The sequence below is a fragment of the Pseudomonas sp. RIT-PI-AD genome, from assembly GCF_025642785.1.
Classification (GTDB): domain Bacteria; phylum Pseudomonadota; class Gammaproteobacteria; order Pseudomonadales; family Pseudomonadaceae; genus Pseudomonas_T.
In genome coordinates, this window is the sequence record NZ_JANZKU010000012.1 from 1 (window position 1) to 56,076 (window position 56,076).

Annotated in this window: 52 protein-coding genes, 1 other RNA gene and 1 pseudogene (1 of these 54 only partly in view); 27 read left to right on the forward strand and 27 right to left on the reverse strand. The window is 68.5% G+C overall.

Features of this window, described 5'->3' with window-relative positions:
• The 4 genes and pseudogenes from OGL92_RS12155 to OGL92_RS12170 form a co-directional block, all read left to right on the forward strand.
• The coding region (locus OGL92_RS12155; protein ID WP_263143877.1) for a hypothetical protein at positions 1-271 on the forward strand (271 nt) is incomplete at its 5' end.
• A 153-nt stretch (positions 272-424) separates the two neighbouring features.
• The gene (locus OGL92_RS12160; RefSeq protein WP_263143878.1) at positions 425-2,209 is read left to right on the forward strand and encodes a GspE/PulE family protein; all 1,785 of its coding nucleotides are present in this window, start codon (positions 425-427) and stop codon (positions 2,207-2,209) included.
• 253 nt (positions 2,210-2,462) lie between these two features.
• Positions 2,463-2,696, forward strand: a pseudogene (locus OGL92_RS12165) (NfeD family protein); the annotation flags it as partial.
• A gap of 129 nt (positions 2,697-2,825) precedes the next feature.
• Entirely contained in the window at positions 2,826-3,143 is a 318-nt protein-coding gene (locus OGL92_RS12170; protein ID WP_263143879.1) for a DUF2388 domain-containing protein, read from the forward strand.
• A gap of 56 nt (positions 3,144-3,199) precedes the next feature.
• On the opposite strand, the gene OGL92_RS12175 is transcribed toward OGL92_RS12170, so the two are convergent.
• From OGL92_RS12175 to OGL92_RS12240, 14 genes are all read right to left on the reverse strand, one after another.
• A complete protein-coding gene (locus OGL92_RS12175; protein ID WP_263143880.1) occupies positions 3,200-4,201 on the reverse strand; it encodes a hypothetical protein in 1,002 nt (333 codons plus the stop codon).
• The gene (locus OGL92_RS12180; RefSeq protein WP_263143881.1) at positions 4,188-5,732 is read right to left on the reverse strand and encodes an MBOAT family O-acyltransferase; all 1,545 of its coding nucleotides are present in this window, start codon (positions 5,730-5,732) and stop codon (positions 4,188-4,190) included. Before OGL92_RS12180 ends, OGL92_RS12175 begins: the two co-directional genes overlap by 14 nt.
• Positions 5,719-7,422 carry a carbamoyltransferase C-terminal domain-containing protein gene (locus tag OGL92_RS12185; protein WP_263143882.1) on the reverse strand — a complete coding sequence of 568 codons (1,704 nt, stop codon included), beginning with the start codon at positions 7,420-7,422 and terminating at the stop codon, positions 5,719-5,721. The genes OGL92_RS12180 and OGL92_RS12185 overlap by 14 nt, the downstream gene beginning before the upstream one ends.
• Entirely contained in the window at positions 7,419-7,670 is a 252-nt protein-coding gene (locus OGL92_RS12190) for an acyl carrier protein (RefSeq protein ID WP_263143883.1), read from the reverse strand. The genes OGL92_RS12185 and OGL92_RS12190 overlap by 4 nt, the downstream gene beginning before the upstream one ends.
• 11 nt (positions 7,671-7,681) lie before the next feature.
• A complete protein-coding gene (locus OGL92_RS22215; RefSeq protein ID WP_263143884.1) occupies positions 7,682-8,800 on the reverse strand; it encodes a cytochrome P450 in 1,119 nt (372 codons plus the stop codon).
• Entirely contained in the window at positions 8,797-10,476 is a 1,680-nt protein-coding gene (locus tag OGL92_RS12200; protein ID WP_263143885.1) for a fatty acyl-AMP ligase, read from the reverse strand. The genes OGL92_RS22215 and OGL92_RS12200 overlap by 4 nt, the downstream gene beginning before the upstream one ends.
• Before the next feature lie 375 nt (positions 10,477-10,851).
• Positions 10,852-11,241 carry a glycine cleavage system protein GcvH gene (gene gcvH, locus OGL92_RS12205; protein WP_263143886.1) on the reverse strand — a complete coding sequence of 130 codons (390 nt, stop codon included), beginning with the start codon at positions 11,239-11,241 and terminating at the stop codon, positions 10,852-10,854.
• Positions 11,242-11,311: 70 nt separating this feature from the next.
• Positions 11,312-12,394 (reverse strand): glycine cleavage system aminomethyltransferase GcvT, encoded by a 1,083-nt coding sequence (gcvT, locus tag OGL92_RS12210; protein WP_263143887.1) that lies wholly within the window; start codon positions 12,392-12,394, stop codon positions 11,312-11,314.
• Positions 12,395-12,810: 416 nt separating this feature from the next.
• Positions 12,811-14,043 (reverse strand): 2-octaprenyl-3-methyl-6-methoxy-1,4-benzoquinol hydroxylase, encoded by a 1,233-nt coding sequence (locus OGL92_RS12215; RefSeq protein ID WP_263143888.1) that lies wholly within the window; start codon positions 14,041-14,043, stop codon positions 12,811-12,813.
• A gap of 12 nt (positions 14,044-14,055) precedes the next feature.
• Positions 14,056-14,544 (reverse strand): DUF4442 domain-containing protein, encoded by a 489-nt coding sequence (locus OGL92_RS12220; protein ID WP_263143889.1) that lies wholly within the window; start codon positions 14,542-14,544, stop codon positions 14,056-14,058.
• A complete protein-coding gene (locus OGL92_RS12225) occupies positions 14,541-14,978 on the reverse strand; it encodes a GFA family protein (protein ID WP_263143890.1) in 438 nt (145 codons plus the stop codon). Before OGL92_RS12225 ends, OGL92_RS12220 begins: the two co-directional genes overlap by 4 nt.
• Before the next feature lie 10 nt (positions 14,979-14,988).
• A complete protein-coding gene (ubiH, locus tag OGL92_RS12230; RefSeq protein WP_263143891.1) occupies positions 14,989-16,170 on the reverse strand; it encodes a 2-octaprenyl-6-methoxyphenyl hydroxylase in 1,182 nt (393 codons plus the stop codon).
• Positions 16,171-17,505 carry a Xaa-Pro aminopeptidase gene (gene pepP, locus OGL92_RS12235; RefSeq protein WP_263143892.1) on the reverse strand — a complete coding sequence of 445 codons (1,335 nt, stop codon included), beginning with the start codon at positions 17,503-17,505 and terminating at the stop codon, positions 16,171-16,173.
• Positions 17,506-17,520: 15 nt separating this feature from the next.
• Positions 17,521-18,078 carry a YecA family protein gene (locus OGL92_RS12240; RefSeq protein WP_263143893.1) on the reverse strand — a complete coding sequence of 186 codons (558 nt, stop codon included), beginning with the start codon at positions 18,076-18,078 and terminating at the stop codon, positions 17,521-17,523.
• Positions 18,079-18,247: 169 nt separating this feature from the next.
• Here OGL92_RS12240 and OGL92_RS12245 point away from each other — a divergent pair, with 169 nt between their 5' ends.
• The 4 genes from OGL92_RS12245 (at position 18,248) to OGL92_RS12260 (ending at position 19,615) form a co-directional block, all read left to right on the forward strand.
• Complete coding sequence (locus OGL92_RS12245) at positions 18,248-18,457, forward strand: TIGR02449 family protein (RefSeq protein ID WP_263143894.1); 210 nt, start codon at positions 18,248-18,250, stop codon at positions 18,455-18,457.
• The gene (locus OGL92_RS12250; protein ID WP_263143895.1) at positions 18,454-18,768 is read left to right on the forward strand and encodes a cell division protein ZapA; all 315 of its coding nucleotides are present in this window, start codon (positions 18,454-18,456) and stop codon (positions 18,766-18,768) included. Before OGL92_RS12245 ends, OGL92_RS12250 begins: the two co-directional genes overlap by 4 nt.
• Before the next feature lie 32 nt (positions 18,769-18,800).
• Positions 18,801-18,980, forward strand: a non-coding RNA gene (ssrS, locus tag OGL92_RS12255) — 6S RNA.
• A gap of 20 nt (positions 18,981-19,000) precedes the next feature.
• Entirely contained in the window at positions 19,001-19,615 is a 615-nt protein-coding gene (locus tag OGL92_RS12260) for a 5-formyltetrahydrofolate cyclo-ligase (protein WP_263144022.1), read from the forward strand.
• Positions 19,616-19,647: 32 nt separating this feature from the next.
• Here the strand turns inward: OGL92_RS12260 and OGL92_RS12265 are convergent, their stop codons facing one another.
• Positions 19,648-19,788: a hypothetical protein gene (locus OGL92_RS12265; protein WP_263143896.1), complete on the reverse strand. Its 141-nt coding sequence runs from the start codon at positions 19,786-19,788 to the stop codon at positions 19,648-19,650.
• A 198-nt stretch (positions 19,789-19,986) separates the two neighbouring features.
• On the opposite strand from OGL92_RS12265, the gene OGL92_RS12270 reads away from it, so the two are divergent.
• A complete protein-coding gene (locus OGL92_RS12270; protein ID WP_263143897.1) occupies positions 19,987-20,436 on the forward strand; it encodes an EVE domain-containing protein in 450 nt (149 codons plus the stop codon).
• 7 nt (positions 20,437-20,443) lie between these two features.
• On the opposite strand, the gene OGL92_RS12275 is transcribed toward OGL92_RS12270, so the two are convergent.
• Entirely contained in the window at positions 20,444-20,857 is a 414-nt protein-coding gene (locus OGL92_RS12275; RefSeq protein ID WP_263143898.1) for a flagellar basal body-associated FliL family protein, read from the reverse strand.
• Between the two features lie 274 nt (positions 20,858-21,131).
• Between OGL92_RS12275 and OGL92_RS12280 the strand changes: the two genes are divergently transcribed.
• Positions 21,132-22,112 (forward strand): NADPH:quinone oxidoreductase family protein, encoded by a 981-nt coding sequence (locus tag OGL92_RS12280; protein WP_263143899.1) that lies wholly within the window; start codon positions 21,132-21,134, stop codon positions 22,110-22,112.
• Positions 22,113-22,308: 196 nt separating this feature from the next.
• On the opposite strand, the gene OGL92_RS12285 is transcribed toward OGL92_RS12280, so the two are convergent.
• The 4 genes from OGL92_RS12285 to trxA form a co-directional block, all read right to left on the reverse strand.
• Positions 22,309-23,277 carry a CDP-6-deoxy-delta-3,4-glucoseen reductase gene (locus tag OGL92_RS12285; protein ID WP_263143900.1) on the reverse strand — a complete coding sequence of 323 codons (969 nt, stop codon included), beginning with the start codon at positions 23,275-23,277 and terminating at the stop codon, positions 22,309-22,311.
• Positions 23,277-24,743 (reverse strand): 4-hydroxy-3-polyprenylbenzoate decarboxylase, encoded by a 1,467-nt coding sequence (gene ubiD / locus OGL92_RS12290; RefSeq protein WP_263143901.1) that lies wholly within the window; start codon positions 24,741-24,743, stop codon positions 23,277-23,279. The genes OGL92_RS12285 and ubiD overlap by 1 nt, the downstream gene beginning before the upstream one ends.
• A gap of 68 nt (positions 24,744-24,811) precedes the next feature.
• Positions 24,812-26,071 (reverse strand): transcription termination factor Rho, encoded by a 1,260-nt coding sequence (gene rho / locus OGL92_RS12295; RefSeq protein WP_263143902.1) that lies wholly within the window; start codon positions 26,069-26,071, stop codon positions 24,812-24,814.
• A 224-nt stretch (positions 26,072-26,295) separates the two neighbouring features.
• Positions 26,296-26,622 (reverse strand): thioredoxin TrxA, encoded by a 327-nt coding sequence (gene trxA / locus OGL92_RS12300; protein WP_143487939.1) that lies wholly within the window; start codon positions 26,620-26,622, stop codon positions 26,296-26,298.
• Between the two features lie 238 nt (positions 26,623-26,860).
• On the opposite strand from trxA, the gene ppx reads away from it, so the two are divergent.
• A complete protein-coding gene (gene ppx, locus OGL92_RS12305; RefSeq protein WP_263143903.1) occupies positions 26,861-28,363 on the forward strand; it encodes an exopolyphosphatase in 1,503 nt (500 codons plus the stop codon).
• Between the two features lie 104 nt (positions 28,364-28,467).
• Here ppx and ppk1 read toward each other — a convergent pair whose 3' ends face one another.
• Both ppk1 and hemB read right to left on the reverse strand, forming a co-directional pair.
• Positions 28,468-30,651, reverse strand: a complete 2,184-nt coding sequence (gene ppk1 / locus OGL92_RS12310; RefSeq protein WP_263143904.1) for a polyphosphate kinase 1 — start codon at positions 30,649-30,651, stop codon at positions 28,468-28,470.
• Between the two features lie 55 nt (positions 30,652-30,706).
• A complete protein-coding gene (gene hemB / locus OGL92_RS12315) occupies positions 30,707-31,720 on the reverse strand; it encodes a porphobilinogen synthase (RefSeq protein WP_263143905.1) in 1,014 nt (337 codons plus the stop codon).
• A gap of 225 nt (positions 31,721-31,945) precedes the next feature.
• Here hemB and OGL92_RS12320 point away from each other — a divergent pair, with 225 nt between their 5' ends.
• On the forward strand, positions 31,946-32,527 hold the full coding sequence (locus OGL92_RS12320; protein WP_263143906.1) for a DedA family protein: 582 nt from the start codon (positions 31,946-31,948) through the stop codon (positions 32,525-32,527).
• 245 nt (positions 32,528-32,772) lie between these two features.
• The gene (gene elbB, locus OGL92_RS12325; RefSeq protein ID WP_263143907.1) at positions 32,773-33,438 is read left to right on the forward strand and encodes an isoprenoid biosynthesis glyoxalase ElbB; all 666 of its coding nucleotides are present in this window, start codon (positions 32,773-32,775) and stop codon (positions 33,436-33,438) included.
• A 10-nt stretch (positions 33,439-33,448) separates the two neighbouring features.
• Here elbB and OGL92_RS12330 read toward each other — a convergent pair whose 3' ends face one another.
• Positions 33,449-33,913: a YaiI/YqxD family protein gene (locus tag OGL92_RS12330; RefSeq protein WP_263143908.1), complete on the reverse strand. Its 465-nt coding sequence runs from the start codon at positions 33,911-33,913 to the stop codon at positions 33,449-33,451.
• A 512-nt stretch (positions 33,914-34,425) separates the two neighbouring features.
• Between OGL92_RS12330 and OGL92_RS12335 the strand changes: the two genes are divergently transcribed.
• The 6 genes from OGL92_RS12335 (at position 34,426) to OGL92_RS12360 (ending at position 44,652) form a co-directional block, all read left to right on the forward strand.
• Positions 34,426-36,672: a TonB-dependent receptor gene (locus tag OGL92_RS12335; RefSeq protein WP_263143909.1), complete on the forward strand. Its 2,247-nt coding sequence runs from the start codon at positions 34,426-34,428 to the stop codon at positions 36,670-36,672.
• A 53-nt stretch (positions 36,673-36,725) separates the two neighbouring features.
• Positions 36,726-37,805 carry an ABC transporter substrate-binding protein gene (locus tag OGL92_RS12340; protein WP_263143910.1) on the forward strand — a complete coding sequence of 360 codons (1,080 nt, stop codon included), beginning with the start codon at positions 36,726-36,728 and terminating at the stop codon, positions 37,803-37,805.
• Positions 37,806-38,125: 320 nt separating this feature from the next.
• Positions 38,126-40,363 carry a TonB-dependent receptor gene (locus OGL92_RS12345; protein WP_263143911.1) on the forward strand — a complete coding sequence of 746 codons (2,238 nt, stop codon included), beginning with the start codon at positions 38,126-38,128 and terminating at the stop codon, positions 40,361-40,363.
• Positions 40,364-40,411: 48 nt separating this feature from the next.
• Positions 40,412-42,004: a GMC oxidoreductase gene (locus OGL92_RS12350; protein WP_263143912.1), complete on the forward strand. Its 1,593-nt coding sequence runs from the start codon at positions 40,412-40,414 to the stop codon at positions 42,002-42,004.
• 11 nt (positions 42,005-42,015) lie between these two features.
• Entirely contained in the window at positions 42,016-43,425 is a 1,410-nt protein-coding gene (locus OGL92_RS12355) for an aldehyde dehydrogenase family protein (protein WP_263143913.1), read from the forward strand.
• 33 nt (positions 43,426-43,458) lie between these two features.
• Positions 43,459-44,652 (forward strand): MFS transporter, encoded by a 1,194-nt coding sequence (locus OGL92_RS12360; protein WP_263143914.1) that lies wholly within the window; start codon positions 43,459-43,461, stop codon positions 44,650-44,652.
• A gap of 59 nt (positions 44,653-44,711) precedes the next feature.
• Here the strand turns inward: OGL92_RS12360 and OGL92_RS12365 are convergent, their stop codons facing one another.
• Positions 44,712-45,446, reverse strand: coding sequence for a class II aldolase/adducin family protein (locus tag OGL92_RS12365; RefSeq protein WP_263143915.1), 735 nt, complete (start codon positions 45,444-45,446; stop codon positions 44,712-44,714).
• 340 nt (positions 45,447-45,786) lie between these two features.
• Here OGL92_RS12365 and OGL92_RS12370 point away from each other — a divergent pair, with 340 nt between their 5' ends.
• The 7 genes from OGL92_RS12370 to OGL92_RS12400 all read left to right on the forward strand — a co-directional run bounded on the left by OGL92_RS12370 (position 45,787) and on the right by OGL92_RS12400 (position 52,672).
• A complete protein-coding gene (locus OGL92_RS12370; RefSeq protein WP_263143916.1) occupies positions 45,787-46,953 on the forward strand; it encodes an LLM class flavin-dependent oxidoreductase in 1,167 nt (388 codons plus the stop codon).
• A 22-nt stretch (positions 46,954-46,975) separates the two neighbouring features.
• The gene (locus tag OGL92_RS12375; protein WP_263143917.1) at positions 46,976-48,028 is read left to right on the forward strand and encodes an ABC transporter substrate-binding protein; all 1,053 of its coding nucleotides are present in this window, start codon (positions 46,976-46,978) and stop codon (positions 48,026-48,028) included.
• Positions 48,029-48,104: 76 nt separating this feature from the next.
• Positions 48,105-49,160, forward strand: coding sequence for an ABC transporter substrate-binding protein (locus OGL92_RS12380; protein WP_263143918.1), 1,056 nt, complete (start codon positions 48,105-48,107; stop codon positions 49,158-49,160).
• On the forward strand, positions 49,147-50,337 hold the full coding sequence (locus OGL92_RS12385; RefSeq protein ID WP_263143919.1) for an MFS transporter: 1,191 nt from the start codon (positions 49,147-49,149) through the stop codon (positions 50,335-50,337). Before OGL92_RS12380 ends, OGL92_RS12385 begins: the two co-directional genes overlap by 14 nt.
• A 2-nt stretch (positions 50,338-50,339) precedes the next feature.
• Complete coding sequence (locus tag OGL92_RS12390) at positions 50,340-51,098, forward strand: ABC transporter permease (protein ID WP_263143920.1); 759 nt, start codon at positions 50,340-50,342, stop codon at positions 51,096-51,098.
• Positions 51,095-51,868, forward strand: coding sequence for an ABC transporter permease (locus OGL92_RS12395; protein WP_263143921.1), 774 nt, complete (start codon positions 51,095-51,097; stop codon positions 51,866-51,868). The genes OGL92_RS12390 and OGL92_RS12395 overlap by 4 nt, the downstream gene beginning before the upstream one ends.
• Positions 51,869-51,877: 9 nt before the next feature.
• Positions 51,878-52,672 carry an ABC transporter ATP-binding protein gene (locus OGL92_RS12400; protein WP_263143922.1) on the forward strand — a complete coding sequence of 265 codons (795 nt, stop codon included), beginning with the start codon at positions 51,878-51,880 and terminating at the stop codon, positions 52,670-52,672.
• Positions 52,673-52,749: 77 nt separating this feature from the next.
• Here the strand turns inward: OGL92_RS12400 and OGL92_RS12405 are convergent, their stop codons facing one another.
• The 3 genes from OGL92_RS12405 to OGL92_RS12415 all read right to left on the reverse strand — a co-directional run bounded on the left by OGL92_RS12405 (position 52,750) and on the right by OGL92_RS12415 (position 55,784).
• Positions 52,750-53,079, reverse strand: coding sequence for a hypothetical protein (locus tag OGL92_RS12405; protein ID WP_263143923.1), 330 nt, complete (start codon positions 53,077-53,079; stop codon positions 52,750-52,752).
• 252 nt (positions 53,080-53,331) lie between these two features.
• Entirely contained in the window at positions 53,332-53,874 is a 543-nt protein-coding gene (locus OGL92_RS12410; protein WP_263143924.1) for a mechanosensitive ion channel family protein, read from the reverse strand.
• A complete protein-coding gene (locus OGL92_RS12415) occupies positions 53,874-55,784 on the reverse strand; it encodes an ATP-binding cassette domain-containing protein (protein WP_263143925.1) in 1,911 nt (636 codons plus the stop codon). The genes OGL92_RS12410 and OGL92_RS12415 overlap by 1 nt, the downstream gene beginning before the upstream one ends.
• 46 nt (positions 55,785-55,830) lie before the next feature.
• Between OGL92_RS12415 and OGL92_RS12420 the strand changes: the two genes are divergently transcribed.
• Positions 55,831-56,076, forward strand: partial view of a TIGR02444 family protein gene (locus OGL92_RS12420; RefSeq protein ID WP_263143926.1) — the 5' portion only. The gene runs 219 nt beyond the window's last position; 246 of the gene's 465 nt are visible here — the first part of the coding sequence; its start codon is at positions 55,831-55,833; its stop codon lies off the right edge, out of view.

Here is a 56,076-nt window from a genome sequence, read left to right on the forward strand (position 1 = left end):
CTGGGCACCGGTCGGCCCCGGCGCCCCTGCGCAGGTGCTGTGCTTCGCCATCGAGGCCGAAGCCGAACCGGAGATCCTCTGCCGCCTGCTCGGGCTGTTCGCCCTGCACCGGGTTCTGCCCCTCGACCTGCAGGTCCGCCGCCAGGCCGATCGCTTGCAGGTCCGCCTGCTGCAGGACGACCTCAGCCGCCACCGCGCCGAGGTGATCGCCGAGAAGATCCGCTCCCTGGTGAACGTCCACGGGGTCGCCGTGCAGGCGTGCGACCGCTGAGGCGCGCCGATCCGGGCATTCGCTGCGGAGCTGGGCGCTGGTTCACGCATTGGGATTTCGACCCGGCGGGCGAATCGGGCATGCTAGGCCCTTTTCGACGCATCGCCACGAGCGGCTAGGCTTCGTCGAACCATGCCGCTCCGAGGAACCCGCATGTCCGCATCCGCTTCACCCACCCAGGACCGCTGGCTGGACCTGAACGACGTCCTGCGCGAACTGGTCGCGCAGAACCGGCTGGCCCAGGAAACCGCCGAACAATGCCTGATGGTCCGCCGCAGCGCGGCCAACGCGCAGATGCATCCGCTCGAATTCCTCGCCGCGCAGCAACTGGACGACCTGCAACGGCCGGGCAAGAAGTTCGACCTGGAGAGCCTCACCCAGTGGCTGGCCGACCTGGCCGGCCAGCCTTACCTGCGCATCGACCCGCTGAAGATCGACGTCGCCGCGATCACTCCCTTGATGTCCTATGCCTTCGCCCAGCGCCACAAGATCCTCGCGGTGGCGATCGACGCCGAACGGGTGACCATCGCCAGCGCACAGCCCTTCGTACACAGCTGGGAAGCCAACCTGACCCACGTCTTGAAGCGCCCGATCAAGCGCGTGGTGGCCAACCCGGTGGACCTGCAACGCTTCACGTTGGAGTTCTACCGGCTGGCCAAGTCGGTCAGCGGCGCCACCGCGGCGGACCAGAAGATCACCGGCGGCGGCAATTTCGAACAGTTGCTCAGCCTCGGTGCGCAGGACCAGGAGCCGGACGCCAACGACGCGCACATCGTCAACATCGTCGACTGGCTGTTCCAGTACGCCTACCAACAGCGCGCCAGCGACATCCACATCGAGCCGCGCCGCGAACAGGGCAGCGTGCGCTTTCGCATCGACGGCGTGTTGCACACCGTCTACCAGTTCCCGCCGCAGGTCACCATGGCCATCGTCAGCCGGCTGAAGAGCCTGGGCCGGATGAACGTGGCGGAAAAACGCAAACCCCAGGACGGCCGGATCAAGACCAAGACCCCCGAGGGCGGCGAAGTGGAACTGCGCCTGTCGACCCTGCCCACCGCCTTCGGCGAGAAGATGGTGATGCGGATCTTCGACCCCGAGGTGCTGCTCAAGAGCTTCGATCAACTGGGCTTCTCGGCCGACGACCTGCGCCGCTGGCAGGCCATGACCGGGCAGCCCAACGGCATCATCCTGGTCACCGGGCCCACCGGCTCGGGCAAGACCACCACGCTGTACACCACGCTCAAGCAACTGGCCACCAGCGAAGTGAACCTGTGCACCATCGAAGACCCGATCGAGATGATCGAGCCGGCCTTCAACCAGATGCAGGTGCAGCACAACATCGACCTGACCTTCGCCAGCGGCGTGCGCGCGCTGATGCGGCAGGACCCGGACATCATCATGGTCGGCGAGATCCGCGACCTGGAAACCGCCGAGATGGCGATCCAGGCCGCGCTCACCGGGCACCTGGTGCTGACCACCCTGCACACCAACGACGCGCCCAGCGCCATCACCCGCCTGCTGGAGCTCGGCGTGCCTTACTACCTGCTGCGCGCCACCCTGCTCGGGGTCATGGCGCAGCGCTTGGTGCGCACCCTGTGTCCCCATTGCAAGGCGCCGCTGCAACTGGCGGAGGAAGACTGGCTCAACCTCACCAAGCCCTGGAACGCGCCCCTGCCGACCGGCGCGCAACGCGCCGTCGGTTGCCTGGAGTGCCGCGACACCGGCTACCGCGGGCGTGCCGGGGTGTACGAAATTATGGTGCTGTCCGAACAGGTGAAGGCGCACATCAGCGCCGACACCGACCTGGGGGCGCTGCGCCGGCAGGCGTTCAAGGAGGGCATGCGCAGCCTGCGCCTGTCCGGCGCGCAGAAGGTCGCCAGCGGACTCACCACCATCGAGGAAGTGCTGCGGGTGACGCCCCAGAGCGAGCAGAAGTGAGTCGGCGCGCCTGACCGGCCGGCCCGACGGCGACCGGGCAGTGAGCAAATCTGGCGATCACAGCACGGACCGTCGCCTCGTGCGCGGCTAAAATCGCCGCCGCCCGCGCGTCCGGCCCACGAAAAGTCGCACGCCGGGCCGCCGGGCGGGCCCAGGCCGTCCACCCGCGACAACAAGAACCGCTATTCCGCAGCCTGCCGGCGCATTCGTGCAAGCGCCGGCGCTTCGTCGGTAAAAGGAAGAACTGAACATCATGTGGGAGTATCTGCATCACCTGTCCTTCTGGGACTGGCTCGCCTTCGGCACCCTGCTGCTGATCCTGGAAGTCTTCGGCGCCGGCGGTTACCTGCTGTGGAGCGGCGTGGCGGCCGCGGTGGTCGGCCTGTTCGCCCATCTGACGCCGGGCCTGCACTGGAGCCTGCAATTCATCCTGTTCGCCGCGCTGAGCCTGGCGACGGCCATCTGGTGGCGCCGCCGGCACCGCGCCGGCGCCTCGCGAAACGGCGAGCGCTAGAGCGCCGCCCCGACGACGCCCAGGGTCGTTCCGCCTCCAGGCATTGAACTCAGACGACGCCCGCGCTTTCTACTGGCATATCCCTCCCTCGGAGTAACCACCATGCGCTTGAAATACGCCGTCGCCAGTTTCACCCTGTTGTGCCTGCCCGTTGGCTCGGCCATGGCCGACAGTTTTTGGCGCGACATCATCTCCTCGGGCGCCACCACCGCGTCCACCTACGTCACCTTCAAGGATCACAAGCTGATCCTCGCCGCCCAGGACGACGCCGGCAGCTTCATCGCCAGCGACGGCGCCATTCGCGGCCCTTACCTGGAAGCGGCGATGGACCGCGTGCGCCACGACAACCCCGGCCTCGACGTCAGCGACCAGGAACTGGCCCAGGCCATCCTGGTCGCCGAGGACCAACCGGCGCGCTGAACCCCTCGCGCAGCCGCGCCCCGCCCACGAGGAACGCCCAGCCGTTCCTTTTTCGTTCAAGGCACGGCGTCGGCCTGCAAGGCGCGCAGCAGGTCCGCCCCCAACGCGGGGCGGAAATGGTGCCAGTCGAGCCAGTCCGCGCGGTCGATGCCGCCGCTCTCCAGCCCCTTGCGGGTGTAGGGCGTGGCCAGGTCGCGAAACTCCAGGCGACAGCCCGGGAACAGCCGCTGGTAATCCCGCAGCGTGCGCCGGCTGGCGCCCGCGGCCCGGCGCTGGGCGTCCAACAGCGCCGGTAGAAATGCCGGGGAGGCGTATACCGGCAGGCTGAACAGCCGCAGGCGCTGGGCATGGCGCGCGCAGGCCGGCGCCAGCGCTTGCACCAGTTGGCCGAGGGCGCGCTGCTGCGCGGCCAGTTGGGCGGGGCTTCGCAGGGCGGCGATCAGCTTGGCGACCTCGGCATCCTCATGCCCCCACTGCCCAGGATGCACTTCCGAGGCGCAGGCGCCGCTGCTCGCGGGCTCGCGCCGGGTCGGGTACCGGCTGCGCCAGAGCGTGGCCAGGGAGACCCGCGTGGCCTCCCAGCCGAACAGCTCGCGCCACAGCGGCGCGCCGCTGGCGGGAACCGGCGTGACGGTGTTCGCATCGGCCATGCCCAGTTCGATCGACAGCGTCCTTGGCCGCGGCGTGGCCGCCAGGACGGGCGCCAGGGCACCGACCTCCGCCAGGCTCAAGCGCAGCAACGCCAGACGCCGCAACCGCGGCAAGGCGCAGGTCTCCATGCCGAACAGCACGTGGGAGGTGCCGATCAGCAGGTCCTGGTCGCCGGCGTGCTGGGCCTGGCGCGTCAGCCAGCGCAACTGCGCGGCGCGCTCGGAGGCGTAGAAGGTCGCGGATGGCGTGTCGTTGAAACCCGGACGCAGCGGCTGGTCGAAGCGGCCGAAGGGGTTCGCCAGGCCGTTCAGGGTCGCCAGGGCGGCGAGGCCGATACCCAGGGTGGCGAGCAGGGCGCAGACGAAGCGCCAAGCCTGCCGCCGCTCCCGGGCTTCACAGGCGCGCATAGATGAAGCCCTGGCCCGCCCTTTCGCCCAGCAGCAGGGTCAACAGCACGACGCCGCCGATGGCCACGCCCCAGCGCAACGACGGCCGCCAGCCCAGGGCGCCCGCGCAGATCCCCTCCTGGGGTGCGACGTAGCCGAAGCGCTGCACGGTGTTGCGCGTAGCGAAGACCAGCAGGGTGCCCAGCCCCAGCAGCAGGACATCCAGGCCACGATAAGCCGGCAGATGGGGAAAGAAGCCGTCGGCGGCGATCCAGCCCCCCAGCCCGGCCGGCAGCAGGTGGGCGTAGGCCGGCGACAGGCTCAGCGACCCCAGGTCCAGCAGGCTGCCGAGCACCCTGGCCAGGCTGTCCAGGCTGTCCGCGCGGCTGAACAGCCCCAGGACGCTCAGGGTGAGCAACAGCAGGAAGCGCGCGGTCAGGCGCCACGCGCGCCGCCGCCAGCCGCTGGGTGCCAGCCGGGCGGACGCGGGCAGCAGCCCGGGCAGTTGCGACAGGACCATCAGCACCCCGCTGGCCAGGCCGCCCAGCAGCAACGCCAGCGAGGCGCCATGCCATGCACCGAGCAGCCCCATGCTGCACAGGGTGGCGATCGCCCAGGCCCAGAGCCTGCGCCGTGGCGGATCGCCCAGGGGCCAGCGGCGCACCCAGCGGAACAGCGGCTGGTACAGGTATTCGCGGACCCAGGCCACCAGGGACATGTGCCAGCGGTCGACGAACTCGCTGGGCGAAGCCGCCTTCAGCGGCGAGTTGAAGTTCACCGGTAGCCACAGGCCGAAACACAGGGCGATGCCCACGGCCATGTCCGAGTAGCCGGAGAAGTCGAAGTACAGTTGCAGCATGAAGCCCCAGCAGGCCAGCCAGCTCTCCAGCAATACGGGGCGTTCGCCGCGGGCCAGGGCCTGGTGGAACAGATCGACGAAATGGCCGATGTGGTCGGCGAAGATCACCTTCTTGCCCAGGCCCAGCAGGAACAGCGAGAGACCCGCCAGCAGCACCTGGGGCGCGACCGGCGTGCGGCCCAGGGCGGCGATCTGCGGGGCCAGGTCGCGGTAGCGGGAAATCGGCCCGGCCGGCAATTGCGCGAACAGGCCGACGAACAGCGCATGGCGCAGCGGGTTCAGGCGCAGCGCACCGGGGCGCTGGATATCGAACAGACAGGTGATCTGCTGAAAGCTGTAGAACGACAGCCCCAGGGGCATGCCGGCGATGAGGAAAGCCCCGGACGAGTGGCTCGATGCCGGCACGACGTATTTGTAAAGGATCAGCGGCAGCAGGTTGACCAGCACGCCCAACCCCACCCAGAACCGACGCCGCCCCGCATCGACCAATACCTTCCCGCTGATGGCGTAGTTGGCCAGCATCGACGCCAGCAACAGCGGCAGGCTGGCCGGATCGGCCCAGGCGTAGAACGCCAGCGAAGCCAGCAACAGCAGCGGCGCGGCCAGGGCCGGCAGGCGCCGCGCCGCGACATGGAACGCCACCAGCAGCAGGGGAAGGAACGCCAACAGGAACGCGGGGCTATGGAACGCCATCACCCCGGTCCTTTTCCACCAACAGGTCGTCGAGCAGTACGCCGTCCAGGCCGGTGGTGGCCAGCACCGCCATGGCGTCCTGCACCGAATGGACGATGGGCTTGCCCATGACGTTGAAACTCGTGTTCAGCAGGATCGGCACGCCGCTGCACGCCTCGAAGGCTTCGAGCAGGTCGTGCAGCCAGGGCTCGCTGGCCGGCTCGACGGTCTGCAGGCGCCCGGTGCCGTCCTCATGGACCACCGCCGGCACCGCGGCACGCCGGTTCTCCCGCCAGGGCAGGGTGAAGCTCATGTAGGGCGAGGGCTGCGCCCGCAGGAACCACTCGCCTGCCCGGGCCGCCGGCAGCATCGGCGCGAACGGGCGATAGGGCTCGCGGCCCTTCACCTCCCGGTTCAGGCGATCCTTCATACCCGCCGGACGCGGATCGGCGAGGATCGAACGGTGCCCGAGGGCGCGCGGCCCGTATTCGGCGGCGCCGCGCATCACGCCGACGATGCGGCCGCGGGCCAGGACCTCCGCCAGGCGCCGCGCCGAATCGCCCGCGAGATCGCTCACCCGGAAGCCGCCCGCGTTGCGCGCCACCGCCTGGATCGTCCGCGAATCCGGCGAGGAGCCGAGGAAGGGATCGCCGGCCGCTCGCGCGCGGGAGCGGGGCAAGGGCTGCCCGGGATGATCCTGCATCCAGGCCAGCAGCGCCGCGCCGACCGCGTTGCCGTCGTCACCCGGCGCGCTGGGCACGTGCACGGCGGCGAAGGCGTGGCGGCCGAGCAAGGTGCCGTTGTAGGACGAGTTCAGCGCGCAGCCGCCGGTGAGCACCAGGTTCTCGCCCTCGGTCGCGGTGCAGGCGGACAGCACCGCGTCGGCGAAGGCGCCATACGCCGCCTGCCCGCTGGCGGCCAGGTCGGCGGCCTGCATCAGCGGTGCGGACGGATCGCGCCGGTGCGCCGCCAGGCGAGCCTGGACCGCCCGCAGCACCGTCTCGTCGGCCAGCAGCGGCCGTCCGTTCTCGATGGTCAGCAGCCGTGCCATCGCACCGGTCAGGTCCTCGCGGGGCTGTCCGAAGGCCGCCAGCCCCATGACCTTCCACTCTTCCCCGGCCTTCCAGTCGAAACCGCACAGACCGGTCAGCCAACTGTAGAAGGACCCCAGGCTGCCCGGACCCCAGGAGCGCCACAGGCGCTTGAAGCGGCCGTCGCGGAAGCGGTAGAGGCTCACCGCGCCGACGTCGCCCTCGCCATCCAGCACCAGGCACAGGGCCTGGTCGAAGGGCGCGCCGTGGCAGGCGTAGGCGGCGTGGCACAGGTGGTGCTCGTAGTTCCGCCGATCCGGAACCGCCGCCAGGCCGAGGTGGCGGGCCAGCGAATCGCCAGCATCGGCGAAGGCGCGCTTCTGCTGGTTGCACAGCCAGGCGATCTCCGCCACCGGGATCAGGGTGTCCATCAGGCGCAGTTGCTCGTGCGCCTTCTGCCGCGCCCAACTGGTGGCGACGACGAATTCGGCGTCCGGTTCGCAATGCGCCGCCAGCATGCCGGCCAGGTGGTAGGGATGATCCGGCGCCGCGCCCCAGGCGCGCTTGTCCTGCAGGAAGCGTTCGGTGGCCTCGGCGAACAGCACCCGGCCGCGCTCGTCGACCAAAGCCATGGCGGGGTCGTGCCCGGAGGTCGACAGGCCCAGGTAATAGCGCGTCACGGCCGCCCCAGCAATTCCAGCAGGCGATCCGCCACCCCGTCCACGGTGCGGTATTCGAACATCATGATGGGATCGACCTCGATGTCGTAGTAGTCCTCGATTTCTCCGCTGATGATCACCACATCGATGGACTTGACCCCGATTTCGGACAGGACGGTGTCGTTGCCCAGACGTTCCTCGGGAATCCGGGTGCGCTGGATGATGCGGCTGCGCAGAAAGGCGACGATCTCTTCGCGGTCGACAGGCATGTAACGTTCTCTCAGGGGTGGAGGGTGCAGGGCAGCGAGACCGGCGCGCGCACGAAGGTGGTCTCGAGCCACTGCGGTTGGTCGATATCCAGGCGCAGTTGCGGGTAGCGGGCGAACAGGCGCGGCAGCGCCGTCCTGATCACCATCCGCCCGTAGGCCGCGCCCGGACACTTGTGGATGCCCGTGCCGAAACTCAGGTGGGCCACCGAGGCTTCGCCGCCCTCTTCCCACGGGAACGCATCGGGGTCGCGGTTGATCGAGGGCAGGTGCATGTGTACGTGGTCGCCGGCGCGGAACGGACAGCCGCCGATCCGCCGGTCCTCGGTGGCCACGCGGTCGATGAACTGCGGCGACGCATGCAGGCGCAGCAAGGTCTCGAGGTGGCGCGCGACCCAGGCTGGGTCGGCCGCCTGCACGCGCGCTGCGGCCGGCGCCTGCAACAGGTGCAGGAGGATGTTGCCCAGGGTCTGCGAAGTGGTCTGGCCGGCGACCAGCAGGGTCGCGGTCAGCGCGATGGCATCGGCGCGATCGAAATCCGCCGACAGCCGCTCCATCACCTGGGCCAGGAAGGGCGCCGGGCACCCCGCGGTATACACCGGCTCGGTGCGGTCGAGACGCAGCAGGATAGCTTCGATGGTCGCCTGCAGGCGGGTCATGCTGCGCAACGACTGCATCGGTTCGAGCAGGCGGCGGGTCTCGCGGGACCACTCGGTGAGCTTCGGCGCGTCGCCGGGATGCATGCCCAGCACCGCGACCATCGCGGTCTGGAACAGGGGTTCGACGAAATCGCCCATCAGGTCCGGCCGTTCGACGCGGGCGAGCGCGTCGAGGGTGCTGTCGACGATCGACTCGACGCACCCTTGCCAGGGCCTTATCCGGTTGGCCCCGAAGAAGCCGGAGGCCAGGTTATGCAGCTTGAGATGGCGCGTCCCGCTGAGGAAGAACGGAATGTTCCGCGCCAGGTGCTCCAGCACGCGCAGGTCGCACCCCGACTGCTCCTGCAGGGTCCGCAGGTAGCCGGCCAGGTCGATGGGCCGGAAGCTCGGGTCGCGCAGCACCGCGCGACAGGTCGCATGCTCGCCCAGCCGGACGAATCCGTGGCGGACGGCCGTCGCGGGGGCCTCGCTCACGCCTGCACCTCGGGATAGCGATGCCCGGCGCGAACCCGGGCGGCGACGGCCTGGCGCCTGACCTTGCCACTGGTGGTCCGCTCCAGCCCACCGCGCTTGACGAAGCGCACCCAGGCCAGGTCGATGCCGAAGGTCGCGCCGACCCGGGCGCGGATGGCCTCGGCCAGCGCCTCGGCATCCTCCAGCGCCGCGCGGGCATGGCGGACCTCGATCAGCAGCGCGCCTCGCTCGTCGTGAGCGGCGTTCAGCGAAAAGGCCGCCGCCGCCATCGGGTTGAGCGCCGGATGGGCCTCGGCCGCCAACCATTCGATATCCACCGCCGCGACGTTCGCGCCGTGGGCGATCAGCACGTCCTTGAGCCGCCCGGTGACGTGCAGCGCATTGCCGCTGAGCAGGCCGAGGTCGCCGGTGCGCATGAAGGACCGCGGGTCGCCGGCGACCCGGGCGTCGAAGGTGGCCCGGGTTTCTTCGGGCTGGTTGTGGTAACCGCTCGCCACCGAAGGGCCGGCCACCCAGATCTCGCCCTCCTCGCCGTCGGCGCGCGGCTGGCCGCTGAGTGGATCGACGATGCGCAGGTTGGCCCGGGTCGAGGGCGCCAGGCGACAGGGCTCGGTGCGCCCGTCGCCGGACAACCCGTCCGGCTCGCCCCAGACCCGCTCGCCGGCGACGTACAGGGTGGACTCCGCCAGCCCGTAGCAGGCGAACACCGCCGCCGGGTCCAGGCGCGCGCCGCGAAACCGCTCGCGGAACCGTGGCAGCAGGTCGGCCGGCACCGGCTCGGCGCCGCAGAACGCGGCGCGCCAGGAAGACAGGTCGAACGAGGCGCTTTCGCGTTCGTCGATGGCGTCGAGGCAGAGGGCGAAGGCGAAGGCCGGCCCGCCGCTCAAGGTGGCGCGGTGCTCGCCGATGGCGCGCAACCAGCGCGACGGCTTCTGGGCGAACGCCAGCGGCGACATCTGGATGCAGGGCGCGCCCCACAGCAGCGGGCAGATGGTCCCGCCCATTAGGCCCATGTCATGGTAATTCGGCAGCCAGTTGACGCTGACGGTGTCCGCGCCCAGGCGCCAGCGCTCGCTCGCCAGCGCCGTGTTGCTGAGCAGGTTACGGTGGCTGAGCAGCACCCCGCGGGGCTGGCGGGTGGAGCCGGAGGTGTACTGGATGACCGCGGTGTCGTCGACGGAACGGTCGAACCCGGCGCAGCGCGGATGCCCGATCCGGCCCGGCTGGGCCAGCAGATCGTCCACCCGGATCAGGGTGGGCAGCCCCGACCGGGTCCCTTGGGCGAGGTGCTGGGTCAGCACCTGGGCGCTTTCCTGGGTGCATAGAATGGCGCGGGCGCAGGAGTCGGCGATGACCGCGTCCAGGCGGTCGCGATAGGCGCCGGGATGGGGAACCGGCAGCGGCGCCACGGCGATCCCGGCGTACAGGCAGGCCACCAGCGCGACGCTGCACTCCAGGCTCGGCGGCATGATCAGCAGTACCGGGCCGCCCTCGGGCAGACAGGTCTCCAGGTGTCCGGCGAGGCGCAGCACCCGGTCGCGGAAGGCGTCGCCGGTGAGCTGGTCGCCGACTCGCTCGCCGCGCTGGAGAAAAGTGGCGATCACCCGGTCCCGGGTAAGGACCAGATTCTGCTCGATGCGAGCCACCAGATTGCGCCCGCCTGCGTCCAAGTCCATAGGTGTCGGCCACTCGAATTGTTATTGTCCGTTCGCCGGATATCCCATCCGCGCGACGCGCCCGCCGGAAGCCCCCGCGAGCGACCGTCGCAACGGGCATGACCTCGATCGGGAGCAGGCGAGCGCTCCGCCGTCCGGCGAAGGGCGCCCGCCGGGGGCGATCCCTGGTCGCGGCCGGACAAGGCACGTCCGCCGCGGGCTCAGCGCGGCATTATTACGAAATGGCCCTGGGCTTTCCATCGCTATCTCCAGGCCGCGAGGGCGCTGCGGCGGTGTTGCTCGACTCCCTGGGGGCACCGCTGCCCCGTTTGCCCGGCGCGCCCCTGGAACGGCGCAAAACCTCGCCTCGCGAGGTTTTTTCCAGGGGCGAACGACTCAGGCGTCGGCGTCGATCGCCGCTTTGTAGCTCGGTGCGTCGAGCAGCTTGTCCAGCGCGCTCGCATCGCTCGGCTTTAACTTGAAGAACCAGGCGCCGTAGGGGTCGCCGTTGACGGTCTCGGGGCTGTCGCTCAGGGCGCCGTTCACCTCGATCACCTCGCCGCCGACCGGCGCGTATATGTCGGACGCGGCCTTCACCGACTCCACCACACCGGCTTCCTGGCCGGCCTCGAGCCGTTGGCCGACGCTCGGCAATTCGATGAACACCACGTCGCCCAAGGCCTCCTGGGCGTGGTCGGAGATACCCACGGTCACCGTGCCGTCGGCTTCCAGGCGGGCCCATTCGTGGCTGGCGGCATAGCGCAGGTCGGCGCGGATTTCACTCATCTTCAACTCCTCGGAAAAGTCAGGGCGGCAGGGACGCTGCCAGATAATTTAGCAGGCGAGGCGCCGGCCGTTAGATCAAGGGTTTGCCATGGCGGACGAAGGTCGGCCGGACGACACGCACGGGGTACCATTTGCCACGGATTTCCACCTCGGCGCGCTCGCCGGCGGAGGCCGGCACCCGTGCCAGGGCGATGGATTTGCCCAGGGTCGGCGAGAAACTGCCGCTGGTGATTTCCCCAGCGCCGGTGCCGGCGATCCGTACCACCTGGTGGGCGCGCAATACGCCGCGCTCCTCCAGCACCAGCCCGACCAGCTTCGGCTGGTCGCCGGCCGCGCGCTGCGCCTCGAGCGCCGCGCGACCCACGAAGTCGCGGCTCTCCGGCTCCCAGGCGATGGTCCAGCCCATGTTCGCGGCCAGGGGCGAGACAGCCTCGTCGATGTCCTGCCCGTACAGATTGAGGCCCGCCTCCAGGCGCAGGGTGTCCCGCGCGCCGAGGCCGATGGGCGCGATGCCGGCGCCGACCAGTTCGTTGAAGAAGGCGCTGGCCTGCTCGGCCGGCAGGACGATCTCCAGGCCATCTTCGCCGGTGTAGCCGGTCCGCGCGATGAACCAGTCGCCTTCGGCGAAGCCCTGGAAGGGTTTGAGTGCCTCGATCAACGCGGCGCGCGGCGAGGACACCAGCTCGAGGAGGCGGGCGCGAGCCTGCGGCCCCTGGATGGCGAGCATCGCCAGGTCGTCACGCTCGCGCAGTTCGACGGCGAAACCGGCGCTGCGCGAGCGCATCCAGGCCAGGTCCTTGTCGTGGGTCGCGGCGTTCACCACCAGGCGGTAGCCGGTGTCGAGCCGGTAGACGATGAGGTCGTCCACCACTCCACCCTCGGCATTCAGCATCGCGCTGTACAGCGCCTTGCCGGGCGCCTCTAGGCGCGCCACATCGTTCGCCAGCAGATACCGCAGGAACGCCTCCGCCTGCGCGCCGGCGACGTCGACCAGGGTCATGTGCGACACGTCGAAGACGCCGCAGTCGCGACGCACCTGATGATGCTCCTCGACCTGCGAACCGTAATGCAGAGGCATATCCCAGCCGCCGAAATCGACCATCTTGGCGCCGAGGGCGACGTGCAGGTCGTAGAGGGGCGTACGCTGTCCCATGGGTGTCTCCTTCCGGGCTTGGCGAAGATGCGGACGGGCACGGGCGCCGCCAGGGCCCGTTCTAGAGGCCTCGGCGTACACGCCGCGCGCCCGGTCTGAAAGACGGGCCGCACCGAATGGCGCGCATTGTAGCCGCAAGGTCGGCGACTGGACACCTGACCCGCCGCCCGGTCCGCGGCGCCCTCGCGGATGGCCGCCGGCCTCGCACCCGGGCCGGGTAAACCGCGGGCGCGGCATCCGGCGCCGAACGCCAGGGCCCCGCGCAGGCGCGGACGCCGAGGGGGCGATTCGTCAGGAGAAAGAAAACCCGGGGGACAGCGGGACCGGGCAGCGCGGATCGCCACCCGCGGCGGGATCGCGCTGATCGGCGCGCCCTTTCGGAAAGGGGCGGTTCGGCCGAGTCGGCGGGCAGGCGCTCAGGCCCGCGCCAGCTCCGGCAGATCCCCGGACAAGCCGAGCGCCTGGCGCACGAACACCGCCTTGGCGCCGGGCAGGCGCTCCATCCGCTTCAGGCCGGCGTTGCGCAGCCAGCGCAGCGGCAACGCATCGGACTGGAACAGCCGCTCGAAGCCTTCCATCGCGGCCATCATCGCCAGGTTGTAGGGCATCCGCCGCCGCTCGAAGCGCGCCAGCACCCGCGGGTCGGCCAGGGGCTCGCCCCGCGCGCGGGCGCGCAGCAGCACCTCGGCCAGCACCGCGGCGTCCAGGAAGCCCAGGTTGACCCCCTGGCCGGCCAGCGGATGGATGGTGTGCGCGGCATCGCCGATCAACGCCAGGCCGGGTTCGACGTAGCGTTTGGCGTGGCGCTGGCGCAACGGGATGCACAGTCGCGGGTCGGCTTCCAGCACCTCGCCGAGCCGCCGTTCGAAGGCATCGCCGAGGGCCGCGCGAAACGCCGTGTCATCCAGGGCCATCAGCCGTTCGGCATGGGCCGGAGTGGTCGACCAGACGATCGAGCACCAATGGTCGTCGCCCTGGCGATCCAGTGGCAGGAACGCCAGCGGGCCTTCGTCGGTGAAACGTTGCCAGGCGGTGGCGCGGTGGGGTTCGGCGCAGCGCACGCTGGTGACGATGGCGTGGTGCAGGTAATCCCACTCGCGGGTCTCGCAACCGGCGAGCCTGCGTACCGCCGAGAGCGCGCCGTCGGCGGCCACCACCAGCGGGGTGCGCAGGCGGCGGCCGTCGCTAAGGGTCAGCAGCCAGTCGTCGCCGGAGCGCCGCAGCTGTTCCAGGCGCAGCCCCGGCAGCAGGCCGACGGCGCTGTCGCGCAGGGGCTCCAGCAGGCTGTCCTGGATCACCCGGTTCTCGACGATATGGCCGAGGACCTCGGCGTGCACGCTGGCGGCGGAGAAGTGGATCTGCCCGGTGCCGGCGCCGTCCCAGACGCGCATCTCGGCATAGGGGCTGGCGCGGCGCGCGGCGATGCCGTCCCAGGCGCCGAGCCGTTGCAGGATGCGCTGGCTGGCCATCGAGAGGGCGCTCACCCGCGGCTCGAAGGGCGCATCGGCGGCGAACGGCGCCACGTCGAGCGGGCCGCCGTCCACCAGGAGGATGTCCAACCCGCTGTCCTTCAGCGCCAGGGCGAGCGCGCTGCCCACCATCCCGGCGCCGACGATGACCAGATCCGCTTGCGTGTCGCCTGGCTGCATGGCCACTCCCGGTTAATTCCGAACCTGCGGCTTGAGCCGCACGTAAAGCGTCTTGTGCACGGTGGCCACCAGGCCGCCCGCGCCGTCGCGCACCTCCACCAGCAATTCCGGCAGGTACTTCTCGCCACCGGCGGTACGCGCGCGGACGGTCTCCAGCAGCGCCTCGTCGATCTGGAAGTCGGCATAGACCGGGCCCTTGCCCGGCGCGACGAAGTCGATGCTGGCGGCCTTGTCCCAGACGATGTAATCGCGGCCGAGGTTCTCCATCAGCATCAGCATGAAGAACGGGTCGGTCATGCTGTACAACGAGCCGCCGAACTGGGTGCGCACGTAGTTGCGGTTGTACCAGCTCAGGCCCATTTTGACCCGCACCGAGCGGAAGTCCGCGCTGATCTGCCGCACCCGGATACCGGCGCCCAGGTAGGGCGGATAAAGGTTCAGCGCCCAGCGCAGGAAGCGGGCCTTGCGCGCCAGGGCGCGGGGATCGGGCGCGCCGCTCACGAGGGGTTGGGCTTGCTGAACGCGGCCAGTGCCTCGGCACCGGTGAGTCGCCGGGTCGGCTGGGCGAAGGCGTAGTTGCACGGCTGTTCGTCGACGAAGATTTCCGTCTTCAGCTCGAACTGCGCGGGGTCCTCGAAGGCCATGGCCGATACCACCAGCGCCGAGCCATCGCGGGCGCGCCAGAACAGCGAGGACCCGCAGGCCTTGCAGAACCCCCGCTCGCCCCAGCCGGAAGACCGATAGATGCCCAGCGCGGATGAGTCGTCGATGCGGAGGGCCGGCGCACAGGCCACCGCCATGCCCACCCCACCGGCCCAGCGCCGGCACATCGCGCAATGGCAGGCCGACATGGTCAGGCTCAGCGGGGTCGCGCTGAAGTTCACCGCCCCGCACAAGCAACGTCCGCCCAGGGCGGAGGAGGTTTCGACGTTCATGCGCATTGCCTCATAGGGGTCGGGTGCCCAGCCCCATCGCCTGGCGCGCGAACCAGCGCTTCGCCGGCGGCAACAGGTCCAGGCCGAGCAAGCCGAGGTTGCGGCCGGTGGCGAGCAAGGGCGCATCGCTGGAGAACAGCCGGGTGACCTGGTCGGAGAAGCCTACGGTCAGGCGCTGGTCGGCGCGCTGGCCGGCAAGATAAGCCTGCAGGGTGGCGAAATCGCCCGGGGGCGCGTCGCTGCCGAGCAACGCCTGCGCCAGGGCCAGGGCATCGCGCAGGGACAGGTTGTAGCCCTGCCCGGCGATCGGATGCAGGCTGTGGGCGGCATTGCCGAGCACCGCCAGGTGCGGGCGGACCTGCTCCTGGGCTTCCACCAGCACCAGCGGGTAAAGATGCCGCGCGCCAACCTGGCGGAAGGCGCCCAGGCGGTAACCAAAACTGGCTTGCAGCTCGGCGAGGAAGGCCGCGTCGGGCAAGTCGGCGAGGCGCTGCGCATCGTCGCCGGGGCGCGTCCAGACCAGCGCGCAGCGCCCGTCGGACAACGGCAGCAGGGCCATCGGCCCCTCGTCGGTGAAGCGTTCGAAGGCCTGCCCGCGATGACTCTCCGACGGGCTGACGTTGGCGATCAGCGCGGTCTGCGCATAGGGCGAGCGCTGCACCTCGATGCCGATCTGCTCGCGCAGCGAGGAACGCCCGCCGTCGGCCAGCACCGCCAGGTCGCAGTCGACCTGCAAGTCGTCGTCGAGTGTCAGCCGGTAACCGCCTTGCAGCGGTTGCAGGCCGACCACCTCGGCCGGGCAACGCCACTCGACCACCTGGCGATCCAGGGCCTGCCACAGGCATTGGCCGAGCCAGGCGTTTTCCACCACGTAGCCCAGGGCCGGCACGCCCTCCTCCATGGCCGACAGGCGGGTCGCGCCGAATCGGCCACGGTCGGAAACATGGATCTGCCGGATCGGCTCGGCGCGCGGGCTGATCGACTGCCAGACGCCGAGCCGCTGATAGATCTGCTGGGTGCCGTAGGAAAGCGCCGAGGAGCGCGCGTCGTAGCTCGGCTGGTAGCCCTCGCCGGGGGCGAAGGGCTCCACCAGCAGGATCTTCCAGCCACGCGCCCGGGCGCCTTCCTGCAGGGCCAGCGCCAGGCTGGCGCCGACCAACCCACCGCCGATGATGGCGATATGGGCGTGCACCTACGCCGCCTCGACGCGGGCGGCGGCCATCAGCGCCTCGATCTCGTCGACGCGCTTGGGCACGCTGCCGGTGAGGATTTCGCAGCCCTGGCGGGTGACCACCACGTCGTCCTCGATGCGCACGCCGATGCCGCGCCATTTCTTCGGTACGTCGAGGTTATCCACGGCGATGTAGATGCCCGGCTCCACGGTCATCGCCATGCCCGGTTCGAGCACGCGCCACTCGCCGCCGACCTTGTAGTCGCCGACGTCGTGGACGTCCATGCCCAGCCAGTGACCGGCGCGGTGCATGTAGAACGCCTTGTAGGCCTCGCTGGCGATCAGCGCGTCGACCTCGCCCTTGAGCAGGCCAAGCTCCACCAGGCCGGCGGTGATGACCCGCACGGTGGCCTCGTGGGCCTCGTTCCAGTGGTGCCCGGGCGCGATCACCTCGAAGGCGGCTTCCTGGGACTTCAGCACCAACTCGTAGATGGCCTTCTGCTCGGGGGTGAAGCGGCCGCTGACCGGGAAGGTCCGGGTGATGTCGCTGGCATAGCAATCGAGCTCGCAGGCGGCGTCGATCAGCACCAGGTCGCCATCCTTCAACGGTGCATCGTTCTCCCGGTAGTGGAGGATGCAGGCGTTGCGACCGGTCGCGACGATGGAGCCGTAGGCGGGCATCTTCGCGCCACCCCGGCGGAAGGCGTATTCCAGCTCGGCTTCCAGGTGGTATTCGTACAGGCCGGGACGCGCCGCCTGCATGGCGCGGATGTGCGCCTGCGCGGACACCTCGCCGGCTTCGCGCATCACCTTCACCTCGGCCGCGCTCTTGTACAGACGCATGTCGTGCAGCAGGTGGCCGAGGGCGACGAATTCGCTCGGCGGCTGCGCGCCCTGGCGCGCCTTGGAGCGGATCACGTTGATCCACTCCATCAGATGGCGATCGAACTCGATGTGGGTGCCGATGGAGTAGTAGACCCGCTCGCGGCCTTCGATCAGCCCGGGCAGGATGTCGTCGATGTCGCCGATGGGGAAGGCATCGTCGGCGCCGAAGTCGCGGATCGCCCCTTCCTGGCCGGCGCGCAGCCCGTCCCAGAGCTCGCGCTCCGGGTCACGCTCGCGGCAGAACAACACATATTCGCCGTGGGCGCGGCCGGGGATCAGCACCAGCACCGCTTCCGGCTCGGGAAAGCCGCTGAGGTACTGGAAATCGCTGTCCTGGCGATAGACGTGTTCGACGTCGCGGTTGCGGATGTGCACCGGTGCGGCCGGCAGGATGGCGATGCTGTTGGGCACCATCTGTTCCATCAGCGTTTTGCGCCGACGGGCGAACTCCGATTTCGGGATGCGGGTCATGCGGTCTCCGAGGTTTCAGTGCAGGGAAGGCTTCGGCGCCGGTGCCGCGGCGGTCTTTCCGCATTCGGTGAAAAGCAGCAACGGCGCTACACGCAGATATTCCATTACTTCCATGAAGTCACTCTCGCCCTCCTCCGACTCTTCCAGGGCGCTCTGCACCTGGGCGATGGAGGCGAGGTCTTGCAACACTTCCATCGCTTCGGCGCTCAATGCGCTGTCGCGCGAGGCAAGGCCGAAACCACCGAGGAAGCCTTGGCACCACTGGCCGAGCGCCGCGGCCCGCTCGCTGAGCGGACTGTCGTCGGACGGCAGCAGGACAACCAATGTCATGTCGCCACCGGTCAACTCGCCCTTGACCATTTCCTGCAGGCCGATGAGGGCCTGGCGCAGGTTGTCCTTGGGTTCGCTGCCGATCAGTTCGGCGGCATCCACCAGCCAAGGCTCCACCTCGAAGCCCGCGCCGGCGCAACTACGGCCGAGCAACAGGCCATGGAGCTCGGCGGGCGAAACGGCCTGGCCCGAAGTGGCGAGGAGGGTGGCGAAAGCGGTATACGGCGAGTTGGAACTGGGCATGGGCGGCTAGGCGCGGCAGGGCGCAATGACTAGAATGACGGCTTCGTATCCTAGCACCGGCGTACACGCCAAGACCATCGACCGACGCGCCCGGCTTCACATCGCCCCGCGCGCGGTTTTCTCCAGTCGCGGGAGCTCCCGACCCGCCCTCCACCGGTAGCCGAACCCAATGGAAGACGCCGACCTGCAGGCCCTGACGAGCAAACTGGAACTGTTGATCCGGCGCGTCGAGCAGCTCAAGGGGCAGAACCGTCTTTTGCTGGCGAGCGAAAAATCCTGGCGTGAAGAGCGCGCTCATCTGATCGAAAAGAACGAAATGGCACGACTGAAGGTCGAAGCGATGATTTCGCGCCTGAAAGCTCTGGAGCAGGATTCATGACCCCGTCGAAAACCGTTACCGTCCATATCCTCGATAAGGACTACTGCATCACCTGCCCTGCCGAAGAGCGGGCCAATCTCGAAAGCGCCGCCCGCTACCTGGACGGCAAGATGCGCGAAATCCGCACCAGCGGTAAGGTCATCGGCGCCGACCGCGTGGCCGTGATGGCGGCCCTGAACATCACCCACGAACTGCTGCACAAGCAACAACGCCTGGATCAGGAAGTCAGCTCGACCCGCGAGCGGGTACGCGATCTGCTGGACCGCGTGGACGACGCCTTGGCCACCGATCAGGACGCGCCGCAAAACTGACCCTTCTCCGAGGATTGGGGTATACTCGCCGCAGCTCCCTGGTGTGTTTGCCAGTCGGTGATGTCCCTGAGCCGATACGCACAACCATGGGGGTTGTGAGCTGGGGCCGGTGTGCATGTCCGCTCGACGGAAAGCCTTAACGCCCCCTGCAACCTCCACCTTGAACTTTCGGGTTCAAGGGCTAACCCGACAGCGGCATAACCGGGGAGTCATTTCTTTCATGGATCGCTCCATGATCACCGCCGGCACCCTTTCCCGTCCGGCCCTGCGTCGCCAGCTTCGCCAAGCCCGCCGCGCACTTTCGCCCCTCCAGCAGAAACTCGCCGCCCGCGCGCTCTATCGGCGCCTGGTGCACACGCCGCTATTTCGCCGTGCCCGGCATCTGGCACTGTACCTGCCCAACGACGGCGAGATCGATCCGCGTCCCTTGCTGCGTTGCGCCCAGCGCCGCGGCAAGAAAGTCTACCTGCCGGTGCTCAACGCCTGGCCCCGCACGCGCATGGTGTTCCAGCGCCTGCACCCCGATGAACGCCTCGCGCCTAATCGCTTCGGAATCCCCGAGCCGCGCTATCGGCCGAACCGGCAACGCCCGGTCTGGGCACTGGACCTGGTCCTGCTGCCCCTGGTCGGCTTCGACGAAGCGGGCGGACGGCTGGGCATGGGCGGCGGCTTCTACGACCGCAGCCTCGCCTACCGCGCCCGGCGCACGCATGCCGGGAAACCGGTACTGCTGGGCCTGGCCCACGAGTGTCAGAAGGTCGATCGCCTGGCCACGGCCGAGTGGGACGTGCCTTTGCAGGGGACGGTAACGGATGGCGGATGGTATGCGGCGGGCCGGGTGGCCTGAAGGCACCGCCGGACAGCGGTGCCGAGAAGGAATCAGGGTTGTTGTTGCACGTCGTTCAAGCTGGCGGGAGCATCGGACTGTCGCTCCCAGAAACTCTGGGTGTATCCCGTGGTGACCACGCCCAGACCGAAGATGATGACCAAGACCCAGAGTAGATCGGGTTTTCGTTTCATGGTGCCTCCCCCTTTAGGCAAACTGCTCGCGATGATTTGCGGCCGTTCCTTGTTAATGGACTGAAAAATGACAGGTGACGAAAAACTGCGGCATTGTCGGGCAATGTGACGTTACGCGCAATTTCTGCTTTCACCGATTGTCGGCCCGATTCGAATTTATTTTTCTCGACCGGCGCCCCCTGCCGGGAGGTTATCGACATGGCCCATTGGCTGATGAAATCCGAGCCGGACGAGCTCTCCATTCAGGACCTGCGTCGCCTGACGCGCGCCCGCTGGGATGGCGTACGCAACTACCAGGCGCGCAACTTCCTGCGCCAGATGCGTGCGGGCGACACCTTCTTCTTTTATCACTCCAGTTGTGCGCAACCGGGGATCGCCGGGATCGGACGCATCGCCTCGCCGGCCTATCCCGATCCCACGGCGCTCGACCCGCAGAGCCCTTACTTCGACACCAAGGCCACCGCGGAGAAGAACCCCTGGAGCGCCTTGGACGTGGAGTTCGTCGAAGCCTTTCCAGAAGTGCTTCGGCTGAGTGCGCTGAAAACCCTGGCGGGCCTGGAAAACCTCGCGCTGCTGCGCAAGGGCAACCGCCTCTCGGTGATGCCCGTCGAGCCGGCGGAATGGCGGGTGATCCGAACCCTGCGCTGAACCCGGCTCAGGGCTGGATGATCAGGTTGTTGAACAGCAGGTCGTCGACCAGGGGCGCGCCCTCTTCCGTATTCAGCACTTGCTGCACCTCTTTCAAGGCCTCCTGACGCAGCTTTTCCTTGTTTTCCACGCCGTTGAGGCTGTCGTCGGTCTGCTGCGAGAACAGCATGATCAACTGGTTGCGGATCAGCGGCTCGTGGTATTCGACCTTCTTCGCCACTTCGGGCCCGCCGGTTTGCAGCGAGATGTCCGCCTTGAAGTACTTCAGCTTGGCCCCGGCGCCGTAGTTGCCCACCAGGGCGGGCGTCAGGTTGACGTAGGCGACCTTGGGCGCCTCGGCCTCCCCCTCCTTCTTCGCCTCCTCGGCCCAGGCCGGGCCGGCCAGAAGCAGGGTCGCCAGCAGCGCGCTCATCAGTTTCATCGTGTTTCTCCGCAACCTGTCGCCCGAAGGCATGAGAGCCGAATCCGCCGTGACCGGGCCTGCGCCATCGAGGGTACGGCGCACGGCCTCGATGTCACGGAGTCCCGATCGACCCAGGTCGACCGAACGAGTCCCTAGCATAGCCAGTGCGGCGTCCCACCCCAAGCTCGACGCCCCGCCGATGCTTATGCAAGCGTATCAGGCGAGGCCATGCTCGTTGACCCATCCTCGCGCCCACCTACACTGCGGAGCCATCATCCCCGGAGAACGCCCCATGAAAGCCGTCCTGTGCAAAGCCTTCGGCCCGGCCGAAACCCTGGTGCTGGAAGAGACCGCCAGCCCGGAAGCGAAGAAGAACGAGATCCTGCTCGACGTCCACAGCGCCGGAGTGAATTTCCCCGACACCCTGATCATCGAAGGCAAGTATCAATTCAAGCCACCGTTCCCCTTCTCCCCCGGCGGGGAAGCCGCCGGCGTGGTGGCCGCGGTGGGCGAGAAGGTCGGGCACGTCAAGGTCGGCGACCGGGTGATGGCCCTGACCGGCTGGGGCAGCTTCGCCGAACAGGTGGCGGTCCCGGGCTACAACGTGCTGCCCATGCCGACGGACATGGACTTCGACACCGCCGCGGCATTCAGCATGACCTACGGCACCTCGATGCACGCGCTCAAGCAGCGCGCGGACCTGAAGGCAGGCGAAACCCTGCTGGTCCTCGGCGCTTCCGGGGGAGTCGGCCTGGCCGCGGTGGAAATCGGCAAAGCCCTCGGTGCCAGGGTGATCGCCGCGGCGAGCAGTGCGGAAAAACTCGCGGTGGCGAAAGCCGCGGGGGCCGACGAACTGATCGACTATTCCACGGACAGCCTGAAGGACGAGGTGAAACGCCTAACCGGCGGCCAGGGCGCCGATGTGATCTACGATCCGGTGGGCGGCGACCTGTTCGACCAGGCCATTCGCAGCATCGCCTGGAACGGCCGCCTGCTGGTGGTGGGCTTCGCCAGCGGGCGGATACCGGAGCTGCCGGTCAATCTCGCGCTGCTCAAGGGCGCCGCGGTGGTCGGAGTGTTCTGGGGTTCCTTCGCCCAGCGCCAGCCGCAGGACAACCTCGCCAACTTCCAGCAGCTCTTCGCCTGGTACAGCGAAGGCAAACTGAAGCCGCTGGTCTCGCAGACCTTCGCCCTGGAACGCAGCGGGGAGGCGCTGAACGCGCTGAGCCAGCGCAAGGCCGTCGGCAAGGTGGTGGTCAAGGTACGCCCCTGAGGCGCTCGAGGACGGCGCCGGGGTTGCCGAGCGCCGACCTCGCGAGTCTTCATCAGCGCGGGATCGAGACGTCCCGCCCGGTTTCCGGCGACGGTGACGTATCCCCACTCAGCCGGATGTCACTCCAACCCTTCGCGACGCTCATCGGCAGCCACAGGCGACGGAAGGCCGCGCGAGGGACGGCGCCCGCGCTTTTTCAGCCGCGGGGGGCGTAGGCGAAGACGTCGGCGCGCATCTGGTGGGCGTCCATGCCGGCCTCCACCAGGGCGTCCAGGGTGGCGTAGATCATCGCCGGCGAACCGCTGGCGTAGACGTGCAGCGGCTTCAGGTCGGGGAAATCCTCGCAGACCGCCTGGTGCAGCAGGCCGCAGCGCCCGCTCCAGCCACAGGCGTCGCTCACCACCTGGTGCAGGCTGAGGTTGTCCAGCCGCTGCCACTCCGCCCAGTGCGGCAAGGCGTAGAAATCCTCGGGTCGCCGCGCGCCCCAATAAAGGTGCACGGGATGGGCGAACCCGCTGGAGCGGCAATGCTCGATCAGGCTGTGCATCTGCGCCATGCCGGTGCCCGCGGCGATCAGCACCAACGGCCCGGCGGGCAACTCGGCGAGGTGGGCGTCTCCGAACGGCAACCTGATCCAGACCCCGCGGTCGCGCTGCAATTGCGCGATCAACGCACGCGCGCTGGCCTCGCGGGCGAGGACGTGCAGCTCCAGCTCACGCCCGGCATGGGGCGCCGAAGCCAGGGAAAACGCCGAGGTTTCACCATCGTCGCGCTCGACCAGCACGTACTGGCCGGCGTGGTAGCGCGGCGGCTTGCCGGCCGGCGCCCGGAGCAGCACGCGCCAGACATCGCCGCCGGCGTCGATGCAGTCCACCACCTGGCAATGCAGCCGGCGCTCCGGCAGCTCGCCCGGCGCCAGCACCCCGTCCCAGTGCAGCACGCAGTCTTCCAGGGGTTCGGCCAGGCAGGTGAAGAGCTCGCCATGGTCCAACTCGACGCCGTTCTGACGCACGCGGCCCTCGACCAGCAGCGCGGCGCAGATGTGGCAGTTACCGTTGCGGCAGCTCTGCGGGCATTCGTAGCCGAGACGCCGCGCGGCGTCGAGGATGGCCTCGCCGGCACGCACCTCGAGCACCGCACCGGAAGGTTGCAGGGTCACATGCATCAATCGATTCCCAACTGGTTCCACAATTCATCGACCCGCCGCTTGACCGCTTCGTCCTGGACGATAGCGCGGCCCCATTCGCGACAGGTCTCCCCCGGCCATTTGTGGGTGGCGTCCAGGCCCATCTTCGACCCCAGGCCGGAGACCGGCGAGGCGAAGTCCAAGTAGTCGATCGGTGTGTTATCGATCAGTACGGTATCGCGCTTGGGGTCCATCCGCGTGGTGATGGCCCAGATCACGTCGTTCCAGTCGCGGGCGTTCACATCGTCGTCGGTGACGATGACGAACTTGGTGTACATGAATTGGCGCAGGAACGACCAGACACCGAGCATCACCCGCTTGGCGTGGCCGGGATACTGCTTCTTCATGGTCACCACCGCCATGCGGTAGGAACAGCCCTCGGGCGGCAGGTAGAAGTCGGTGATCTCCGGAAATTGCTTCTGCAGGATCGGCACGAAGACCTCGTTCAACGCCACGCCGAGGATCGCCGGCTCGTCCGGCGGCCGGCCGGTGTAGGTGCTGTGGTAGATCGGCTGGCGCCGGCGGGTGATGCGCTCGACGGTGAACACCGGGAAGCGGTCGACCTCGTTGTAGTAGCCGGTGTGGTCGCCGTAGGGGCCCTCGTCGGCCATCTCGCCGGGGTGGATCACCCCCTCGAGGACGATTTCGGCGCTGGCCGGCACTTGCAGGTCGTTGCCGCGGCATTTCACCAGTTCGGTCTTCTGGCCGCGCAGCAGACCGGCGAACGCGTATTCGGACAGGCTGTCCGGCACCGGCGTGACCGCGCCGAGGATGGTCGCGGGGTCGGCCCCGAGGGCCACCGCTACCGGATAAGGCGTGCCCGGATGCTTCTGGCACCACTCGCGGTAGTCCAGCGCACCGCCACGATGGCTGAGCCAGCGCATGATCAGCTTGTTGCGCCTGATCACCTGCTGGCGATAGATGCCGAGGTTCTGGCGTTCCTTGTTAGGACCGCGGGTGACGGTCAGGCCCCAAGTGATCAGCGGGCCGACATCGCCTGGCCAGCAGGTCTGCACGGGGAGCTTCGCCAGGTCGACGTCGTCGCCTTCCTCGATCACTTCCTGGCAGGGACCGTCCTTGAGCACCTTGGGCGCCATGGACAGCACTTTCCTGAAGATCGGCAGCTTCGACCAGGCGTCCTTGAGTCCCTTCGGCGGCTCCGGCTCCTTGAGGAAGGCCAGCAGCTTGCCGATCTCGCGCAACTCGGACACCTCGTCCGCGCCCATGCCCAAGGCGACCCGCTGCGGCGTGCCGAACAGGTTGCCGAGCACCGGGATGTCGTAACCCGTGGGGTTTTCGAAGAGCAGCGCGGGACCGGCCTTGCGCAGGGTGCGATCGCAGATTTCGGTCATTTCCAGCACGGGCGAGACCGGCGCATGGATACGCTTGAGTTCGCCGCGCTGTTCGAGGGCGCGAATGAAATCGCGGAGATCGGAATAGGTCATGGAAGCGGGAAGCTGAAGGTCGGAAGCCGGAAGCCTTTCACTTCAAGCTTCCCGCTTCCGCTTTCGGCCTATTTCCTTTTCATCGACAGGAAGAATTCGTCGTTGGTCTTGGTGTCTTTGAGCTTGTCGAGGAGGAACTCGATGGCGGCGATCTCGTCCATCGGGTGCAGCAGCTTGCGCAGGATCCACATGCGCTGCAACTCGTCCTCGGCGGTCAGCAACTCTTCGCGGCGGGTGCCGGAGCGGTTGATGTTGATCGCCGGGAACACGCGTTTTTCCGCGATGCGCCGGTCCAGAGGCAGCTCCATGTTGCCGGTACCCTTGAATTCCTCGTAGATCACCTCGTCCATCTTCGAGCCGGTCTCGACCAGCGCGGTGGCGATGATGGTCAGCGAGCCGCCCTCCTCGATGTTCCGCGCCGCGCCGAAGAAACGCTTGGGCTTCTCCAGGGCATGGGCGTCGACGCCACCGGTGAGCACCTTGCCGGAGCTGGGGATCACGGTGTTGTAGGCACGCGCCAGACGGGTGATGGAGTCGAGCAGGATGACCACGTCCTTCTTGTGCTCGACCAAGCGCTTGGCCTTCTCGATCACCATCTCGGCGACCTGCACGTGGCGGGTCGGCGGTTCGTCGAAGGTGGAGGCGACCACTTCGCCGCGCACGGTGCGCTGCATCTCGGTCACTTCTTCCGGGCGCTCGTCGATCAGCAGGACGATCAGGTGGCACTCGGGGTTGTTGCGGGTGATGTTCGCCGCGATGTTCTGCAGCATGATCGTCTTGCCGGCCTTCGGCGGCGCCACGATCAGCCCGCGCTGGCCCTTGCCGATTGGTGCGCAGAGGTCGATCACCCGACCGGTGAGGTCCTCGGTGGAGCCGTTGCCGGCCTCCATGATCAGGCGCTTGTTGGGGAACAGCGGGGTCAGGTTCTCGAAGAGAATCTTGTTCTTCGCGTTTTCCGGACGGTCGTAGTTGATCGAGTCGACCTTGAGCAGCGCGAAGTAGCGCTCGCCCTCTTTCGGCGGACGGATCTTGCCGATGATGGTGTCGCCGGTACGCAGGTTGAAGCGGCGGATCTGGCTGGGCGAGACGTAGATATCGTCCGGGCCGGCGAGATAGGAAGAGTCCGCAGAGCGCAGGAAGCCGAAACCGTCCTGGAGAATCTCCAGCACGCCGTCACCGGAGATTTCCTCGCCGCTCTTCGAGTGTTTTTTAAGCAGGGAGAAAATCACGTCCTGCTTGCGCGAACGGGCCATGTTCTCGATGCCCATCTGTTCGGCCATTTCTAGCAGTTCGGTGATCGGTTTTTGCTTGAGTTCGGTCAGATTCATAGGAATGACGTAAATATGGGGGAAGGGAAAGCATTGAGCTTGGGAGGCCGCGCCGCAGGGAATGACGACAGGGTCGTGTGCTTATTCGAGTAGGAATGCGTCGGCGACGGCTTGCAGAAAGGCAACGGCGAAACCGTTGCGAGCCCGAATGTAACACCGGTTTTTCGGGGAGTCCAGCGCGCGGCCAGAAAAAAGCCCCGCGTTTTGCGGGGCTTTTAGGTGCGTCAGATATTGCTGTCGAGGAAGGCGGCCAACTGCGACTTGGACAGTGCGCCGACCTTGGTGGCCTCGACGTTGCCGTTCTTGAACAACATCAACGTCGGGATGCCGCGCACGCCGTATTTCGGCGGCGTGTCCTGGTTCTCGTCGATGTTCAGCTTGCAGACCTTCAGCTTGCCCTGGTAGGTCTGGGCGATCTCGTCGAGCACCGGGGCGATCATTTTGCACGGGCCGCACCACTCGGCCCAATAATCGACCAGCACCGCGCCCTCGGCCTTGAGCACGTCCTGCTCGAAGCTGGCGTCGCTGACGTTGGTGATGAATTCGCTCATGGATAGTCTCCGTGGTTCGGATCGGATAGTGGCGGCCATCATATCTTGGGTTCGCCAGCACAGGAAGGTAAAGGCGATTGAGCCTCTCTATGGGACCCCGCGGTTTCCCCCGCGGTTCTACGCCGCGCTCCGCGCTGTCGCGCAGGACCCGGCGCGACAGCGCGACGCGCAAGGCGGGTTTGGCGTGGATCGCCTATCGTGGCAGGATGACGGCGATTCGAATCGAGAACGACCAACCATGCCGCATACCCCTGCCGAATCCTTTCCGCTGATCGCCGCCATCGACCTGGGCTCGAACAGTTTCCACATGGTGGTGGCGAAAGCCGACCACGGCGAGATTCGCATCCTCGAACGACTCGGCGACAAGGTCCAGCTGGCGGCCGGGATCGACGAGCAACGCCAGCTCAGCGAAGAGGCGATGCAGCGCGGCCTCGACTGCCTGCGCATGTTCGCCCAGCGCATGGCCGGCATGCCGGAAGGCGCGGTGCGCATCGTCGGCACCAACGCCCTGCGCGAGGCGCGCAACCGCGGCGAATTCATCCGCCGCGCGGAAGAAATCCTCGGCCATCCGGTGGAAGTGATCTCCGGCCGCGAGGAAGCCCGGCTGATCTACCTCGGCGTCTCCCATTCGATGCCCGACGCCCAGGGCCGCCGGCTGGTGGCGGACATCGGCGGCGGCAGCACTGAGTTCATCATCGGCCAGAGCTTCGAGTCGTTGCAGCGCGAGAGCCTGCAGATGGGCTGCGTCAGCTACACCCAGCGTTACTTCCGCGACGGCAAGATCACCCCGGCGCGCTACGCCCAGGCCTATACCGCGGCACGCCTCGAACTGATGGGCATCGAGCACAGCCTGCGCCGCCTCGGCTGGCAGGAAGCGGTGGGCGCCTCGGGCACCATTCGCGCGGTGTGCCTGGCGATCAAGGCCGGCGGCCACGGCAACGGCGAGGTCAACGGCGAAGGCCTGGCCTGGCTGAAACGGCGCCTGTTCAAGCTCGGCGAGATCGAGCGTATCGACATCGACGGGGTGAAACCCGACCGCCGCGCGATCTTCCCGGCCGGCCTGGCCATCCTGGAAGCCATCTTCGATGCCCTCGACCTCAAGCACATGACCCACTCCGAGGGCGCGCTACGCGAGGGCGTACTCTATGACCTGCTGGGGCGCCATCATCACGAGGACGTCCGCGAACGCACCCTGAGCGCCCTGATGGAGCGCTACCACGTCGACCTGGAACAGGCCGCCCGCGTCGAGACGCGCGCCCTGGAAGGGCTGGCGCAGGTGGCGGCGGACTGGGGGTTGAACGACGAGTGGCATCGCGACCTGCTGGTTTGGGCCGCTCGGGTCCACGAGATCGGCCTGGACATCGCCCATTACCACTACCACAAGCACGGCGCCTACCTGATCGAGCACTCCGACCTGCCGGGCTTCTCCCGCCAGGATCAACTGATGCTCGCCCTGCTGGTGCGCGGCCACCGCCGCAACATTCCCAAGGACCGCTTCGCCGAATTCGGCAAGGAAGGGGTCAAGCTGATGCGCCTGTGCGTGCTGCTGCGCTTCGCCATCCTGTTCCATCACATCCGCGGCACCCAGGAGATGCCCCAGGTGCGCCTGAAGGTCTCCGCCCATAGCCTGGAAGTGCTGTTCCCCAGCGGCTGGCTAGAGGCCAATCCCCTGACCCGCGCCGACTTCGCCCAGGAAGCCGAGTGGCTCAAGCGCATCGACTTCACCCTCAGCGTCGGCTGAAACGCGCGTTAGGGCGCCAGCCGATACCTTTCAAAACGCACGGCACAGACGAAGGCCCGCCCGATCCCGTGATCGGGCGGGCCTTCGCGTGACGCCGCGTTCGCTCATCGGACGCCGATGGTGGGGTTGGTCAGGCGTTCCAGCAGACCGGCCTGGCAGTTGCGCGGGTTCTGGTTGCCGCTCGGCTGCAAGCGCTGGTAACGGCCGTCGCTCTGCAGCACCCAGGCCTGGGTGTTGTCGGTGAGGTAGGCTTCCAGTTCCTTCTTCACCCGGGTGATCAACTTCTTGCCTTCCACCGGGAAACAGGTCTCCACGCGCTTGTCGAGGTTGCGCTCCATCCAGTCGGCGCTGGACAGGTAGATCTTCTCGTCGCCGCCGTTGAGGAAGTAATAGATGCGGCTGTGCTCGAGGAAGCGGCCGACGATGGAGCGCACCTGGATGTTGTGGGAAACCCCCGGGACGCCGGGACGCAGGCAACACATGCCGCGCACCACCAGGTCGATCTTCACGCCCGCCTGGCTGGCCTTGTACAGGGCGCGGATCACCTTGGGATCGGTCAGCGAGTTGACCTTGGCCATGATCTGCGAAGGACGCCCTTCCGACGCCGCCAGGGCCTCGCGGTTGATCATTTCCAGCAGGTTCTTCTTCAGGGTGAAGGGCGCGTGCAGCAGCTTCTTCATGCGCAGGGTCTTGCCCATGCCGATCAACTGGTTGAACAGCTTGTGCAGGTCCTCGCAGAGCGCCACGTCGGCGGTCAGCAGGCTGTAGTCGGTGTACAGCTTGGCGTTGCCGGCGTGGTAGTTGCCGGTGCCCAGATGCGCGTAGCGACGCAGCTCGCCGTTCTCGCGACGCAGGATCAGCATCATCTTGGCGTGGGTCTTGAAGCCGACCACGCCGTAGATCACCACCGCGCCGGCGGCTTGCAGGCGACTCGCCAGTTGCAGGTTGGACTCCTCGTCGAAGCGCGCGCGCAGCTCGATCACCGCGGTGACTTCCTTGCCGTTGCGCGCCGCCTCCACCAGGGCGTCGACGATCTCCGAGTTGGCCCCGGAACGATACAGCGTCTGCTTGATCGCCAGCACCTGGGGGTCCTTGGCGGCCTGACGCAGCAGGTCGATCACCGGGGTGAAGGACTCGAAGGGGTGCAGCAGCAGGTAGTCCAGCTTGCCCAGCACGTTGAACAGGTTGTCGCGGTTCTGCAACTGCTTGGGAATCAGCGGCGTGAAAGGCGCGTATTGCAGCTCCGGATGGCTGTCCAGGCCGGTGATGCTGAACAGGCGGGTCAGGTTGACCGGGCCATCGACCTTGTACAGCTCGCTCTCGGCCAGGCCGAATTGCTTGAGCAGGTAGTCCGAGAGGGGTTTCGGGCAGCTTTCCACCACCTCCACCCGCACCGCGTCGCCGTAGCGCCGGGAGAACAGCTCGCCGCGCAGAGCGCGCGCCAGGTCCTCGACGTCCTCGGCGTCCACCGCCAGGTCGGCGTTGCGGGTCAGGCGGAACTGGTAGCAACCCTTCACTTTCATGCCGTGGAACAGTTCGTCGGCATGGGCGTGGATCATCGACGAAAGGAACACGTAGTTGTCCCCCGGGCCGCCCACCTCTTCCGGCACCCGGATCACCCGCGGCAACAGGCGCGGCGCCGGGATGATCGCCAGGCCGGAGTCGCGGCCGAAGGCGTCCATGCCCTCCAGCTCGACGATGAAGTTCAGGCTCTTGTTCACCAGCAGGGGAAACGGGTGGGTGGGGTCCAGGCCGATGGGGGTGATGATCGGCGCGATCTCGTCGCGGAAGTAGCGGCGCACCCAGGCCTTCAGCTTCGGCGTCCAGTAGCGCCGGCGGATGAAATTGACCTGGTGCTTGGCCAGCTCCGGCAGCAGCACGTCGTTGAGGATCGCGTATTGCCGCGCCACCTGCTCGTGGACCAGCTCGGAGATCCGCGCCAGCGCCTGGTGCGGCTGCAAGCCGTCGGCGCCGGCCTGCTCGCGGGCGAAGGTGATCTGCTTCTTCAGCCCGGCCACGCGGATCTCGAAGAATTCGTCGAGGTTGCTGGAGAAGATCAGCAGGAATTTCAGGCGTTCCAGCAGCGGATAGGATTCGTCCAGCGCCTGCTCCAGCACGCGGATGTTGAACTGCAGCTGGGACAGCTCGCGATGGATGTAGAGGCTGCTGTCGTCCACGCTGGGCACCGGAGCCGCCAGGGCCTCGGCCGTGGCTGGCACCTCGCTGATGACGATCTCGACCGGATCGGCCGGGAGCGTGGCGCTGTCGTTGAAGGCGTCGGTATTCATCGAATCATCCTGCTTGAGCGCTCGCGCCCGCCGGCCTTGCATCCGGGGGCGAGGTCTAGCGCGTAGGGTTTAACAGTTGCGCGGCCCGCTTGGTGAAATAGGTGAGGATGCCATCGGCACCGGCGCGCTTGAAGGCCGTGAGCGACTCGAGGATCACCGCCTCGCTGAGCCAGCCGTTCTGGATCGCCGCCATGTGCATGGCGTACTCGCCACTGACCTGGTAGACAAAGGTGGGTACGCGGAATTCCTGCTTCACCCGCCAGAGGATATCCAGGTACGGCAGGCCCGGCTTGACCATCACCATGTCGGCGCCCTCGGCGAGGTCGGCGGCCACTTCGTGCAGCGCCTCGTCGCCATTGGCCGGGTCCATCTGGTAGGTGAACTTGTTGCCCTTGCCCAGGTTGCCGGACGAGCCGATGGCGTCGCGGAACGGGCCGTAGTAGGCGCTGGCGTACTTCGCCGAGTAGGACATGATCCGCACGTTGGTATGGTCGGCCAGTTCCAGCGCCTCGCGGATCGCCTGCACCCGGCCGTCCATCATGTCCGACGGCGAGATCACGTGGGCGCCGGCATCGGCGTGGGACAGCGACTGCTTGACCAGGGCGTCGATGGTGATGTCGTTGAGCACGTAGCCGTCCTCGTCGATGATCCCGTCCTGGCCGTGGGTGGTGTAGGGGTCGAGGGCCACGTCGGTGATGATCCCCAGCTCCGGGAAGCGCTCGCGCAGGGCGCGGATCGCCCGCTGGATCAGGCCGTCCGGGTTCCAGGCCTCGGCGGCGTCGAGGCTTTTCTTGTCCGGGGTGATGTAGGGGAACAGGTCGATCGCCGGAACGCCCAGGGCCACCAGCTCTTCGACCTCCAGCAGCAGTTGGTCGATGGACAACCGCTCGATGCCGGGCATCGAAGGGATCGCCTCGCGACGGTTCTCGCCGTCGAGGACGAACACCGGCAGGATCAGGTCGTTCACCGTCAGCACGGTCTCGCGGACCAGGCGACGGGAGAATTCGTCGCGACGGTTGCGGCGCAGGCGGGTAGCGGGGAACAGGCGGTTGGCGGGGGTAAAGCTCACGGCAGACTCCAGACCCGGACGAGCGGGCACAGTGTGACGGTATAAGCCGCCATTATGACCAATTCATGGCAATCGCGGCGGCCACTGCGACTGGCAGTCGCAGGCGGGCCGGAACGGCGCTTTCATTGTCGCCAGTCAAACTCCCCGCGTCGAGCCGAGCCCCGCGCTTTTCCGGGGCCCTACAACCGAGTAGGCTGCGCGTTCCTTTCGCCGCGCTGGCCGACCATGCTGCAACAACTCCTTCATGACTTCGGTTACTTCGCCCTGTTCCTCGGCACCTTCTTCGAAGGCGAGACCGTTCTGGTGCTGGCCGGCTTCCTCGCCTTCCGTGGCTACCTGGACATCAACCTGGTGGTGCTGACCGCCTTCTTCGGCAGCTATGCCGGCGACCAGCTCTGGTACTACCTGGGGCGCCTCAAGGGCCGCAGCCTGTTGCAGCGCAAGCCCCACTGGCAGGCCATGGGCGACAAGGCCCTGAACCACATCCGCCGGCACCCGGACATCTGGGTGCTGAGCTTCCGCTTCGTCTACGGCCTGCGCACGGTGATGCCGGTGGCCATCGGCCTGTCGGGCTACCCGCCGCTGCGCTACCTGCTGCTCAACGGGCTCGGCGCGGCGGTCTGGGCCGCCGCCCTGGGCTGGGCGGCCTACCATTTCGGCGCCGTGCTGGAGACCATCCTCGGCGACATCAAGCGCTACGAGCTCTGGGTGCTCGGCGCCCTGCTGGTGCTGGGCGTCGGCCTGTGGATACACCGCAGCCTGCGGGCCAAGCGCAACAGCCGCGACGCCTCGCAGAAACCCGGCTGACCCGCGACGCGCCGCACCCGGCTGAACGCAACGCCCCCGGCACGATCCTTATCGATAAGGCCCCACGAAAAACGACGCCGCGCGCCCGGCTGCGCGCGCCGCGATCCAGGGTGCCCGGCTAGGATTGCCTGAGTGACGCCGGCGCGCGCTCCGGCCGCGACGGCCCCCGAATCAGGCGAGACGGCATGGCCGCCTCGCGCCCGACCCGCGCCCCAAGAAGGCGCCTCGAACCAGCGGAGAACGCGATGAATAAAAAAGTGGCAGTGATCCTTTCCGGCTGCGGCGTCTATGACGGCGCGGAAATCCACGAAAGCGTGATCACCCTGTTGCGCCTCGACCAGCGTGGCGCGCAGGTGCAGTGCTTCGCGCCCAACATCGTCCAGCATCACGTGGTCAATCACCTGACCGGCGAAGACATGCCGGAAAGCCGCAACGTGCTCACCGAGTCGGCACGCATCGCCCGCGGCCAGGTCACCGACGTGCGCCAGTTGCGCGCCGCGGACTTCGACGCGCTGATCGTGCCCGGCGGGTTCGGCGCCGCGAAGAACCTCTCCGACTTCGCCGTCAACGGCGCCGACAGCAGCGTCCAGCCCGACGTGCTGGCGGTGGCCAAGGACTTCGCCGCGGCCGGCAAACCCATCGGCCTGATCTGCATCGCGCCGAACATGGCGGCGAAGATCTTCGGCGAAGGCGTGGTGTGCACCATCGGCAACGACGCGGAAACCGCCGCCACGCTGGAAAAGATGGGCGCGCGCCACGTCGAGTGCGCGGTCGGCGACATCGTCGAGGACGAAACCCACAAACTGGTCAGCACGCCCGCCTACATGCTGGCCGAATCGATCAGCGAGGCGGCCTCGGGCATCAACAAGCTGGTCGACCGCATCCTCGAGATGACCGTCCAACCCGGCTGACCCGCGCGGCTCAACGGGGCTCGGCGGAAGACGCGAGGCGGGTCAGGATACGATCCAGGGCATTGGCGAAGGCCTGCCGGTCCCGTTCGCCGTAGGCGGCCTGGCCGCCGCCCATCTGCCCCTGGTCGCGCAGGTCGCTGAACAGGTTGCGCACCGCCAGGCGCTCGCCCATGTTGCGCTCGTCGAACTCGCGGCCCCGCGGGTCCAACACCGCCACGCCCTTCTTCAGCAAGCGATCCGCCAGCGGCACGTCGCTGCAGATCGCCAGTTGGCCGGGCACGGCCTGCTCCACCAGGTAATCGTCGGCCGCGTCCGGCCCGCTCGGCACCACCACCAGGCGCACGCAGGCGAACGCCGGCCTGACCTGGCTCTGCCCCGCCACCAGCACCACCTCGAAGCCGCGCTTGAGGGCGAACTTCACCACCTGATCCTTCGCCCCCCGCGGGCAGGCGTCGGCATCGATCCACACGCGCATCCTCGTCCTCCTCCGAATGGAACCCTTCCCCTCACCCCGCGCGGCGCACCCGAGGGGCGACCCGCGCTGGCCGAGCGGGCTCGGGGCATTTCGCCTGGGACGATACCAGTGCTCGCTCGAAGGTACGAACCGGGGTGCCCGGTGGGCCGCGCGTCCCGGCTTTCGCGCCATGGGGACGGGCTCCGGACGAAGGGTCCTTGTCCAGGGCTCGTCGCGCCAGCCGTTTCTTCCGCATCGCCGCGGCCAGCCGGAACCTGCTGCCCAGGCACCACAGCAGCAGCATCCGTTGCTTTCAGGGCAGCCTTTCCGCGTCGTCCTCGACGGACATAAAACCTTTTGAAAACAATCACCTGAACGATAAATCACGACTCGGTACGGTTGTTGCCCCTGCACCTTCGCCGTCCCGCCGGGACGGCCGGAGCCTGCGTCCGTGAAGACGCAGCACCGTCGATCCGCCATTGCATCGCGACGATGCCAGCCGACTCGGCACTGAATACGCAATTGGGGGCACCATGTTCACACGCACCGCATTATCCACCGCCGTTGCCTGGGCCTTCGGTGGCCTGGCCGGGCTCCACCTGGCGATCGGCCAGGCAGAGGAAGCCACCCCGGCGCCGGGCATCGAGGCGCAGGCCGAGGACGGTGGTTCGCCCACCCTGGCCAAGGTCACGGTGACCGCGCAGAAACGCGAGGAAACCGTCCAGGAAGTGCCGGCCTCGATTTCCGTGCTCAGCGGCGACCGGCTGCGGGACGACGCGTTGCAGTCGGCCAACGAAGTGACCCGCTACATCCCCAACGCCTCCGCCGGCACCACCGAGGGCCATGGCCGGCCGCGCTGGTGGATCCGCGGGCTGGGCACCGGCGACCAGGGTGCCAACACCGTCGGCCCGGTGGGCATCTACGTCGACGACGTGTACATCGCCAATATCAGCGCCACCGGCTTCCCGCTGTTCGACCAGGAGCGCGTGGAGGTGCTGCGCGGGCCCCAGGGCACCCTGTGGGGCAAGAACACCACCGGCGGCGCCATCAACTTCCTGTCGCGCAAGCCCACCTTCGATCCGTCCGGCTACTTCAAGCTCGGCGTCGGCAACTACGCCGACCGGGTCGTCGAAGGCGCGGTGAGCGACGGGCTGGTGGACGACCGCCTCGCCGCGCGCCTGTCGTTCCGCCATCAAGGCCGCGACGGCTACAACGACAACCTCGCCGACAACGACGACCGCGGCGGGCTGGAGGACGACGCCGCCCGGGTGCAATTCCTCGCGCGGATCAACGACGACCTGGAAGCCAACCTCAACCTGCACGCCCGGCACTACCACGACACCGCCGGCTACAGCACCGTCAACTATGGGCTGCGCCCGGACGGCGGCAACGCGTTCGGCTACCGCATCGACCCGCGCCTGGGCGAGGTCAACTACAACGCCAAGTACCTGGCGGACGTGGACCAGGCGGGCGCCAACCTCAACCTGGTCTGGCAACTGGGCGAGCTGGAGTTGACCTCCATCACCGCCTTCGAGCATTTCACCCGCGACGGCCTCAGCGACAGCGACAACACCCCCCTGGAGTTGCAGCGCAGCTACAGCTACACCGACAGCCAGCAGTGGTCCCAGGAACTGCGCCTGGCCTCACCACGGGAAGACCGTTTCAACTGGGTGCTGGGGTTCCACTACTTCAACGAGGATCTGCAGTCGGACGCCGCCAACGCGGCCCTGGCCAACCCCTACATCCCCTCGTTCTACAACGACGTGCGCTACGACCAGGGCAGCGAAAGCTACGCGCTGTTCGGCAGCGCCACCTACCACTTCACCGACGATTTCGCGCTGACCGCCGGCCTGCGCTGGACCCGCGAGCGCAAGGACATCGACCTGCAGCGCCGGCAGAACCAGGGCGCGGCCCGCCTCGCCACGGACGACTGGTGGAAGCTCGGCAACGTCGCCTCGCCCCTGGTGGTGAACGCGGTCCAGGACGAGAGCACCACCTGGAGCGACTACACCTACGACCTGACCCCGGAATACCGGCTCTCCGACAACGCCCGGGTCTACTTCCGCTACGCCTACGGCTTCCGCTCCGGCGGCTACAACGCCGGCGTGACCAGCCAGGCGACGGTGACGACGGTGGACCCCGAGTACCTGACCGCCTACGAACTGGGCCTGAAGTCCGAGTGGTTCGACGGCCGGCTGAACGCCAACGCCAGCCTGTTCTACTACGACTACGAGGACATCCAGCTCAACATCGTCACCGCGGTGAACAACCAGACCGTCTCGCGCCTGGCCAACGGCGCGGAGGGCGAAGCCTACGGCGCCGAGTTCGAGCTGGAGGCGATCCCGCTGCAGAACCTGCACCTGAATTTCGCCCTCGGCCTGCTGCATACCGAGTTCACCGACTACACCTCGGGCAGCAACGACTACTCCGGCAACAAGTTCGTGCGCGCGCCCAGCGTCTCGGCGGTGATCGGCGCCGACTACCGCATCCCGCTCGACGTCGGCGGCGCCCTGATCCTCGGCACCGACTGGAACACCCGCAGCCGCCAGTACTTCTTCTCCAACGACCAGAGCCAGTCCATGCGCAGCGGCGGCTACACCCTCGGCAATGCGCGGGTGACCTACGAGCTGCCGGGGGAAACCACCCGGGTCAGCGCCTACGTCGACAACCTGACCGACAAGGAGTACCGCAACCACACCCTGCCGGGCGGCTACCAGAGCGCCGGGCTGATGTACGGCGACCCGCGCACCTTCGGCGTGTCCGTCACCACCGACTTCTGATCTCCATCCCGCCCACGGCCTCCTGGCCGTGGGCCTCGCGCGAGGTAATCGCCATGCACATCCCCCTTATCGCCCGCCTGCTGCGTCGCACCGCGCTGCTGGGCGCCACCCTGCTCGCCGCCCAGGCCATCGCCGCGGAGCCGCCGAAAACCCTGCGCATCGCCACGGTGGCCTACGCCAACGCCGGCAAGGTGACGTTCAACGGCCCCGCCTACGTGATGGACCGGGACAAGTGGCTGGAACAGGAACTGGCCAAGCGCAACGTGAAGCTGGAATGGGTGCCGGCCGCCACCGCCTCGGTGGGCACCTTCGTCAACGAGGAGTTCGCCAACCGGCGCATCGACTTCGCCTTCTACGGCGACCTGCCGTCGATCATCGCCAATGCGACAGGGGTCTCGACCCGGCTGATCGCCCCCGGCGGCAGCGGCAACAACGTCTACCTGGTGGTGCCCAGCGGCTCCGAGGCGCGCAGCCTGCAAGACCTCAAGGGCAAGCGCATCGCCCTGCACCGGGGCCGGCCCTGGGAGCTGTCGTTCGCCAAGCTGTTGCAGGCCAACGGCCTCGGCTTCGAGGATTTCCGGGTGCTCAACCTCAACCCACAGGCCGGCGCCGCGGCGCTCAGCGCCGGGCGGGTCGATGCCTTCTTCACCCTCAGCGATGCCTTCCTGCTGGAGGACAAACAGGTCGGGCGGATCATCTGGTCGAGCAAGCAGGCGCCGCGGGACTGGAAGATGCGCGCCGAACTCTGGGCTGCCAGCGATTTCGTCGACCAGCAGCCGGAGCTGACCCAACTGGTGGTGGACGCCTACCTGAAGGCCGCCCACTGGACCGCCGAGGACGCCAACAAGGCCACCTACCAGGGCTACCTGGCGCAGTCCGGGCAACCGCTGAGCGTGCTGCAACGGGAGGTGGAGGGCGAATCCTGGCGGGACGCCTTCTCGCCCCGCTTCGACCAGGCGCTGCGCCAGCATTACGCCGACGCCATCCAGTACAGCCGGCAGGCCAGGCTCATCCGAAACGACGTGGACGTGGACACCCTCATCGAGCCCCGCTTCATCGAACAGGGATTGAAAAACCTGAACTTGCAGAACTTCTGGAAAACCGACTCGGCGCAACTAACCGGCAACTTCTGAAGTATCGGGCGAAGGCTCTTTCACCGGCGTTCGCCCGAACTTCATGCGCGCTCTTGCTTATATCGAAACAGCGACCGCCGAATAATCCCGCCTGACTTCCGGACACTTTGCTGCGCCACAACCACTTCACCAGCATCCGGCTGCGGCCCCGGCAGCAAACGGCCGAAAGGCCCGTCGTAAAGCCCCCGATAACCGCCAAAAGGCGATGGCACATTGCTTGCTCAAGCGCAGTAACGCCTTCTCCAGCCGTTGAGAAAACCACCATGAAACATCGTTTCGAAGTGAGTGGAATCCACTTAGCCGTCGCACTCTCGAGTTCATTGTTCATCCAACCGGAAGTTGCCCTGGCCGAGGCAAAAGAGTCAGCGGCATCGACGCCCACCCTGGATACCGTCGTGGTCCAGGGGCAATCGAGCGACAGCGCCCGTGTGGGCGATGCCCGCCAGGAATCCGCGCCGGCTTCCAAGGGCACGCTGACCAAGACGCAACTGGAGAAATTCGTCGGCCTGGACAGCGCCGTGACCGGCGCCCTGAAATACCTGCCCGGCGTGCATGCCAGCGGCGGCGACAGCAGCGGCATCACCGAAGGCACGCTGAACATCCGCGGTTTCTCCCAGGACCAGCTGGGCTTCACCCGCGACGGCGTGCCGCTGAACGACCCGCAGTTCCTCACGCCCCACGCCGACTTCATGGGCGACCCGGAGAACTACGAGTCGGTCGCGGTGCTGTACGGCTCCTCGTCGATCAACGCGCCGACCCTCACCGCCAGCGGCGGCAGCGTGCAGATCCGCAGCCTGGCGCCGACCCGCGAGGCCGGCGCCCTGCTCAAGCAGAACGTCGGCAGCGACGACCTGCTGCGCACCTTCGCCCGGGTCAACACCGGCGAGTACGACGGCCTCTCCGCCTGGTTCTCCGCCTCGCGCACCACCGGCGAGCTGTGGGACGACAGCGACGGCGAGCTGTCCTCCAACCGCTACGAGGGCAACCTGCAATACGAATGGGGCAACCGCAACCGGATCAACGCGATCTTCTCCAGCTTCCTGATGCGCTCCAACAGCTACAAGCACCCGACCCTCGCCGAATACCGCGCCAGCGACTACGACAGCGGCTACCCCGAAGCCGTCTTCCCCACCCGGGGCGGCACCAACGGCGTCGCCGACCGCAGCATCCCGGGCGAGAGCGCCGCGGCGTCCCGGGCCGACTTCAAGATCCAGACCTATGCGCTGAACGGCCTGTTCAACCTTGGCGACAACCTCCAACTGAAGGTCGACCCCTATTTCGTCCGGGTCACCGACGGCACCGCGGCGGTGGCCGTGGTGCCGGTCTCCGAACCGAACACCGGCAGCGATCTCAATGGCGACGGCGACCGCCTCGATCCCATGGTGACCGGCGCCCTGAGCGTCTACCCCACCCAATACCGGATCGGCTCCAGCAACAGCCTCGACCTCACCCTCAACGAGGCCCACACGCTGCAATTCGGCCTGTGGACCGACTACACCCATGCCGACAACCGGATGGCGGTCATCCCGATCAAGGGCAACGGCAAGCCGGCCAGCCTCGACGGCAGCCACCCGCTGCGCGATGCCCGGGGCAACCCGGTGTACTTCACCGACCAGAAGAACGAGATCACCACCCAGAAGCTCTGGGCCCAGGACACCTGGGACATTTCCCCCGACCTCAGCCTCATCGGCGGCCTGGCCTGGCAACACACCGAACTCAAGGGCGGCGACCGCCTGAGCGGCTTCGCCGACAGCGTCGACTACCAGCGCTTCCTGCCCAGCCTGAGCCTGAGCTACCAGCTCGACCGGCGCCAGCAGCTCTACTACAACACCACTTCGAACATCCGCGTGCCGGCGGTGGCCTCGGTCTACGGCCGCCGCGACGGCAGCGCCAAGCAGAAGCCGGAGCTGACCTGGAACCAGGAACTCGGCTGGCGCTACGCCACCGACGGGCTGCTGCTCAGCGCGGCGCTGTTCTACGACCGCTTCAAGGACCGCCAGGCGGCCTTCGAACAGGTCACCGGGGTGACCTCCTACTTCAACGCCGGCGACGTCATCACCCGCGGCCTGGAACTGGCGGTCAACGGTCTGCTGCCGGGCCACTTCACCTACTTCGGTTCCTGGACCTACCTGCGCTCCACCCAGGACGACGACTACAGCGCCGCCGGGGTAACCCTGGACACCTCCGGCAAGCAGCTCTACGACGCGCCCCGGCATCTGCTCAGCGCCGGCGTCGGCTACGACGACCAGACCTTCTACGCCAACCTGCTGGGCCGCCACACCGGCGCCTTCTATGGCGACCTGGCCAACGACGAGCGCATCGGCGGCTACACGGTCTTCGACGCCAACCTGGGCTACCGCCTGAAGGGCCTGAGCCCGGCGCTGAAGCGGACCACCCTGACCCTCAACCTGAACAACCTCTTCGACAAGCACTACCTGGCCGGGGTGAATTCCGGCGCGGTCTCCGCCACCCCGGACGACGGCGAGTTCTACAGCGCGCCCAAGTACCACCGGGGGGCACCGCGCTCCCTGGTAGCCGGCATCGCCGTCGAGTTCTAGCCCGTTCCCCCACCACGCCGGAGCCTCGCGCCCCGGCCCGGAGGCTCCATGTCTACTGCGTACGATTACCTCATCGTCGGCGGCGGCAGCGCCGGCTGCGTGCTGGCCAACCGGCTGTCCGCCGACCCGGAGCGGCGCGTCCTGCTGATCGAGGCCGGGGCGGACACGCCACCCGGCGCCACCCCGGCGGAGATCCTCGATGGCCTCAATCCCTTCCGTCTGCGCCTGGAAATGCGCGAGCGCTACTTCTGGCCGGATCTGACGGTCCGCCACGGCGCGCAGGCCGGGGATACGCCGCGCCCGCTGAACTTCCTCGAACAGGCGCGGGTGCTGGGGGGCGGCTCCAGCGTCAACGTCCTGGTGGCCAACCGTGGCCTGCCCCGGGACTACGACCAGTGGGCGGCCCTGGGCGCCGAGGGTTGGTCCTGGGCCGAGGTACTGCCTTACTTCCGCACGCTGGAGCGCGACACCGACTACGACAACGCGCTACATGGCCAGGAGGGGCCGATCCCCATCAGCCGGATATCGCCCGCCGACCGCACCCCGTTCACCCGCGCGGTGATCGAGGCGCTGGCGGCCGAAGGCCTGGACGACATCGGCGACCAGAACGGCGTGTTCGAGGACGGCTACTTCGCGCCGGCGGTGAACCTGGAGAACGGCCAACGGGTGTCCAGCGCCCGTGGCTACCTGGACGAACGGGTGCGCGCCCGGCCCAACCTGAGCCTCTGGACCGACAGCCAGGTGCTGGCGCTGCTGCGTGACGGCTCGCGCATCCAGGGGGTGGAGCTGCTGCGCGACGGCCAGCGCGTGCGGGTGCGGGCCAGCGAAGTGCTGCTCGCCGCCGGCGCCCTGCACTCCCCGGCGCTGCTGCTGCGCAGCGGCATCGGGCCCGCCGCGCACCTGCGCGACCTGGGCATCGAGGTGGTCGCCGATCGCCCCGGCGTCGGCCGCAACCTCTGGGAGCACAGTTCCATCGGCACCCTGGCCCCGCTGGGCGACGCCGCCCGCGCCGACGCGCGCCTGCTGCGCCCCGGCACCTCCCACCAGTTGGGCATCCGCCTGTCCTCCGGGGTGGACCCGACGGTGCCGTCGGACCTCTACCTGGCCATCGGCGCCGACGCCCAGCGCAACGTCGCCCACGCCCTGGTGTGGATCAACAAGCCCAGTTCCCATGGCCACCTGCACCTGCGCGACCGCGACCCGGCGAGCCCGCCCCAGGTGGATTTCAACCTGCTCTCCGACCCCCGCGACCTGCAACGCCTGCGGGTCGCCCTGCAAACCTTCCAGCGGCTGTTCCGGCACCCGAGCCTGGCGCGCTACGACCTGCGCCTGCACCTGACACCCTTCGCCGTGCCGCAACCCGGCGGCCCGGCGCTGGCCGAGCTGCTGGCCGACGACACGGCCCTGGAGCGCTACTTGCGCGGCCAGGTGGGCGGCGTCTGGCACCCCAGCGGCAGTTGCCGCATGGGCCGCGCCGACGACCCCCTGGCGGTGGTGGACAGCGCCGGCCGGGTATACGGCGTCCAGGGCCTGCGGGTGGTGGATGCCTCGATCATGCCGGTGATCCCCACCGCCAATACCAACCTGCCGACCCTGATGCTCGCCGAGAAACTCGCCGATGCCATCCGCGCCGGCGCCTGAGGAGCCTTGCCATGTCCCGCCACGACCTGCTGATCAACGGCCAGCTGCACCCAGCGGCTGTCTACGACGACGTATTCGACCCCGCCAGCGGCGAGCCGGTGGGCCAGGCCGCCCGCGCCAGCCTGGACCAGGTGGAGCAGGCGGTGGCCGCCGCGGCCCGCGCGCTGCCGGCCTGGGCCCGGGCGCCCGAGGCGCGCCGCCTGAGCCTGGCCGCCGCGGCGACGCGCGTACGTGAGCACGCCGCGGCGCTGGCCGAATTGGTGACCCGCGAGCAGGGCCGGCCGCTGCACGCCACCCGCCAGGAAATCGCCGGGGTGGCGGCCACCCTGGATCACTACGCCAGCCTGGAATTCCCCGCCGACACCATTCTCCAGGACGACGACGAGCGTCTGGTGCGCCTCGTCCGCCGGCCCCTGGGGGTGGTGGCGGCCATCACCCCGTGGAACGTCCCGCTGATCCTGCTGGTGCTGAAGCTGGCGCCGGCGCTGCACGCCGGCAACACCCTGGTGGCCAAGCCGTCGGAGCACACGCCGCTGTCCACCCTGCTGCTGGCCAGCCTGCTGCGCGACCTGTTCCCCGCCGGGGTGCTCAACCTGGTCGCCGGCGATGGCGCGGTGGGCGAGCACCTGGCGCGCCAGCCGGCGGTGCGCCACATCACCTTCACCGGCAGCGTCGCCACCGGCAAGCGCCTGTACGCCGGCGCCGCCGACGACCTCAAGCGGCTGACCCTGGAACTGGGCGGCAACGACGCCGCCCTGGTGCTGGAGGACGCCGACGTCGCGGCCATCGCCGAGCCGCTGTTCTGGGGCGCGTTCTGGAACAGTGGCCAGGTGTGCTTCGCCATCAAGCGCCTGTACGTCCACGAGCGCCTGTTCGAGCCGCTGCTGGCCGCCCTGGTGGCCCGCGCCGAGCGCACCCGCCTCGGCCACGGGCTGGACCCGCAGACCGAGCTGGGCCCGCTGAGCAACCGCCAGCAACTGGAGCGGGTCGAGGCGCTGGTGGCAGACGCCCGCCGCCAGGGCGCGCGCATCCACAGCGGCGGCCGGCGCCTGGAAGGGCCCGGCCTGTTCTACCCGCCGACCCTGGTCAGCGGCATCGGCGCCGGGGTCGCGCTGGTGGACGAGGAACAGTTCGGCCCGGTGCTGCCGGTGATTCCCTTCCGCGACGTGGAAGACGCCATCGCCCAGGCCAACGCCAGCCCCTACGGCCTCGGCGCCTCGGTCTGGACCGCCGACCGCCTTCGCGGCGAAGCCCTGGCGGCGCGCCTGGACGCCGGCCTGGCCTGGGTCAACCAGCACCTGCACATCCAGCCCGGCGCGCCCAAGGGCGGGCATAAGTGGAGCGGCCTCGGCTACGAGGGCGGCCAGCGCGGCTACGACGCCTTCAGCGAATTGCAGGTCCTGAACATCGCGCGGCGCTGAGCCGCGCGTCCTTTCTCCCGACGAGATCCCCCCATGCGTACCGGAAGCTGGCCCTCGACTCTGCTCATCCTTACCTTCGCCGTGGTCATCGCGGCCTGTCATGGCAAGACCATCCTGTTGGTGGCCGATATCGCCCAGGCGTTCTCGGTCTCCCCGGCCCACGCCAGTTGGGTGGTCTCGGCGGTGGCGATCGTCGCGGCCCTGGCCTCGCCCCTGGTCAACTGGGGCGTCGCCCGGGTCGGCGAGCGCACGGCCATCGTCGCCGGGCTGCTGCTGGCCGCCGCCTGCAGCTACCTGGCCAGCCGCAGCGAAGCCTTCGAATGGCTGCTGGCCCTGCGCGTCGTCGAAGGCGCCGGCTATATCAGCGTGGTACTGGCGGCCCTGGCGCTGCTGATGCACACCACCGAGGGCGGGCGCCGCACCACCGCCCTGGCCTTCTGGTCGGTGGCCTCGCCGCTGGGCGGCGCCATCGCCATCTTCGCGGTGGCGCCTTACGTGGGCGGCCAGCACGGCGAATGGCGGCTGGCCTTCAGCGGCCATGCCCTGGTGCTGCTGCTCCTGCTGTTGGCGACGCCGTTGCTGCCGGCGCACAACTTGGCGAACCGCCGCGAACGCAAACCCCTGGGGCAGGCGCTGCGCCTGTACGGCGACCCCTCGGTGCTGCGCCTGGCCCTGGCGGTGGGCGCGCCGCTGACCGTGGCCCTGGGCCTGGTGACCATCACCCCGGACTATTTCATCCACCACCTGGGGGTGGCGCCGGCCACCATCGGCCTGATCTCCACCCTGGGCATCCTGAGCAGCGTGCTGGCCGGGCTGTTCGCCGGCTTCGTGCTGAACCTGCGGCGGGTCGGCCCGCTGGCGGTGGTGGGCGGCGCCCTGCTCGGGGTGGCCCTCGAAGTGCTGGTGTTCCTCCCCGGCATCCCGTCCACCACCGCCATCCTGGCCAAGATCGCCCAGGGTTTCTTCGGCAGCTTCGTGGTCGCCTGGGTCTTCACCAGCATCCCGAAGATGAGCCGCGAAGGCGACGTGATGGGCGCCGGCGGTATCGCCGAGCAGGCGCTGTACCTGTCGATGTTCCTCGGCCCGGTGCTGCTGTTCCCGCTGTTCAGCCTGCCCTCGCGCGTGCCCTTCCTCTGCGTGCTGGTGGTCGCCAGCCTGCTGCCGCTGTTCCTGGTGCCCCTGGGCCTGCGCCCGGCGAGCCGGGTCCCGCCCGCGACGGCCAGCTAGCCTGGAAACGGAAAAGCCCTCCTGAGAGGGCTTTTTTCTTTTGCATGCCGGGTTGCGGCTCAGGCCGCGGCGTCCAGCAGCTTCTGCCCTTCCGCCCACAGGCCGGTCATCTTCCATTGCTGCTCCAGCACGCCCGGGCCGAATTCCTTGGAACCGCCGAACGGCTCGGCCAGCGCCTGGAAGTAGGCGCCTTCCTCGATCAGCAGGATCAGCCGCCCGACCTGCAGGATGCTCTCGCCCCAGAAGGTGGCGCCGCCATTGGCCTCGAGAATCGCCGGGGTATGCGGGTTCTCCTGGATGCGCTCGACGATGAAGTCCTGCTCCGGCTGACGCCGGTCGATGTAGATGGGCAGTTCCCGCGCCAGGGTCACCCGCTGGGAGGCCGCGTAGCGGATCGGCAATACCCGGTGGGCGCTGGCCCAGCCGCCGAGGTAGGGCGTGTGGACGTGGCTGACGATGTTGACCTCCGGGCGCTGCCGGAAGATCGCCGCATAGCGTTGGCCGTTGCCGCCGGCCTTGCGGCCGCTCAGCGGCGAGGCGCCCTCGGTGGTTTCGTCCAATACCACCTCGCCGGCGTAGCTGGCGACCACCGCACGGATCGACGGGTCGTCCGCCCAGGGGCTCGGGGCGTGCAGCGCCAGCACCAGGTCGGTGTCGGGGATGCGCGCGTACACCTGGAAGGTGTTGGTCGCGGTGAGGGTGCCGGTTTCCTTGAGCACCCGGAAGGCCTTGGCGAAGTCACGCCTGGCCTGGTCGAGATGGTCGAGCGATTGCGGGGAAAGGCTGGCGGTCATGGTGCGCTCCTGTCTGGATGTCGAACGCCTCGCGCGGGGCACGGGCCCGGGTTGCCGAGCAGGACTTATGCCAGCCCCGCTTTCCCATACGAATCAGTCACTTACTTAATGAAACCGACACCGTCCGGGCGTTCGCCGCCGTTCCTGCTGCGACCTCAGCAGCCGCTGCTGGGTGCGTGCTGCTGCGCCAGCAGAGCGGCCGGCCGCGACCCCCGCCAATCCGCCGCAGGCCCCGTGCCGCCTGGCTCGCGGGCTTCCGGCACAGCCCTTGCTCTCCTGCTGCGCAACCTGCGTACAACCGTTGTAGGCCTTTTCTCGACGCAGCCACTGGAGCACTACCATGAGCACCGAATTTTTCTGGCGTCTGCCGCTGGGTAGCGATGGTCCCTATCTGGCATCGGACAAGAACAACCGCGGCAGCCACCTGCAGCGTCCCGGTCACATCGCCCCCGGGCGCCTGCCCGATGGCGAACCGGACGGCTTCACCTACATCGACTACATCGCCCAGGTGGCCAAGGCCGCGGAGCTCGCGGGCTTCGAGGGCGCCCTGCTGCCCACCGGGCCGGAGCCCTGGATCGCCGCCGCGGCCCTGGCCCGGGAGACCCGCCGGATCAAGTTCCTGATCGCTTTCCAGGCCACCTGGACGCTGCCGGCCTACGCCGCCCAGCAGGCGGCGATCCTCCAGCACCTCAGCCACGGCCGCCTGGAGTGGAACATCATCACCGGCGGCAACCCCGCCAGCCAGCGCGCCAACGGCGACTTCCTCGAGCACGACAAGCGCTACCGGCGCACCGGCGAGTTCCTCGACATCATCGACGGCCTGTGGAACAACGAACACTTCAGCTACCAGGGTGACATCTATCAGTTGGAGAACGGCTCGCTGCCCCTCGCCCTGAAGCGGGAGCGCAAGCCCGGCGTCTATTTCTCCGGCTTCTCCGATGCCGCCCTGGAGGTCGCCGCCCGCCACGCCGACGTCTACCTCAATTGGGCCGAGCCGGTGGACAAGCTCAAGCCGCACATCGAGCGCGTGCGCGAGCTGGCCGCCAAGCAAGGCCGCGAAGTGCGCTTCGGCATCCGCATCGACCTGTTCGCCCGGGAGACCGAGGACGCCGCCTGGAGCGAACTGCGCCGCCAGTACGAGCGCATCGACGCCAAGACCAGCGCCTTCATCAAGCACTTCGCCAGCGGCTCCGACTCGGTCGGCGCGGCGCGGCAGAACGCCTACCACCAGAACGCCGAGCGCTTCGACGACCTGATCATCGGGCCGAACCTCTGGGCCGGTTTCGGCAAGGCCAAGCCCGGCCCCACGGTGGGCCTGGTGGGCAGCCACGAGAACGTCGCCGAACGCCTGGCCGAGTACCGCGACGCCGGCTTCTCCACCTTCATCCTGGCCGGCAACCCGCACCTCGAAGAAGCCCTGCGCATCGGCCAGGAGGTCCTGCCCCTGGTGCACGGCCACCCGGCCCAGCGCGCCACCCCGCCCGCCACGCTGAAAGCCAGTGCCTGACCCGACGCCAAGGAGCCGCCCCATGAGTCAACCCCTCGATACCCTCTGGTACACCCGCTGCCCGGTGCCCACCGGCCTCGGCATCGCCGTGCAGAAAGGCTGGCTGGAAGATGCCCTGGCCGTCCAGGGCACCGCCATTCGCTCGCTGCGCGAAGCGGACGACCAGGCGGTGCGCGAGTCGCACTTCGATCACAGTTTGCAGAACTCGGTCCGCCACGGCGGCAGCATCCCCGCCCTCTGGGCCCGCGCCAGCGGCCGCGAGACACGCCTGATCGGGCTGTCCTGGGCCGACGAGGCGCAGCTCATCCTGACCCTGCCCGACAGCGGCATCCGCGGCGTCAAGGACCTCAAGGGGCGCACCTTCGGCCTGCCCGACTGGAGCGAGGCGCAGATCGACTTCACCCGCGCCCAGGCCCTGCGCGGCCTGGAAAACGCCCTGCGCCTGGAAGGCCTGGAAGTGGCCGACGTGGAGCGGATCGACTATCGCCTGGACGGCACCTTCAGCGACGAGCGGGCGCCGTCGCGCAACGGCCTCGGCGCGTTCGCCGGCCGCCGCCGCGGGCAGAACCCGGAACTGGTCGGCCTGCTGCGCGGCGAAGTGGACGCGATCTTCCTCAAGGGCGCCCACGCCGTGCAACTGGCCCAGCAGTTCGGCCTGCACAGGGTCATCGACACCGGCGCCCACCCGGACCCGCTGGTGCGTTCCAACAACGGCACGCCGCGGACCCTGACCGTCGACCTCAACCTGCTGGAACGTCACTACGCCGCCGCCGTGGGCATCCTCGGCGCGGTATCGCGCGCCGAGGAATGGGCCTGGGCCCACCCCGACGAGACACGCCGCTACCTGGCGCGGGAAACCAACAGCAGCGAGTTCTGGGTGACCCAGGCCTACGGCGAGGACGCCCACCTGCGCCTGCGCACCGAGCTGGACGAACAGGCCATCGCCGCCCTGCAGGACTTCACCGACTTCCTGCATCGCTGGCGCTTCCTGCCACGAACCTTCGCCGTGCGCGACTGGATCGACCCGCGCCCCCTGGAAAGCCTGCGCCAGGGTACGGCGCGGCGCGCCAGTTGACACCCCGCCCTCCGCCCGGCGGCGGAGGGCATTCCTCGGCTACGACCGTCACTCGCCCGCTGGAAACCCGACCGTCATGAGCACGTCACTCGATACCCTCTGGTACACCCACAGCCCGGTCCCCACCGGGCTCGGCATCGCCGTCGAATCCGGCCGCCTGGCGCAGGTCTTCCAGGCCCGCGGCACGCGCATCCAGGCCTTGCGCGAATCCTCCGACCGCGAGGTGCGCGAGGCCCATTTCGATCACCACCTGCGCAACTCCGTCCGCCACGGCGGCAACATCCCGGCCATCTGGGCCCGCGCCAGCGGCTGCGAGACGCGGGTCATCGGTCTGTCCTGGGCCGATGAGGTGCAGTTGATCGTGACCACCGCCGACAGCCCGTTGCGCGACATCCGCGACCTGCGCAACCGCCGCTTCGGCGTGCCCAGGTGGGCCAACGTGCAGATCGACTTCGCCCGCGCCCAGGCGTTGCGCGGCCTGGAGAACGCCCTGCGGCTGGAGGGGCTGGAGGTCGACGAGGTGGAATGGGTCGACTACCCCTACGGCGGCACCTACAGCGACGACCCGGTTCGCCACGTGCACGGCGCCCAGATCAGCCTCGGCGGCCATCGCAGCCGGCGGCGCAACAACGAATTGATCGGCCTGCTGCGCGGCGAGGTCGATGCGATCTTCCTCAAGGGCGCCCACGGCCTGCACCTGACCGACGAGTTCGGCCTGCGGGTGCTGGTGGACGTGGGCTCGCACCCGGACCCGTTGATCCGCGCCAACATCGGCACGCCGCGCACCCTGACCGTGGACCGGCACCTGCTCGACGCCCATTTCGATGCCGCGGTGCTGATCCTCGACAGCGTGCTGCGCGCCGAGCAATGGGCCTGGGCGCACCCCGAGGAAACCCGTCGCTTCCTCGCCCGCGAGCTGAACACCAGCGAGTACTGGGTGGCCAACGCCTACGGCGAGGACGCCCACCTGCGCCTGCAGACCAACCTGGCCGAGCGCTCGATCGGCGCCTTGCAAGACCTCACCGACTTCCTCGAACGCTGGGACTTCATCCCCCATGGCTTCGACGTGCGCCACTGGATCGACCCGGCGCCGCTGGAGCACCTGCTGGAGACGGTCGATGTCGCCGTCTAGGCCCGCGGCGTTCCTGGCCGGCTTCCTGCTGCTGGCGACGTTCAGCGGCGCGACCATCGGCATGGCCAAGATCGTCACCACCCTGTACGCCATCGAGATCGGTGCCGACCCCTGGCAACTGGGGGTAATCGCGGCCATGGAGTCCCTCGGCATGGTCCTGCTGACCCTGCCGGCCGGCTTCGTCATCGCCCGCTATGGCGCTCGCCGGGTGTACTGCCTCGCCAGCCTCGGGCCGCTGCTGCTGAACCTGGCGATCCCGCTGTTCGGCGGCTGGGCGTGGCTGGCCGCGGCGCGCCTGTTGATCGGCCTGTGCATTCCCTTTCGCATCGTCGCGATGAACAGCGCCTTCCTGCGCCAGTTGCCGCGCATCGGCAACGACAAGGCCGGCTGGTACCGCGGCGCGCTGACCCTGGGCATGGGCCTGCTCGGCCCCTGGCTGGGCAACGCCCTGGGCGGCAGCCTGGGTTTCGGCGTGGCGTTCGTGGCCATCGGCCTGTGCTTCGGCCTGATGGCCTTCTACGGCCTGGGCTTCTGGAACCGCGAGGAAGACGCCTCGGTCGGCGCGGTCGGCGCCGGCGATCCGTTCGCCCAGGTGCGGGCCATGCTGGCCCATGCCGAGGTCGCCGAGAGCTGCCTCATCGAGCTGCTGTCCAACGCCACCGGCGCGCTGTTCGGCACCTTCATCGTGTTGCTCGCCCTGGAGGTCGCCGGTCTGTCCCAGGCCCAGGCGGTAAGCCTGGTGATGATCCAGGGACTCGCCGCGGTGCTCGGCCTGTTCGGCCTCGGCCACTTGGTGGAGCGTTGCGGGCGACGCCTCGCCTACCTCGCCAGCCTGATCACCGCGCTGCTGGGCCTGGGCCTGCTCGGCCGTGCCCACGACTACGGCTGGCTGGCGGCGGGCGGCGTACTGCTGAGCACCGCCGCGGCCCTGGCGCACCTGGTCAACATGGCCCAGCTCGGCGAGCACCCGGAAGACAAGAGCAAGCTGTCCGGGCTGTTCAACCTCGCCGGCATGCTGGGCGGGCTCTGCGGCGCGCTGCTGGGCGGCACCATCAGCCAGCTGGTGGGGCTGGAGAACCTGTTCCTCGCCTGGATTCCCGTACTGTCGCTAGGCGTCCTCGCCTGCGGTTGGTACCGGCTGCGCCGGCCCCCTCCCCTCGTCGCCCTGGAGCCCTGAGCATGCCGGTCGTCCTTTCCCGCCTGAGCGGCTTCGCCTCGCCCCTGGCGCTGCTCGTCGCCTGGGCCCTGCTCGCCGCGTTCGGCGGCTTCCCGAGCCAACTGCTGGTGCCACCCCTGGAGGTCTACCGGACCTTTCTCGAACTGCTCGGCAGCGGCGAACTGCGCGAGCACCTGGGCAACAGCCTGTCACGCCTGGCCCTGGGCTTTTCCCTCGGGGTCCTCGGCGGGCTGCCGTTCGGCATCGCCCTGGCCCTGTCGAAGACCGTCGAGGCCTACTGCGCGCCGCTGTTCCAGGTGCTGCGGCAGATCCCCTCCATCGCCCTGATCCCGATGTTCATCCTGTTCTTCGGCGTCGAGGAAACCTTCAAGGTGCTGATCGTCGCCAAGGCCGCGTTCTTCCCGGTGGCCCTGGCCGCCAGCGAGGGGGTGAAAGGCATCCCGCGGCGCTACTTCGAGGTGGCCGAGGTCTATCGCCTGCCGCTGTCCAGCCTGGTGCGCGACGTCGCCTTTCCCGCCGCCGCGCCGCCCATCGTCACCGGCCTGCGCATCAGCCTCAGCCGCGCCTGGATGGTGCTGGTGGCCGCCGAACTGCTGGCCGCCGACAGCGGCCTCGGGCAGATGATCGAAATGAGCCGGCAAATGATGCGCATCGACGTGGTGATGGTCGGCGTGGTGGTCACCGGGCTGGTGGGCTTCACCCTCGACTACGGTTTCCGCCTGCTGGAACGGCGGCTGTTCCGTTGGAAGAGCGACCTATGAGCGGCCTGCGCGGTGTTCTCCGGCCGATGCGCGGGCTGCTCCTGCCGCTGCTGCTGATCGGCGCCTGGGAACTGGCCTCGCGCCAGGGCGCCAGCCAGGCCTATGCCTTCGTCCCGCTGGCGCGCATCGGCAGCGGCCTGCTGGAGCTGCTGGCCAGCGGCGAACTCTGGCTGAGCGCGGCCGCCAGCCTGCAACGCACCTGCCTGGGGCTGCTCGGCGGGGTGCTCGGCGGCTTTGCCTTCGGCGCGCTGATGGCTTTCTCGCCCCTCGCCGAACGCGCCCTCGGCCCGCTCTACCACGCCCTGCGCCAGGTACCGATCCTCGGCCTGATCCCGCTGCTCGCGTTGTGGTTCGGCAGCGGCGAGTTCACCAAGGTGCTGATCGTCACCCTGGCGGCGTTCTACCCGATGGCGCTCAACGCGTTCGAGGGCTTCAGCCACGTCGAGCAACGCTACCGCGAGGTGGGCCGCCTCTACCGGCTGAATCCGTTGCAGCAATTCCTCCACGTGCACTTGCCCGGCGCCCTGCCCAGCCTGGCCACCGGGGTGCTGCACGCACTGGCCTTCGCCTGGGTCAGCTCGGTGGGCTGCGAGCTGTTCCTCGCCACCGGCATGGGCCTGGGCAACCTGATGATGAACGCCGAGACCGGCTCGCGCATGGAGGTGGTGGTGATCGGCGTGCTCTGCGTGGGCCTGCTCGGCTATGCCATGAACCAGTTGTTTTCCCGCGTGAGCCGGCGCCTGTTGCGCTGGCGCGCGCCACGACCCTAGGTAACCGCGATGACCGCCATCCTCAACCCGCCGCCGGTGCGCGCCGAGCTGCAGCAGCCCGGCGCCCTGGCCATCAATGGTCTGAACAAGGCCTACCGGATCGACGGCAAGCCGCTGCCGGTCCTGCAGGACATCGACCTGCAGGTCCTGCCGGGGGAGTTCGTCAGCATCGTCGGCACCAGCGGCTGTGGCAAATCCTCGCTGCTGCGGCTGATCGTCGGCCTGGAGCGCGAGTACGACGGGCAGATCCTGCTGGACGGCGAGCCGGTGCGCGGCACCCGCCTCGACTGCGGCATCGTCTTCCAGGATCACCGCCTGTTTCCCTGGAAGACGGTTGCGCAGAACGTCGCCCTGGCCCTGAAGAACCAGCGCCTGGCCCCACGGGAGAAGGCCGAGCGGGTCGCCGAGCACCTCGCGCTGGTGGGCCTGAGCGGTTTCGAGCAGGCTTATCCGCACCAGTTGTCCGGCGGCATGGCGCAGCGCGCGGCGATCGCCCGCGCGTTGATCACCCAACCCAAGGTGCTGCTGCTGGACGAACCCTTCGGCGCCCTCGACGCCCTGACCCGGGTGCGCCTGCAAGGCGAGCTGCAACGCATCTGGACCCAGCAGCGCAGCACCATGATCATGGTCACCCACGACGTCGAGGAAGCGCTCTACCTGGGCGACCGGGTGATCGTCATGGAACCCCGCCCCGGCCGCATCCGCCACGAGGTGCGGGTCGACCTGCCGCACCCGCGGGAACGCAACGCCCCGCGGTTGCAGAAATTGCGCGAGGAACTGCTGGCGGAGCTGACCGGGACCTGAGTCGGGCGCCGGGTATCGCGCCGCGAGGCGGAAGGCCTGCGGGTGTGCCCCTCGATCCAGCCCGGGGCGCCTCTCGATCAGGCGCGATAGAACGCCTCGCAGCGCTCGCGCACCGCATGGGACAGGGCGTCCTCGCTCAGCTCGATCAGGTCCAGTTCCAACTCCTCCGGCAGCACCTCGGCGACGCATGCCGCCAGCAGGCGCTGGGTGCTGATGTCGGCGCCGGACACCGCGAGCAGCAGGCGCGCGCCGAGCACTGGCACCCGCAGGGCGGCCAGGTAGGCCTCGCGCACCGGCAAGGGCGCGCAGGCGGTGGCGACCGCCTGCTCCAGCGCCGGGTGGCGCAGGGGCGCCAGGGCGTGTTCGAGGGCTTCGGCGCGGGTGCCGGAAGGTAGGGCTGGCGACATGGCGCGGCTCCGGAATGAAACGGGCGTGCAGCCTATGCAGAAGCCGCGCGGTTGTCGCAGCGCTCGGTCACGCTCGGAATGTCGATTGGTTCACGCCGGGGCGACGTATTCGGCATGCGCCGGAGGGGCCGGCCGGGGATCGCCCACGTTCGGCGAATCGCCGGGGTGGCGCAGGGCGTGGGCGCGGCGAGGGTCAGCGGCCCGGTTCGCAGGCGTCGCAGTCGCTCACGGCGCCTACGGTCCAAGGCCGGCTCAACCGCGCCAGCGGCGCACGGCTTTCTGGAAGAACAGGCTGTTGGGCACCTGCAACCAGGCGCCATGGTTCTCTTCGCTGAGGTCTTCGAGGGTGGTGTAGAACATGTTGATCGCCACCACCCGGCCCTTGACTCCCGGCTTGTCGGCGCTGTCCACCACCTCCACGCGGTCGCCGAGGCGGAACGGGCCGAGGGCGAAGATCAGCAGCGCGCAGAACAGGTTGGACAGCACGCTCCAGATGGCGAAGAAGGCCACCGCCGCCACCGCCGCGAAGCCGGTCAGCGCGGTCCAGAGCACTTCGGCGGAAACCCCGAGGCGCTCCAGCATCAACATGAACGCACTGCCCATGATCAGCCAGCGCAGGCCGCCGCGCAGCGGCAGCAACAACTCCGGCGGCAACTGCGGGTAGCGCGCGCCGAGGCGGGTCAGGCCACGGGTGACCATGCGCTGGACGACCCAGGCGAGCAGCAGGATCAGCAGGACCTGGGCGGTACGCAGCAGCGGCTCGCTCCAGGCGGTGAGCAGGACCAGTTCATCCATCAGCACGCGTCCTCCAACTGCCGTTGCAGGTCTTCCAGGCGCTCCAGGGCCAGCAACCAGCCTTCCTCCAGCTCGGCTTCGCGGCTCTTCAGCCGCGCCTGCTCGGCCAGCAGGTCGCGCACTTCATCCTTGCGCGCCGCCTCGTAGAGGGCGCTGTCGCCCAGGCGGGTTTCCAGCTCGGCGAGCTTGTCGTGCAGCAGGCCCAGGTCCTTCTCCAGCTTGTCGGCCTCGCGCCGGTGCGGCGCCAGTTGCTGGCGCAGGGCGGCGGCGGCCTGGCGCTGGGCGCGCTTGTCGGTGCGCTCGACACCCGCCGGCGCGGCCGTGGCGGGCGCCTGGCGGACGCGGTAGTCGAGCAGCCAGCGGGCGTAGTCCTCGAGATCGCCTTCGAAGACCCGTACCTGCCCGTCGGCCACCAGAAGGAATTCGTCGGTGGTGCTTTTCAGCAGGTGCCGGTCGTGGGACACCACCAGCACCGCGCCGGAAAACTCTTGCAGGGCCATGGTCAGGGCCAGGCGCATTTCCAGGTCGAGGTGGTTGGTGGGTTCGTCGAGCAGCAACAGGTTGGGTTTCTGCCAGGCGATCAGCGCCAGCGCCAGGCGTGCCTTCTCGCCGCCGGAGAAATTCAGCACCGGCTCGTCGCAGCGGTTGCCGCGGAAATCGAAACCGCCGAGGAAGTCCCGCAGCGTCTGTTCGCGCTCGCTGGGGGCGAGGCGCTGGATGTGCAGCAGCGGGCTGGCCTTGGGGTCCAGGGCGTCCAGTTGATGCTGGGCGAAATAGCCGATGGCCAGGTTCTCGCCACGGCGCAGCTCGCCGCCGAGCGGTTGCAGTTCGCCGGACAGGGTCTTGATCAGGGTCGACTTGCCCGCGCCGTTGGGGCCAAGCAGGCCGATCCGCGCGCCCGGCGTGAGTTGCAGCTTGACCTGCTGCAACACGGTCTTCTCGCCGTAGCCGAGGCGGCCCTCGGCGAGATCGAGCAGCGGGCTGGAAATCTTGTCGGCTTCGCGGAAGGCGAAATCGAAGGGCGAGTCGACGTGCGCCGGCGCCAGTTCCTCCAGCCGCTCCAGGGCCTTGATCCGGCTCTGGGCCTGGCGGGCCTTGGTCGCCTGCGCCTTGAAGCGAGCGATGTACTTCTCCATGTGCGCCCGCTGCGCCTGCTGCTTCTCGAAGGCTTGCTGCTGCTGCGCCAGGCGTTCGGCGCGGGTGCGCTCGAAGGCCGAATAGCCGCCGCGGTAGAGGGTCAGCTTGCGCTGCTCCAGGTGGATGACGTGGTCCACCACCGCGTCGAGGAAATCGCGGTCGTGGGAAATCAGCAGCAGGGTGCCGGGGTAGCTCTTCAGCCAGTCCTCCAGCCAGAGGATCGCGTCGAGGTCGAGGTGGTTGGTCGGTTCGTCCAGCAGCAGCAGGTCGGACGGGCACATCAGCGCCTGCGCCAGGTTCAGGCGCATCCGCCAGCCGCCGGAGAAGTCGCTCACCGGCAGGTCCATCTGCCCATGGCCGAAGCCCAGGCCGGCGAGCAGCTTGCGCGCGCGGGCGTCGGCGCTGTAGCCGTCGGCGTTGTCCAATTCGCTGTGCAGGCGGGCGATGGCGGTGCCGTCGTGGGCCTCTTCCGCGGCGGCGAGGTCGCGTTGCACCTGGCGCAGGTGCACGTCGCCGTCGAGCACGTAGTCCACCGCGCGGCGGTCGAGGGTATCGACCTCCTGGCGCATGTGCGCGATGCGCCAGTCGGCGGGCAAGCTGCAATCGCCGGCGTCGGGGCCGAGTTCGCCCCGGAGCAAAGCGAACAGAGTGGATTTGCCGGCGCCGTTGGCCCCGATCAGGCCGGCTTTCTGGCCGGGGTGCAGGGTCAGGTCGGCGCCTTCTAGCAGGCGCTGCGGACCACGCTGTAGAGTGAGTTGGGTCAGTCGGATCATAAGGCGGCGGAGTTTATCAGCTTCGCCGCCTCACCTGGGGAGCCGCATGCCCGTTGGACTATGGAGTTTCGCCCTGGCGCTGTACGCCCGGCCGGGGGTGGAAGAGGCCTGTCTGCGCCTGCAGGCGCAGGGCGCGGATGTCTGCCTGCTGCTGGCTGGCGCCTGGCTGGACGGCCGCGGCATCGCCTGCGAGGAACGCCGCCTGCACGTCCTGCGCGCCATCGCCGCGCCCTGGCGGCACCTGACTATCCAACCCCTGCGTGACCTGCGCGAGAGCTGGCGGACGCCGGCG

Bases quoted from the DNA above. Each gene is read 5' to 3' on its own strand.
- OGL92_RS12280 (WP_263143899.1), top strand. From the start codon at position 21,132: ATGAAAGCCGTCCTGTGCAAAGCCTTCGGCCCGGCCGAAACCCTGGTG.
- OGL92_RS12385 (WP_263143919.1), top strand. From the start codon at position 49,147: ATGTCGCCGTCTAGGCCCGCGGCGTTCCTGGCCGGCTTCCTGCTGCTG.
- trxA (WP_143487939.1), bottom strand. From the start codon at position 26,622: ATGAGCGAATTCATCACCAACGTCAGCGACGCCAGCTTCGAGCAGGAC.
- ppk1 (WP_263143904.1), bottom strand. From the start codon at position 30,651: ATGAATACCGACGCCTTCAACGACAGCGCCACGCTCCCGGCCGATCCG.
- OGL92_RS12270 (WP_263143897.1), top strand. From the start codon at position 19,987: ATGGCCCATTGGCTGATGAAATCCGAGCCGGACGAGCTCTCCATTCAG.
- OGL92_RS12260 (WP_263144022.1), top strand. From the start codon at position 19,001: ATGATCACCGCCGGCACCCTTTCCCGTCCGGCCCTGCGTCGCCAGCTT.
- OGL92_RS12245 (WP_263143894.1), top strand. From the start codon at position 18,248: ATGGAAGACGCCGACCTGCAGGCCCTGACGAGCAAACTGGAACTGTTG.
- OGL92_RS12285 (WP_263143900.1), bottom strand. From the start codon at position 23,277: ATGCATGTGACCCTGCAACCTTCCGGTGCGGTGCTCGAGGTGCGTGCC.
- OGL92_RS12200 (WP_263143885.1), bottom strand. From the start codon at position 10,476: ATGGACTTGGACGCAGGCGGGCGCAATCTGGTGGCTCGCATCGAGCAG.
- OGL92_RS12225 (WP_263143890.1), bottom strand. From the start codon at position 14,978: ATGAACGTCGAAACCTCCTCCGCCCTGGGCGGACGTTGCTTGTGCGGG.
- OGL92_RS12405 (WP_263143923.1), bottom strand. From the start codon at position 53,079: ATGTCGCCAGCCCTACCTTCCGGCACCCGCGCCGAAGCCCTCGAACAC.
- OGL92_RS12190 (WP_263143883.1), bottom strand. From the start codon at position 7,670: ATGCCTGTCGACCGCGAAGAGATCGTCGCCTTTCTGCGCAGCCGCATC.
- elbB (WP_263143907.1), top strand. From the start codon at position 32,773: ATGAATAAAAAAGTGGCAGTGATCCTTTCCGGCTGCGGCGTCTATGAC.
- OGL92_RS12330 (WP_263143908.1), bottom strand. From the start codon at position 33,913: ATGCGCGTGTGGATCGATGCCGACGCCTGCCCGCGGGGGGCGAAGGAT.
- gcvT (WP_263143887.1), bottom strand. From the start codon at position 12,394: ATGGGACAGCGTACGCCCCTCTACGACCTGCACGTCGCCCTCGGCGCC.
- OGL92_RS12395 (WP_263143921.1), top strand. From the start codon at position 51,095: ATGAGCGGCCTGCGCGGTGTTCTCCGGCCGATGCGCGGGCTGCTCCTG.
- OGL92_RS12175 (WP_263143880.1), bottom strand. From the start codon at position 4,201: ATGCGCGCCTGTGAAGCCCGGGAGCGGCGGCAGGCTTGGCGCTTCGTC.
- gcvH (WP_263143886.1), bottom strand. From the start codon at position 11,241: ATGAGTGAAATCCGCGCCGACCTGCGCTATGCCGCCAGCCACGAATGG.
- OGL92_RS12365 (WP_263143915.1), bottom strand. From the start codon at position 45,446: ATGACCGCCAGCCTTTCCCCGCAATCGCTCGACCATCTCGACCAGGCC.
- pepP (WP_263143892.1), bottom strand. From the start codon at position 17,505: ATGACCCGCATCCCGAAATCGGAGTTCGCCCGTCGGCGCAAAACGCTG.
- OGL92_RS12415 (WP_263143925.1), bottom strand. From the start codon at position 55,784: ATGATCCGACTGACCCAACTCACTCTACAGCGTGGTCCGCAGCGCCTG.
- OGL92_RS12400 (WP_263143922.1), top strand. From the start codon at position 51,878: ATGACCGCCATCCTCAACCCGCCGCCGGTGCGCGCCGAGCTGCAGCAG.
- OGL92_RS12370 (WP_263143916.1), top strand. From the start codon at position 45,787: ATGAGCACCGAATTTTTCTGGCGTCTGCCGCTGGGTAGCGATGGTCCC.
- OGL92_RS12320 (WP_263143906.1), top strand. From the start codon at position 31,946: ATGCTGCAACAACTCCTTCATGACTTCGGTTACTTCGCCCTGTTCCTC.
- OGL92_RS12410 (WP_263143924.1), bottom strand. From the start codon at position 53,874: ATGGATGAACTGGTCCTGCTCACCGCCTGGAGCGAGCCGCTGCTGCGT.
- OGL92_RS12390 (WP_263143920.1), top strand. From the start codon at position 50,340: ATGCCGGTCGTCCTTTCCCGCCTGAGCGGCTTCGCCTCGCCCCTGGCG.
- OGL92_RS12250 (WP_263143895.1), top strand. From the start codon at position 18,454: ATGACCCCGTCGAAAACCGTTACCGTCCATATCCTCGATAAGGACTAC.
- OGL92_RS12160 (WP_263143878.1), top strand. From the start codon at position 425: ATGTCCGCATCCGCTTCACCCACCCAGGACCGCTGGCTGGACCTGAAC.
- ppx (WP_263143903.1), top strand. From the start codon at position 26,861: ATGCCGCATACCCCTGCCGAATCCTTTCCGCTGATCGCCGCCATCGAC.
- rho (WP_263143902.1), bottom strand. From the start codon at position 26,071: ATGAATCTGACCGAACTCAAGCAAAAACCGATCACCGAACTGCTAGAA.
- OGL92_RS12360 (WP_263143914.1), top strand. From the start codon at position 43,459: ATGCGTACCGGAAGCTGGCCCTCGACTCTGCTCATCCTTACCTTCGCC.
- OGL92_RS12375 (WP_263143917.1), top strand. From the start codon at position 46,976: ATGAGTCAACCCCTCGATACCCTCTGGTACACCCGCTGCCCGGTGCCC.
- OGL92_RS12240 (WP_263143893.1), bottom strand. From the start codon at position 18,078: ATGCCCAGTTCCAACTCGCCGTATACCGCTTTCGCCACCCTCCTCGCC.
- OGL92_RS12355 (WP_263143913.1), top strand. From the start codon at position 42,016: ATGTCCCGCCACGACCTGCTGATCAACGGCCAGCTGCACCCAGCGGCT.
- OGL92_RS12265 (WP_263143896.1), bottom strand. From the start codon at position 19,788: ATGAAACGAAAACCCGATCTACTCTGGGTCTTGGTCATCATCTTCGGT.
- OGL92_RS12180 (WP_263143881.1), bottom strand. From the start codon at position 5,732: ATGGCGTTCCATAGCCCCGCGTTCCTGTTGGCGTTCCTTCCCCTGCTG.
- OGL92_RS12215 (WP_263143888.1), bottom strand. From the start codon at position 14,043: ATGCAGCCAGGCGACACGCAAGCGGATCTGGTCATCGTCGGCGCCGGG.
- OGL92_RS12335 (WP_263143909.1), top strand. From the start codon at position 34,426: ATGTTCACACGCACCGCATTATCCACCGCCGTTGCCTGGGCCTTCGGT.
- OGL92_RS12340 (WP_263143910.1), top strand. From the start codon at position 36,726: ATGCACATCCCCCTTATCGCCCGCCTGCTGCGTCGCACCGCGCTGCTG.
- OGL92_RS12350 (WP_263143912.1), top strand. From the start codon at position 40,412: ATGTCTACTGCGTACGATTACCTCATCGTCGGCGGCGGCAGCGCCGGC.
- OGL92_RS12275 (WP_263143898.1), bottom strand. From the start codon at position 20,857: ATGAAACTGATGAGCGCGCTGCTGGCGACCCTGCTTCTGGCCGGCCCG.
- OGL92_RS12380 (WP_263143918.1), top strand. From the start codon at position 48,105: ATGAGCACGTCACTCGATACCCTCTGGTACACCCACAGCCCGGTCCCC.
- OGL92_RS12170 (WP_263143879.1), top strand. From the start codon at position 2,826: ATGCGCTTGAAATACGCCGTCGCCAGTTTCACCCTGTTGTGCCTGCCC.
- ubiD (WP_263143901.1), bottom strand. From the start codon at position 24,743: ATGACCTATTCCGATCTCCGCGATTTCATTCGCGCCCTCGAACAGCGC.